We start from the raw sequence: 57,671 nt of genomic DNA on the forward strand, positions 1-57,671 counted from the left end.
AAGTACGGGCTTTTTTTTCGCATATTGCATTTGCCGGATGCGGTGCAAGCACCTTATCCGGCCTACATTTCTGCATCTCGTCGTAGGCCTGATAAGCAATGCGCCATCAGGCATGGCAGTTATTGTCGGCTGAGCAGCGTCAACACTTCATAGTGTGCAGTGTGCGGGAACATATCGAAAAGCTGAACGCGCTCAATGCGATACCCAGGCAACTCACGAATATCCTTCGCCATGGTTTGCGCATTACAGCTGGAATAAACAATAAAGCGCGGAGCCATACGAGAAAGAAAATCGCACAGCGGCTTTCCAATCCCGCGACGAGGCGGATTCACCAGCACCAGGTCCGGCACTTCCCCCTGAGCGGTAGCAAACTGAGTTGAATCCAGTGCCTGAAAATGCAGATTCTGCAACCCAAGCTCCTGTGCCGACTGTTTCGCGCAGGTAATCGCCTCTGGCGCAATTTCAATCCCCGTCAGTTTCATCTGCGGCGTGGCGCAATGCAGACCAAACCCTCCCACACCGCAAAACAGATCCCACATGTGATTAACCGGAAGCTGACGCACCCAGTCGCGGGCGGTGGCATATAAGCGTCCTGCCACGACCGGGTTAGTCTGGAAGAAGCTCTGTGGACGGATCCACAGCGGTACATCGTTAAAACGTTCGGCCAGCGCCTGCTGTTCGGTCAGGAAGATTTCTGTCTCCCCTTCCATAATGGCCATATGCACAGGCTGGATATTGACGCTAATGACTTTTAGCTGCGGTAACTGTGCCTGCAGCCACGGTAGCGCCGTACGCAGCTGTGCCAGTTTCGCGTCAGAACGTAAAACAAAACGCAGCATCATGCCACCGTCAAACTGGCTTTCCGTTAACAGCAGATATTTAAGCTCACCCCGTTTGCGTGCCACGTTGTAAGGCGTAAGCCCCGCTCGGGCAATAAACGGCTTTAGCGCGGTAAATACGGGCGCAAAAGAAGCGGGATACAGCGGACAATCGCACAAATCTTCAGGTGTACCGTCGCGATGCAGCATGCCCAGCAATGGTTTTTCCACGCTGCCGCTGACCACCATTTTGGCTTTATTTCGAAACGCGTTTTCCGCACCACCGATCGGCGCACACCATTCTCCGACCGAAAAATCGGCCAGCAGATGCTGAAGATCGGCTGTTTTTGCAGAGAGTTGTTCGGCGATGGGCTGCGTTATCCACTGACAAGAGCGGCAGCGTTCGGCGTCATAAAGTGCGCACTGCATACAAAAACCTACAAATTAACAGGGGGCGAAGATTATATACCCGTCATACTTCAAGTTACAGGTGTGTTGGCTGTGCTCACTCACCCCAGTCACTTACTTATGTAAGCTCCTGGGGATTCATTCACTTGCCGCCTTCCTGTAACTCGAATTATTTAGGGTATGCGCGTTATTGCAAACGGAAAAACCGCCTGCTAGACGCAGGAATAAACAGCAGTAGCAACACCAGCATATCCGGCAATTTTTGCATCACCAGCGTATGCAGGATTTCACGTCTGGACTCCCCTGCAATACTGAACAGTTCCGGATATCCGTAGCCCAACGAAGCCGCCCACAGATAGACGCTAGCGATAATCTGGGTCAGCAGATAGATCCAGCGCGCCCAGTTCCGTCCTTTGACCAGCGAAAATGCGCAGAAAATTTCGATAAACAGCAGCACCAGACTGCCCAGAAATACCAGCGTCAAATTCCAGGTCTGCACACTGCGATGAATAAACTCACTGGTTCCACGAAAACCAAGCGTATTAAAAATCATCAACAGATCGAGACAGCGGATCATGATGATAGCCAGCGCCGCCACCTGCACTAAAGCAGGGACGTTTAAGCGAGCATGTGATGTGGATGATTTCTTAAAAAATCCCAACGCGTCGTCTTCCATGAAAACGGCGCAACCACCACAGCTGCGCCGTATAGACAGATTGGCAGATTTTAGTTTTTTCAGCCGCGTCTTGCACGTTGGATATCGCGTATCCGTTGTTTTTCTGTTCGCGCCATCAGATACCACGCGATAAATCCGATAATTCCTACCACGCCAAGGATCAGCGTCGCCAGTGCGTTGATCTCCGGGTTAACCCCCATACGTACGCTGGAGAATACCAGCATTGGCAAGGTTGTCGCCCCAGGACCAGAGACAAAGCTGGCGATAACCAAATCATCCAGCGATAGCGTAAAGGCCAGTAACCAACCGGAAATGACCGCCGGCATAATCATCGGCAGCGTAATGACGAAAAAGACCTTCAGCGGCGTCGCGCCGAGATCCATCGCCGCTTCCTCAATGGAGTGATCCAGTTCGCGCAAACGCGAGGAAATCACCACCGCTACGTACGCCGTACAGAAGGTGACGTGCGCCAGCCAGATGGTCAACATACCGCGATCTGCCGGCCAGCCGATGGCGTGAGCCAACGCCACAAACAGCAGCAGCAGCGACAAGCCGGTAATGACATCCGGCATGACCAACGGCGCGGTGATCATAAAGGCGAAACCATTCGAACCACGAAAACGACCGAAGCGCACCATCACTACGGCAGCAATCGTACCCAGAATGGCTGCCATCGTCGCAGCACAGGCAGCAATCGTTAAACTCATGCCGACGGCACTCATCATTGCAGTATCGTGGAAAAGTTCACCGTACCAGCGTGTTGACCACCCCGCCCACACCGTCACCAGCTTGGAGCTGTTGAACGAATAGATAACTAACATCAGCATGGGGGCGTACAGGAACGTAAACCCCACGACCAGGATAAAGATCCGCCACGGCGAGCGGACGACCGGCAAGTTATTCATCCGTGTTCCCCCACGCTTTTCTGCTGATACTTATGGAACCACATGATTGGCACAATCAGTAACAGCAACATGATGATGGCAACCGCAGACGCCACCGGCCAGTCGCGGTTATTGAAAAACTCCTGCCATAGCACACGGCCGATCATAATACTGTCCGGCCCCCCAAGCAGTTCCGGAATAACAAATTCCCCTACCGCCGGGATAAACACCAGCATTGAGCCAGCGATAATCCCGCCTTTGGTCAACGGCACAATCACGCTAAAAAAGGTTTTCAACGGCCGTGCGCCCAAATCCAACGCAGCTTCCACCAGCGAATAGTCAATGCGCGTCAGTGCGGTATAAATCGGCAGCACCATAAAGGGCAAATAGGCATAAACAATACCGATATAAACCGCCAGGTTGGTATGCAGGATCGTCAATGGCTGATCGATAACGCCCAGCCACATCAGGAAGTTGTTCAGCACCCCGTTATTTTTCAGGATCCCCATCCAGGCATAGACGCGAATCAAGAATGAGGTCCAGGAAGGCAGGATCACCAGTAACAGCAAAATATTGCGTGTAGAAGGCTTACTGTGTGCCACCGCCCACGCCAGTGGGTACCCCAACAACAGACAGCAGATCGTCGAAATCCCCGCGACCTGCAAAGACTGCAGGTAAGCATCGAAATAGAGCGGGTCGTCCGTCAGTTGCAGGAAGTTACCTAAATTGAGCGTAATAGATAACTGACCATCGGCCCATGCCACAAGGTCAGTGTACGGCGGTATCGCCCGGGCCATTTCTGACAGGCTTATCTTGAAGACAATCAGAAACGGCAATAAAAACAGGAGAACCAGCCACACATACGGCAGCGCGATCACCAACTTGCGGCCATGTTTCATTTGCAACTGCGACATATACAGCGTGAAACGGCTCGCTTTTTCGGCACGTGCCGGAGGTTCAAGTGTACTCATCTTTACTCCTTAAACCGTCAACACCACACAGCTGTCCGCATCCCAACACAAACGTACCTCGTCACCCCAGGTCGGTAGCCCCTTGCGATAGCGATGTTCGTTTTGCAGCTGGGCACTCAACATCTGGCCGCTTTTTAAACGCACGTGATACACAGACAAATCACCCAGGTAGGCAATATGCACCACCTCGCCCACCGCAAAGTTATAGCCATCCGGCGGAGGGGCATCACAGAGCATGATTTTTTCCGGACGAAGCGCAACATACACCGGTACGTTATCGACGATGGAAGTATCAGCATCCACTTTTAGCGGATGCACCAGCCCCGGAGAATCAATCACCAGACCGTCCTCCTGACGCTCCTTTAGCAGCCCTTCAAAAACGTTTACCGAACCGATAAATTCAGCGCTGTAGCGGGTGGTCGGGTGCTCGTAGATCTCTTCCGGCTCGCCAATCTGCACAAATTTTCCGCGGTTCATGATGGCTATACGGCCCGCCATGGTCATGGCTTCTTCCTGGTCGTGCGTCACCATCACGCAAGTCACCCCCACACGCTCAAGAATATCAACCACTTCCAGTTGCATGCGGTCACGCAGTTTTTTATCCAGCGCGCCCATCGGTTCATCCAGTAACAACAGCTTAGGGCGTTTAGCCAGGCTCCGGGCCAGCGCCACGCGTTGACGCTGACCGCCTGAAAGCTGATGCGGCTTACGTTTGGCGAACTCCTGCATGTGCACCAGTCCGAGCATCTCATTCACCCGGCTAGCGATTTCCGCTTTCGGTAGCTTGTCCTGCTTGAGTCCAAAGGCAATATTCTGTTCCACCGTCATATGTGGAAACAGAGCGTAAGACTGAAACATCATATTAATTGGGCGCAGATAAGGTGGAACATGCGCCAGATCGACCCCGTCCAGCATGATTTGCCCGGTAGTTGGCAACTCAAACCCCGCCAGCATGCGCAACAGGGTTGATTTACCACAACCGGATGCACCAAGCAGGGCAAATATTTCGCCTTTGTAGATAGTGAGATTGACGTCATCGACGGCATGCTGACCGTCAAATGACTTCGTCAGGTTGCGAATTTCAAGCAGCGGGGTCAGCGCCTTGCGGATTTTCGCTTGTGGGCGTGGGGTTGCATCATTCACTCAAGTGCTCTCCGGCATAAAACAAAGAAACGGTGCAAATAACGCACCTTACTGGTGCGTATTGCCGGGTTTTGTGTGTTCGGGATCGCGACATCCCCGGCAGGCACAAGCACAGCCGGGTCGCGTCCCGAACATCGGGTTATTTCCCGCTTTTCACCTTCGTCCAGGCACGGGTACGTACACGATCGATCTTCGGATCCTGCACTTTCAGTGTGAACAGTTTGGCGCGCACGTCCGCTGGCGGATAGATACCTGGGTTATCACGCACTTCCGGGCTGACCAGAGCCGTCGCTTCTTTATTAGCATTGGCGTAGAACACGTGGTCGGAAATATGCGCAATCACATCAGGGCGCAGCAGGTAATTGAGGAACTGGTAGGCTTCGTCTTTGTTTTTCGCATCTGCAGGCATCGCGAACACATCAAAGAACGCCATCGCCCCCTCTTTTGGAATCGAGAAGGAGATATTGACGCCATTTTTCGCTTCTTTCGCACGGTTTGCGGCCTGCCATACATCCCCTGCCCAGCCAATCGCGACACAGGTATCACCATTTGCCAGATCGTTAATGTATTGCGAGGAGTGGAAATAACGGATATTCGGACGCAGTTTCAACAGCAAATCGGTTGCCGGCCCGGTGTAATCATCCGCTTTAGTACTGTTTGGATCTTTACCCAAATAGTTCAGCACAGTAGCAAACACTTCTTCAGGCGCATCGAGGAAAGAGACACCGCAGCTTTTGAGTTTTTCCAGATTCTCCGGTTTCAGGATCAAATCCCAGCTGTTAACCGGGGCATCCGCACCCAGCACCGCTTTAACTTTATCCACGTTGTAGCCAATACCGGTGGTTGCCCACATATACGGCATAGCAAACTTATTGTCTGGATCGTGTTTACCCACCAGTTTCAGCAGTTCAGGGTCGAGGTTTTTCCAGCCTGGCAGTTTGCTCTTATCCAGGGGCTGGAAAACGCCCGCGGTCAGTTGCCGTTCGAGGAAACTGGCTGAGGGGACAACGAGGTCAAAACCGGTGCTGCCTGCCATGAGCTTACCTTCCAGCACCTCATTGGAGTCAAATACATCATAAATGACTTTAATGCCGGTCTCTTTCTCAAAATTAGCCACCGTGTCCGGAGCAATATAGTCAGACCAGTTATAAATATGCAGTGTTTTTTGTTCAGCAGCGAGCGTGCCGGCAGAGACGGCCATCAGAGCACCTGCAACCAGGCCTGATAACCATTTTTTATTTAAGGCAGTCATAATCTCTTTCCTTCTGAAAGTCCGTTAACAAACGAACAAAAAAGTCACACTCTAATGATATGCAAGAAACGTGCATATTATTTCATGCGGCATCAATGAAAGAGAGGTCTCTCTCCCCGCCGCTATTGCTCGCTGATAACCGCTGACTCATTCAACATGCATACAGCTACAGATAGCTCATAATGGGCAAATTGAACGGTGACGTTTACAAGCCTTGCAAGAATAACTTTAGCCAGGATTCGAGGATATAGCCCAGATAAAAAAACGTCTTTTATCAATTTTTTATGCAGGTTTTGTCTATGACGTAAAGCGATAGAGACTGAATCGAAGTGAATAATTCTTTAAGAAAAGGTTAAATGCAGAATAAAAACGTGAAATACGCAACCGCTCTGGCAGCGGCTGCGCTATAGATACCCAAAATCAGGAACGATTAGTGGAGGAAATGAACCTCTGTATTGCTGTTTTGCCCGTCTTCTTCGGCATTAAACAACAACTGATGTGCCCCGGCTTCAAGGATCACCATTGAAATCTGTTCTTCGCTCTGACGCACAAAACATTCAAACTGTTCAAACGTCACACCCGGCATAACGGATAAAGACTGGCAAACCACCAGCTTTGGCAGATTATCATCCTGCATATCCAGAAAGGCTTTTACCGTCAGCGAGCTGGCATTGATAGCGGACAGATCGGCGGCCAGCGGCAGCAGTGCTGAAGGTCTGACTTCCGCCATTGCGGAAAACAGAATGACGTTATCGACCAAATCAACTTTTGCATCAAAGATGCCGTCAAAATTCTGCATGTGCGGCAAATGCAGCGCCTGACAGGTATCACATTCAAAAAAACTCACGCCCAGGTCGTCGAGCCATTGACGCAACGTATCCAGAGTGGGAACGACCAGTGATGTCATAATAATGTGCGACCTCTATTGATGAAAAAATTACCGGCACAGCTTACGCAAAAAGACCGTGTCATACCACGATCGCTATCGATATTGCGTTTAGCCGCCGATTTTAAGACAAAATTCAGGCGTAGCATGACGCTCGATCCACTGGATCATTCGCGCAGCAATATCTATCCCTGTGGTTTTCTCCACGCCTTCCAGCCCTGGAGAGGCGTTGACCTCCATAACCAGCGGTCCGCGTTCTGCACGCAGGATATCGACGCCAGCCACATCAAGCCCCATCGTGCGGGCCGCTTTAAGCGCAATGTCCCTTTCCTGCAGCGTGATATTGGCAATCGTAGCAACTCCGCCGCGATGCAAGTTAGAACGGAAATCGCCCTCTTTAGCCCGCCGCTCAATAGCCGCAACCACCTCATCGCCCACCACGAAACAGCGAATATCTCGCCCCTTCGCCTCTTCGATATATTCCTGGACCAGAATATGGGCATTCAGACCACGAAATGCATCCACTACGCTCTCTGCGGCCTGGCGCGTTTCGGCCAATACCACACCGATCCCTTGAGTCCCTTCCACCAGCTTCACCACCAGCGGCGCACCACCGACCATATCAATCATATCGCTGGTATCGTCCGGCGAGTGGGCTATTCCGGTAATCGGCAGGTCAATACCCTGTCGCGCCAGCAGTTGTAACGAGCGCAGCTTATCGCGTGCGCGGGTAATCGCTACTGACTCATTCAGCGGATAGCTACCCAGCATCTCAAACTGGCGTAATGCCGCCGTACCGTAGAAGGTAATGGCTGAGCCAATTCTTGGAATGACCGCGTCAAAATGGGGAAGCTGACGGCCTTTATAATGAATAGAAGACGCCGCCGGGCTAATGTTCATATAACAAGAAAGAGGATCGATAACTTCAACCAGGTGACCGCGTTGCATCGCCGCTTCACGCAGGCGTTTGCAAGAATAGAGCGTTCCATCCCGGGACAAAATGGCAATTTTCACCCTGCACCTCTCTAAAAGACCTGGTAAAAGCTGGCGTATCATACACTGGGTTAAACGCTTTAGCGCGTCGCCCATCCCTGTTTATGTAAATATTCCAGGATAAAGGGACGGCTTTCTTTAATGATGGTGCGGCGAATATGATCGCTCCAGGTATCGCGACGCGTGTTGCTACCACGGGTCAGATAGTACTGCGCAAGCTGTTCATCATATTGCGACAAAACATCCTGATCGAGCGGCTGGTACTGGTTTTCATGCACCACCAGTGTTGCTGGCAGCCGGGGCTTGATGTCCGGGTTATCCGCAGGCCAGCCGAGACACAGGCCAAACAGCGGCAAAACATGCTTCGGCAGCGTCAGTAATTCCGTTACCGGCTCAATATTGTTGCGCAGACCGCCAATGAACACACCGCCAAGCCCCAGCGATTCCGCCGCTGTCAGCGCATTTTGCGCCATCATCGCCGTATCAACCACGCCAAGCAACAGTTGCTCCGCCAGCCCCAGTTGCGCATCGGGGCAAATCTGCAAATGGCGATTAAAATCAGCGCAAAAAACCCAGAACTCGGCGGCCTGTGCGACGTGCTTTTGTCCGCCGGATAAGGTCACCAGGGACGCACGCAGATTTTGATCGGTAATACGAATTATCGTCGTGCACTGCAAAAAACTTGAGCTTGATGTCCCTTGAGCGGCAGCAATAATCGCCTCACGCTGTGCGTCCGAAATACGTTCATCGGTGAAATGGCGAATGGAACGGTGGCTGCGAAGTAAATCAATGGTTGGAGTCATCTTTTTTTTCTCTGGCTGAATGGGAAGAAGCGTCGGGAGCACGCGACATCAGCTGCGGTGCCAACAGCTGCGCAATGCGCAACATCAATACCACCGCCGCGGGAAGCATCAACAGCACCCCCAGAAATATCATTACCACACAGGCCAATGGCCCGTTCAGCGGTGCGGGTAAGGTGAGATAATCGTTAAGCGACAGCAGCGCCAGCGATAACAAAACCATCCCGATGATTTCCATAATCAATACGCTTTTGGGTAACACGCCCACTGTGCGCATAGGTGCCTCCCGATAAATGGCGCTTAGTGTAAAACGTTCCGACGGCCCATGTTTAACAAAAATGCGGTTTGAAAAACGAAGGCATAGACTAAGGATATCAAAGCAACAGGCTGAACCTGCTTTCCATCCGTCACAAATCGCGGCATCATAACAACATTCGCCATCCGGCCTGATAAGTTCGAGGAGATAGAGATGTTTGCCGTTATTTTTGGTCGCCCAGGGTGCCCGTATTGCGTGCGCGCAAAAGAATTAGCAGAAAAATTAAGCAATGAGCATGACGATTTTAACTTCCGCTACATTGATATCCATGCCGAAGGTATTACGAAAGCCGATCTGGAAAAAACGGTAGGTAAGCCAGTTGAGACCGTTCCGCAGATTTTCGTTGATCAACAACACATCGGCGGCTGCACGGATTTTGAAGCGTGGGCAAAAGAGAATATGAATCTGTTCGCCTGATAGCTGTTTCTACGCCCTCCGCTGGAGGGCGTCATCAGTTTTTTTTCCGCCGCTGACGCTGGTTGAATAAGCTACTGATAAATAAAAAACACAATGCCCCAAGCGCACACCAAAACACGGCACTGAACAGCCATGCCAGCTCTTGCCACAGCGAACGCGTCGGCATAAAAACGAACCGCATCAGTAACAAGCAACACGGCGCTGCCAGTATTGCACCAAGAAGGGGTTTGAGCACTTCCCGACGGTGGGAGAAAAAGCTTGCCACAGCGCCAGGCAGTATAAAAAACAACAACCCGACCTCAGGATGCCCAGCCGCTCTAAATGCGCCTTTCATATTCAGCGTCAATGAAAGACACACTACAATAAAGAGCACAAAGCAGCAGATCGCACCCGCCCAACTTTGCTTATGTTTCAATCGTTCCTCCTGACATCCTCTCTATCGAACACTCTTTTCGCCCGCAGGCGTCCAGTCAGATAAAGTTACTCGGCATTCCATGCCAAAAACACACCCACACGATTCTTATAGCCGTTGATACGTAATGAGATTAAACTAGCCGCATATATTGTCGTGCTGCATTATTTGGGGCTGTGTACGATGCTGTCGCCCCTTAATTTCTGGCAAAAACATTAGCGTAAATTGCCATTTCTTTCAATAGCTTACTAGTAAACAAGAAGTTAGCCTCCGTGAATATAAACGTCGCAGATTTGTTAAATGGGAATTACATCCTGTTATTATTTGTGGTCCTGGCTCTGGGCCTGTGTCTGGGTAAATTACGCCTGGGTTCAGTCCAACTCGGTAATTCCATTGGCGTTTTAGTGGTCTCCCTATTATTAGGTCAGCAGCACTTTAGTATTAACACTGACGCATTAAATCTTGGCTTTATGCTGTTTATTTTTTGTGTCGGGGTGGAAGCCGGTCCCAACTTTTTTTCGATTTTTTTTCGCGATGGGAAAAATTACCTGATGCTTGCACTGGTGATGGTCGGTAGCGCACTGCTGATCGCCCTGGGGCTGGGTAAGCTATTTGGCTGGGATATCGGCCTGACGGCAGGCATGTTGGCTGGTTCAATGACGTCTACGCCCGTTCTGGTCGGCGCAGGCGATACTTTGCGCCATTCAGGAATGGAAGGTACACAGCTATCCACCGCCCTTGATAACCTGAGCCTGGGTTACGCCCTCACCTATTTAATTGGGTTGGTCAGTCTGATTGTGGGTGCGCGCTATCTGCCAAAACTGCAGCATCAGGATCTGCAAACCAGCGCCCAACAAATTGCGCGTGAGCGCGGGCTGGACACTGACGCCAACCGTAAGGTTTATCTGCCGGTGATCCGCGCCTACCGTGTCGGCCCTGAGCTGGTTGCATGGGCTGATGGGAAAAATCTGCGCGAGCTGGGCATCTACCGCCAGACCGGTTGTTATATTGAACGTATCCGCCGCAACGGTATTCTGGCCAACCCGGACGGTGATGCAGTGCTGCAAATGGGCGATGAAATTGCCTTAGTGGGCTATCCGGATGCCCATGCTCGCCTCGACCCCAGCTTCCGTAACGGTAAAGAGGTGTTCGATCGCGATCTGCTCGATATGCGTATCGTCACCGAAGAGATTGTGGTGAAAAACCACAATGCAGTAGGTCGTCGTCTGGCCCAGTTGAAGCTGACTGACCATGGCTGCTTCCTGAACCGCGTGATCCGCAGCCAGATCGAGATGCCCATTGACGACAACGTCGTACTGAATAAAGGCGATGTATTACAGGTCAGTGGCGATGCGCGCCGTGTGAAAACCATTGCCGATCGTATCGGCTTTATTTCAATTCACAGCCAGGTAACCGATCTGCTGGCTTTCTGCGCGTTCTTTATTATTGGCCTGATGATCGGGATGATCACCTTCCAGTTCAGTAACTTCAGCTTCGGTATCGGCAACGCGGCCGGCTTGCTCTTCGCCGGAATTATGCTGGGCTTCCTGCGTGCTAACCATCCAACGTTTGGCTACATCCCTCAAGGTGCGCTGAACATGGTCAAAGAGTTTGGCCTGATGGTCTTTATGGCTGGTGTCGGTTTAAGCGCAGGTAGCGGCATTGGTAATGGCCTCGGCGCAGTAGGTGGTCAGATGCTGATTTCGGGTCTAATTGTCAGCCTGGTTCCAGTGATCATCTGTTTCTTGTTTGGGGCTTATGTATTGCGCATGAACCGGGCCCTGCTGTTCGGGGCGATGATGGGGGCGCGTACCTGTGCGCCAGCAATGGAAATCATCAGTGATACCGCGCGCAGCAATATTCCTGCTTTAGGCTATGCGGGCACATACGCGATTGCTAACGTTCTGTTGACGCTGGCGGGGACACTCATCGTCATCATCTGGCCTGGCATCGGTTAGAACTGTTTTTTTGCTTTTAATGAAAATTTTTTGCAGGTAAGCAGAACTTTTCTTAAAGGCGTCAGTCATAACTATTGCCACTGCTTTTCTTTGATGTCCCCAATTTGTGGAGCCCATCAACCCCGCCGTTTTGGTTCAAGGTTGATGGGTTTTTTGTTGCCTGAAATTTGCTATCACCCCCTTTCTCCCACGCAATTCCTCCCAAAATTTGCAGCACGCCGGTTATGGCGCATACTTTTTAATCGGTGCTTAAAGATGACGGGAGTTTACTATGTTGCTTGCTGGAAAGGTTGCGGTGATCTTCGGCGGCAGCGGCGCTATTGGTAGCGCGGTTGCGCAGGCCATGGCGCGCGAAGGTGCCCATGTGTACCTGGGCGCGCGCGGTCAGGAAAAGCTTGATTGGGTGGCCAGTCGCCTGCGAATGGCGGGGGGTACTGTCGATACGTTTATCACCGATGTGCTCGACGAGCACGACACCTCAACACAAGTTACCCGCCTGGTACAGCAAATCGGTGGAATTGATGTGGTGGTTAACGCGACCGGCTTTATGCATGAACAAGGCAAACGCATCGACGCATTATCCCTCTCTGAGTTTATGAGCGGTATCACCCCTTTCCTTTCGGCGCAGTTCAATATCGCAAAAGCCGTAACGCCGCACATGGGCGGCAATCGAGCGGGCGTCATTCTCACCGTTGTCGCGCCCGCGGCCCCGATGGTGATGCCTGGGCATTTGGGGCATATCGTCGGCTGTGCGGGAACAGAGGCTTTTATTAAAGCACTCGCCAGCGAACTGGGACCGGCAAATGTTCGCGTCGTCGGCGTGCGCTCGCATGCGATTGTGGACGCGGTAGCGGCCGGTTCCTATACCGGGGAGATTTTCACCGCTAAAGCGCAGTCAATGGGTTTAACTGTCGAACAATGGTTAGGCGGTGCAGCACAAAGCACCATGATCGGACGCCTGCCTACGCTTGCACAAATCGCTGAGGTTACAGCCTTTCTGGCTTCAGACCATGCCGGAGCAATGACCGCTACGGTGGTAAATATTACCGGGGGCGCAACCGTAAGCTAATTTACCCGCTCTTTCACGCCGTGCGCTGCAGCGAACCTTTTTTTGCGCTCGGGCGGGAACACAATGCTATACCGCACATAATAACCAACGCGCTGACCAGATGGTATGAATGCAGAGTGACGTGCAAAAACATCACGCTAAATAATCCGCCACTCAGTGGAATCAAGTGTGAATAGATCTCTCCGCGCGTTGCGCCAATGGCGCTAATCCCTTTGTTCCATAACAGATATGACAGCCAGGAAGGAAAGATAATAAGGTATGCCAGCCCAGTAATAACGCCTGTATTTGCATAGCTATTCCAGCCCGGCATACCATTGCGTATCAACGCCAGAGCCAGTACCGGAATAAGTACAATCGCACCTAACAGCGCGCTCACAGCGACAAAGGCGTTTCCCTTTACCTCAACCGGTTTAATGCGTAAAAAAGCGCAATAGACCGCCCAACTCAGCGCTGACCCCATCGTCCAGAAATCGCCCTGATTCAGGTGTTCAAACATCCGCGCATGCATCACATCACCCTGCGCTACCAACCAGATAACGCCAACGGTACTGAGGATCACGCCAGCAATATTACGCGCAAAGATCCGCTCTCTAAAAAAGAACTTATTGATTAACAGGACGAGAGCCGGTGTGGTGGACATATAAATCGCCGCATTGAGCGACGTTGTATATTGCAGACCGATATACAACGTTAAGGGGAAAAGAACCTGACCACAAAGCGCGAGGAACACGATAGTACCAAAGGATTTTCTCATCGCTGGCCACTGCACGGCGATCTGTCGGAAATAAAGCGCCATCAATAGCAATGCGGTAAATATCCAGCGTGCTGCTGATAAAATGATGGGATTAACGTCGGCAACCAATATATGGCCGACTACATAGTTCCCCCCCCAAAAACAGGCAGCCAGACTGAGTAAAAGATAGGGCATATATGCGCCTTATTGTCAGGTGTACGGTATGACCACAAGGCTACGGCGGTGTCAGAATGAATGCTAATATAACGTTTTCATCCATGTGCATAGATTAAAACTATGAAATTCACGCTAAGGCAACTTGAGTTTTACATCGCACTTGCAGAAACATTACAAATTTCCAAAGCTGCTGCGCGCTGCCATATTTCTCAGTCATCAATGACCATTGCCATGCGGAATCTGGAAGAAGCATTAGACGTGCAGCTATTTGTACGTTACCCCAAAGGCGTGAAGCTCACCGCCGAGGGCGAGCGCTTTCTGGCACATGCCTGCTGCATCATCAACAGCAGCCGCTCGGCTGTTGACGCCCTGCATGACCGGAGCGAAATTCTCACCGGTACAGTGCGTATAGGCATTGCCGAAACGCTCTCTGCCTATCTTATTCCGGATATACTCAACGATATTGAACGACGTTTCCCACTGCTGGAGATCGTATTTTATGAAGCTACTGCACCGGAACTGGTACAGGCACTACGGGAAAAAAAGGTCGATTTTTGCCTGCTCCTGACCTCAAATATCAGCCACGACACCGATCTGGAAATCGAAACGTTCATTCGTTCACAACGCCGCCTGTGGACGTCTGTTGGACATCCGCTCCAGAGTCAGCCCTCGATCCACCTTACTGATGTCGTAAAGCAGCCGTTTTTACTGCTGGAAACCGATAAATACCCTGACGTGATCATCGATTACTGGCAGCAGCGTGGCTATACGCCCAATATCTGTTTTCGCAGCAACTCTTTTGAGGCAATAAGAAGCCTGGTCGCTAAAGGCAGAGGAATAACCATTTTATCTGATCTGGTTTATCGCCCGTGGTCGCTGGATGGCCTGCGCGTCATGCACAGAACAATTGATGATTTTATTACCTGGATGGACGTCGGGACGGTAAAAACAGCGGCTCAACCGCTGACAACAGAGGCGATGAAAGTCATCGACTTTTTACGTCAGGCGATTTCCCGCCTCGACAAGCCATTTTAATGATTTTACTTCTGCGGCACGCCAGCAATGCGTTCCACCATCATCAGAATATCTGCTCGCGATAGCGGTTTTTTGTCCGTGACAAAATGCAGCGTCATACCTTCAAGAAACGCATCCAGCGCGCGTGCGGTTACCGGCGCGAACCACTGTTCCAGCGTCTGCTGACTGCGTAACATCCAGTTTTGCATAACCGTCTTTAACGCCGGTTTACGACTGGCAAACGCATACAGTTGGTACATGAGTTCCATATTGCCAGGCGTCGTGACCTGGGAGCTATAGATCATGTCGGTAATGGCATGGCAGGCCTGTGACGCATTTTCAACACCGGCAAAAAATGCCTGATATTGCACAGACATGGTGTCAGTAAAACGTGCGAAGGCCTCCATTAAAAGCTCATCTATTCCCGAAAAGTAATAGGTCATTGAGCCCAGCGGCACCTCGGCAATCATGGCGATTTTCCGGTGTGTAACCCCATGAATACCATGGATTACAACCGCATCCAGCGTGGCCTGAACTATTTTATCCCGTCGTTGTGGATCGTTCGCGCGTCGCACTGCATTACCTCTTCTTGCATTTATGTACAAATGTACACAACCTTGCTAATGTTGTCTTCTTCCCTCTTATCTTTGGCTCGAATTCATGACTGGCATCTCATCACGCAAAGCCCTAAGACGCCGTATGTGGGCGCTTTTCACGTTCTTCTTTTTACCAGGTTTATTAATGGCTTCCTGGGCGACGCGTACCCCTGCCATCCGAGATATCCTCTCTATTTCCACCGCCGAAATGGGCGCGGTGTTGTTTGGACTCTCAGTTGGCTCGATGAGCGGCATTCTTTGTTCGGCCTGGCTGGTGAAACGATTTGGCACACGAAACGTCATCCGCGCCACCATGTCATGCGCGGTTCTGGGCATGACAATTCTCAGCCTCGCATTATGGTTGCATTCCGCCTGGCTGTTTGCGTTTGGTCTGGGCGTGTTTGGCGCCAGTTTTGGCGCGGCTGAAGTTGCAATCAACGTCGAAGGCGCAGCGGTTGAGCGTGAAATGAACAAAACTGTGCTGCCGATGATGCATGGTTTTTACAGCCTGGGAACGCTGGCTGGCGCCGGTGTTGGCATGGTACTTACCGCCGTCAACGTCCCCGCGACCGCGCATATTCTGCTGGCGGCAATGGTGGCTGTAACCCCTATTTTTATCGCGATTAAGGCTATCCCCGACGGCACAGGTAAGAATGCGACTGACGGTTCGCACGCCGTTGAAAAAGGGTTGCCATTCTATCGCGATATCCAATTGCTGCTAATTGGCGTCGTGGTGCTGGCGATGGCGTTTGCCGAAGGTTCCGCCAACGACTGGCTGCCATTACTGATGGTTGATGGGCATGGATTTAGCCCGACATCCGGATCGCTGATTTATGCCGGCTTTACGCTCGGTATGACCGTCGGGCGCTTCACCGGTGGCTGGTTCATCGACCGCTACAGCCGTGTGGCAGTAGTCCGCGCCAGTGCACTGATGGGCGCGCTCGGTATCAGCCTGATCATTTTTGTCGACAGCTCATGGGTGGCAGGCGTCTCGGTGATCCTTTGGGGGCTGGGGGCGTCTCTCGGCTTCCCGCTGACCATTTCGGCCGCCAGCGATACCGGTCCTGATGCACCAACCCGCGTGAGCGTTGTTGCGACTACTGGCTATCTGGCATTCCTGGTCGGTCCGCCGCTGCTGGGTTATTTGGGTGAACACTATGGCCTGCGCAGCGCCATGCTGGTTGTGCTGGCGCTGGTGCTTGTTGCAGCCATCGTTGCGAAGGCTGTGGCTAAACCGGATGTCAAAAATACAACTGTGATGGAGAACGGCTAATGGGTATCAAGTTAATTGCAGTAGACATGGACGGCACGTTTTTAAGTGACCAAAAGACCTATAACCGCGAGCGGTTTATGGCGCAGTACCGTCAAATGAAAGCGCAGGGGATCCGCTTTGTGGTTGCCAGTGGCAATCAGTATTACCAGCTGATCTCTTTTTTCCCCGAACTGGCCGACGAAATCTCATTTGTGGCAGAAAACGGGGGCTGGGTGGTCAGCGAAGGGGAAGATATTTTTAACGGTGAGCTGGCAAAAGACGATTTCCAGACCATCGTGGAGCATCTGCTAACCCGCGCAGACATCGAGATTATCGCCTGCGGTAAAAACAGCGCCTACACCCTGAAGCAGTACAGCGATGAGCATAAATCCATCTCTGCCATGTATTATCACCGTCTTGAATTTGTCGATAACTTCGACAACATCAACGATGTATTCTTCAAATTTGGCCTGAATATCTCCGACGATCGCATTCCCCAGGTGCAGGCAGATCTTCATGAGTCGATTGGCGACATTATGGTACCGGTGCATACCGGCTACGGCAGTATCGATTTAATTATTCCGGGCGTTCATAAAGCCAACGGTTTACGCCTGCTGCAACAACGCTGGAATATCAGCAACGATGAGGTCGTGGTATTTGGTGATGGTGGAAATGATATTGAGATGCTACGCCAGGCCGGATTTAGCTTCGCAATGGCCAATGCTCACGAACCTGTTGTTCAGGCAGCAAAATATCGTGCGGGTTCGAATAACGAAGAAGGCGTGCTGAATGTTATAGATCGCGTACTAAAAAATGAGGCGCCCTTTACTCGTTAACGCATCAGCACAGACGGCAACAAAATGAGGGCATGATCTATTCATAATCCGCCTCAAATTAACCCGCTGGATTATTAACTCCAGTGAATATTTCAGGCGAGCGAATTATGAAGAAAAGTGTACTGATGGCAACAGTGTTGCTGGGATTTGCAGGAACAGCATTTGCACAGAATGTTACCGTTGATGTGCCAAGCGGATACAAAGTGGTGGTCGTTCCTTCTTCCGTCAACGTTCCGCAGGCGGTCAGTGTCGCTACTGCCCCGCAAACGGTTTATGTTGCTCCGGCTGCCACTCCAGCCCCTGTTTACCGCGCACATCCGTATGCGCGTCATGTTGCCAGCGTAGGTGAAGGGATGGTCATCGAGCATCAGATTGACGACCATCACTAATGATTGCAAAGCCCGGAAACCGGGCTTTAACCTTCCCGGGAATTCCCTACCCGCTTATCTTGCAGAAAGATAACCATCAGAATCAGCCACAGCACACCGCTCGCCAGATTAAACAGACTGAACAAGCCGTTTCCACCCAGCAGATAAGCATGTTTGCTCAGCTCAATACCGACGGTAAAGATCAGCATTTGCAGCATACCCATTGCTGCTGAAACGGTCCCTTTGCTCATTTCACTGGCAAACAGCGTCAGGCGCACCAACCCGGCGTTCGCCACGCCAATGCCAAACGCATAAAGACTTAAACCTGCCGTCATCCACAGATACGCATGCGAAGAAACAACCGTGGCCGCGGCAGCAATGATCAATCCCACAGAGATTGGCCAGCCCCCCATGATAATCAGCGAGCGCACCGTGCGGCGCGATGTCAGACGCGCCAGCACCAGGTTACCGGCAATCAGTGCGCCAAAAATAGGCACCTGCAGCAGGCCATATTCGTAGCTGCTGAGATGTTCGCCACTGATAATAATGATCGGGGACTGCGCAATCCACGCCAGCAATGGCAGACTGACAAAGCCCAATGCCAGTGCGCCTGCGACAAAACGCACATTCTTTAGCACCAGCTTATAATCTTTGCCCAACTCTTTGATGGAAAGCTTCTCGCCCAGACGGGTAGCCGTTTCCGGCATCGCGCGCTGCAGGCCAAAAAAGGCGATTGCCGCCAGCGCGGCAAACAGGACAAACATACCTTCCCACGGAAGGACATGTACCCATGCGGCCCCAACCAACGGCCCCAAAAGCGGCGCAATCAATGCTACGTTTGCCATTAGCGCAGTGATTTTAATGCACACCGCTTCTTCAAAGGACTCCTGAATGGCGGCGTAACCTACCGCGCCAATAAAGCACAGGCTGATCCCCTGTAAAAAACGCAGGAAAGTAAATTGCTCAATATTTTGTGCAAACAGCGTTGCGAGGCAAGTCACAATGAACCAAACCACCCCGGTTAACATCACCGGACGACGACCAACACGGTCCGACAGCGGTCCTAACAACCACTGTAAAAACATGCCGCCTGCCAGATAAGCGGTCATAGATGTTGGAACCCAATCCAGACCGGCCTGATATTGCTCCACCACCGCCAACATTCCGGGTTGGATCATATCGTTACCGATATACGTAGAGAATTCGTAAAGCACCAGACAGAGAGGGAAAAGTAATGCCTGACGCCCCAAGCGGGCGCCTGAAGATAAACGGTTCTGCATGCAATCTCTTAACCAATGAAAAAACGCGCAAAGTGTAATAAATGCGCCGTACTGGTGATAGTGAATTATGTGATTTGAAAGCAAAATGCGCACATTTTTACACTCAATTGCACGATAGCTTTTTGTTTTAAGGTTAATTTAAGTTGAGGCCGCTATCATGCTCAATAGGCCTCATTAATTGTCTTAAAAAGCGTCATTTAACAGACAAATAGGACAAGACCGCTTTTTATCGCCTGAAAGCAATTTTATGATCCCCAATATGGGCCTTTTTAACGATTACATTGAGTCTGGATGTTATGCTGGAAAATCTGAACAACTCGCTTTTTTACTTGATCAACGCCACGCCGGACTCTGCGCAATGGACGATCTCGCTCGCCATTTTTATTGCCAAAGATCTGATTAGCATCGTACCGCTACTGGCGATCGTTCTCTGGCTTTGGGGACCGCAAAACCGCGTGACCATCCAGCGCCAGTTGGTCATAAAAATGGCGATTGCGCTGGCAGTCGGTTTGACCATTTCATGGCTCATGGGGCATTTATTTCCTCACGACCGGCCATTCGTCAATCATATCGGCTACAACTTCCTGCACCATGCTGCAGATGACTCTTTCCCGAGCGACCACGGTACGGTTATCTTTACCTTCGCGTTGGCCTTCCTGTTCTGGCACCGCCTGTGGTCCGGAGCACTGTTGATGGTCGTCGCCGTGGCGATTGCCTGGTCGCGTGTTTACCTCGGCGTACACTGGCCGCTGGATATGCTGGGGGGGTTACTGGCCGGTCTGATCGGTTGCCTGAGCGCCCAGATGATCTGGCAACGATTCGGCACAACCCTGTACCACGGTTTGCAGACCTGCTATCGCACCTGCTTCGCCCTGCCTATTCGTAAAGGCTGGGTACGTGACTAACCCACGGTAAAGAGAGTAGTATTAAGCGCGAAACTGAGCACGTATTCTACTCTCCAGGGGAACTATGGAAACTCGACGCGACGAGCGTATTGGTCAATTACTGCAGGCGCTAAAACGCAGCGATAAATTACACCTTAAAGAAGCCGCGACACTGCTGGGTGTATCAGAAATGACCATTCGTCGCGATCTGAATAATAACACGGCCCCGGTTGTACTGCTTGGGGGCTATATTGTTCTGGAACCCCGTAGCGCCAGCCACTATTTAATCAGCGATCAAAAATCCCGCCTGGTTGATGAAAAACGCCGGGCAGCGCAGCAGGCAGCCAGCCTCGTCCAGGCGCATCAGACCGTTTTCTTCGACTGCGGAACAACAACGCCGTGGATCATTGAAGCGATCGATAATGAATTACCGTTCACCGCAATCTGCTATTCACTGAATACGTTTCTGGTGTTGCAGGAGAAACCACAGTGCCGCGTCATTTTATGTGGCGGCGAATTCCATGCCAGTAATGCTATTTTCAAGCCACTCGATTTCCAGGAAACCCTGAATAACGTCTGCCCGGATATCGCTTTTTATTCCGCAGCTGGCGTACATATTGATAAAGGCGCAACCTGTTTTAACCTTGAGGAATTACCGGTTAAACACTGGGCGATGTCGATGGCGCAGTATCATGTTCTGGTGGTTGATCACAGCAAGTTTGGGAAGGTGCGTCCCGCGAGGATGGGCGAATTAAAACGCTTTGATACCATCATCAGCGATAACCGCCCGGATGATGAGTTTGTCGAGTATGCCAAAGCGCAGAATATCAAATTGATGTACTAAATTTGTGCCGGATGACGGTGCTATCACCTCGTCATCCGGCATCAGCAATTAAGAGAACCAGCCACCAAACCACTGGTGGAATTTCATCATAACGAAGTCCCACATCCGGCTAAAGAATCCCCCCTCTTCCACCGCTTCCATCACCATCAACGGACGCTGTTCAATAGATTTTCCGTTCAACTGGAAGTCGATTGTCCCCACAACCTGGCCTTTCTTCAGTGGCGCAGTCAGTTGTGGCTCTGTCAGGGTAAAGCTCGCCTTCAGGTTTTTCAGCTGACCGCGCGGAATGGTCACAGACCCACCTTCCCCGGCGCCCAGATTGACTTCACTCTTATCACCAAACCAGACACGTTGGGTCACAAAGGTGGCATCCGGTTTAATCGGCGTAACGGTTTCAAAGAAGCGGAAACCCCATGTCAGCAGCTTTTCGGATTCATTAAAGCGAATGCGATCGGTTTTTGCCCCCAGCACGACGGAAATCAAACGCATATCGCCCTGTGTCGCGGATGCAACCAGGTTATAACCGGCTCCCGCCGTGGTGCCCGTTTTCATACCATCCACATTCAGGTTGGTACTCCACAGCAGGCGGTTACGGTTAGGCTGGCGGATTTTATTAAAGGTAAACTCTTTTTCTTTATGGATGGCGTACTCTTCCGGCACATCGTGGATTAACGCTTTACCCAACAATGCCATATCACGCGCGGTACTGAACTGCCCCGCGGCATCCAGACCATGTACCGTCTGGAAAGTCGTGTTCGTCAGTCCCAGTTTTTGCGCATAGCCGTTCATCAAACCGATAAACGATTCCTGGCTTCCGGCAACATAATCAGCGAGCGCGATACAGGCATCATTACCAGACTGAATGATCACGCCTTTGTTCAGATCGGACACCGCAACCTGATCGCCAGGCTTGAGGAACATCACCGAAGAGCCGCGCAGGGCCGGATTCCCGGTCGCCCAGGCATCTTTCCCGACGGTAACCATGTCATTCAGGTTAATTTTCCCGGCTTTTAGCGCCTGACCGACCACATAGCTGGTCATAATCTTGGTCAGACTGGCGGGATCCAGTTTCTCATCGGCATTACCTTCCGCCAGCACTTTGCCGCTGGCGTAATCCATTAAGATCCACGCACGTGCGTCAACGCTCGGCGGGGCCGTTGGTTGTTCCGCCGCCTGTACGGTCGGCGCAAAAAGGATTAACAGTGCTGAACCTGCAGCAAGGCTGCGTAGGGAAGAGAAGTATTGCGTCATAAATGCCACCCGAGTATCCATTCCAAAAAACCACGTCATACCACACCGTGTTTACACAAAACCGGCCAAGTTGCCTCAGCCAACCATACAGAAAAGTTCTGATGGATGACGTGTAAAATAAGTGCGGTGAGTAATAACGCACTAACGAGCTTAAAGAAACCGTAAGTTGGTAAAGTTTTTAAAGTTTATGCAATAACGCTGCGCTGCGCTGCTCTCATCACGATTTTTTTGCGCCTTGTTGCGTAAATATTAGGTTTACCCCACCATGTGAGCGAGTCAGATAGAGAATGCAGCCATAACGCTGCTCAATTAATTTGCGGGGTTACTATGATTACACTGTGGGGTCGCAATAATTCGACCAACGTAAAAAAAGTATTGTGGACACTCGAAGAACTGGAACTGCCGTACAGCCAAATTCTGGCTGGCGGACAGCATGGCGTAAATCATGACGCAGACTATCTGGCGATGAACCCTAACGGGCTGGTTCCACTGCTACGCGATGACGAAACAGACGTATTGCTGTGGGAATCCAATACCATTGTCCGCTACCTGGCGGCCCAGTACGGGCAAAAACGACTGTGGGTTGACGCCCCGGCGAAACGCGCCGAGGGCGAAAAATGGATGGACTGGGCTAACCAGACGCTGAGCCCTGCACATCGGGTTATCTTATTTGGTCTGGTCAGAACCCCTGCCGATCAACGCGATCAGGCAGCCATCGAGGCCGGTGCGAAGGTCTGCGATAACCTGTTTGCCATTCTCGACAACGCGCTGGCCGACCGGACGTGGTTCTCTGGCGCTGAATTTGGCACTGCAGACATCGCCGTCGCGCCGTTCATCTATAACCTGTTTAATGTCGGCCTGAGCTGGACGCCGCGTCCACACCTGGAACGTTGGTATCAACAGCTCACCGAGCGCCCGGCATTCCAGAAAGTCGTGATGATCCCGGTCAGCTAATCCTGTCAGGGACTCACTTTCAGCAGTTCCCCGTCGGACTCGTCGGTTAATACATACAAATAACCGTCTGGTCCGACGCGCACATCGCGGATTCGTTGCCCTCTGTCATGCAAAATACGCCCGTCTTCCGTCACTGTATTGCCTTTCACGCTTAACACAATCACCCCCTGTTCTTTCAGTGCGCCAATAAACAGCTTGTGTCGCCACTGTGGGAACGTATCGTGGTTATAAAAGGCCATCCCACTGACAGCAGGTGATTTTTCCCAGTAAAAGATAGGCTGCTCGGTGCCCGCCACAATTGAGCCTTTTGCTTCAGGGATGCTGAAACCACTGTAGTTAACGCCCCATGTCGCGATTGGCCATCCATAGTTTTTCCCTTTCTCGGGGATATTGATCTCATCTCCGCCACGCGGACCATGCTCGTTGATCCACAACGCATCGCTCCAGGGATTCATCGCCATCCCCTGCGGATTACGGATGCCATACGACCATATTTCAGCCCGCGCGCCAGTCTGGTTCGCAAACGGGTTATCCGGTGGAATTTTGCCCTCGTCTGTTAGTCGAACCACTTTGCCCTGTAATTTATCCAGCTCCTGAGCGGTTATGCGCTGGTTATTCTCGCCAAGGCCTATAAACAGATAACCTTTGCCATCAAATACCATACGCCCACCAAAATGGTTCCCGGTTGATAACTTAGGCATTTGGCGGAACACCGTCTGGAAGCCCTGCAGGTGTTTACGATCGTCACTTAACCGCCCGTAGCCTACTGCTGTTCCGGCTTTGCCTTCACTGTCAGCTTCCGCAAAGCTAAGCCACACCCGCCGGGATTGGGCAAAATCCGGCGCTAACACCACATCAAGCAAGCCGCCCTGGCCATTCGCCCAAACCTTAGGTACGCCAGTCAGTGGATCGGAAAGCCCCTTATCGGGTTGCCAGAGCCGAAGCTGCCCTCCTCTGAGCGTAATCAGCATACTGCGATTATCCGGTAAAAAGGCCAGCGACCACGGGTGGTCGAGTTTGGTTTGCAGGACCTCCACCTTGACGGCAGCGGCATAGGGGGAAAGCAACGCCAATGAGGCAACACAGAGAAAGAGTCGACGCATAGCACCTCCTTAATGGCTCTGCTTAAAGCGTAGCCAGCAAGGGGAATTATCCCGCCACTTTTACATAATCTTAACGAAAAGGGGGAGCGCCCTCCCCCTGGTTCAGATGTGTTCCAGCGTTGAATAAGCTTGCAAACTCTGGATACTCAGCGTCAGCGTTGTCAGGCAGTTTTCCAGTTTCTCTGCGTTAACGGCAATAAAGTTCGGACAATCATGATGTCCACTCATCAGACAAACAGCGGTGGCGGCTAACGCCCCTTCAGCACGACGCAGGGCATTCCACTCTTCCTGATCAAGATGCATACCGTGGAGCTGTGATTGATCGTGCAACTCGCGATTCAGTTCAAAAAAGTTATCACGCAGACGATCGCTCTCGCTGACTGACATATAGCCTTTCGCTTTTCTCAACAGCAGATAAGCGGCAAGATCGATACGGGCGTTTATCAATTTGTTGAGAAGATCGGTTCTCAGTCTGTCAACAACCATACCTTGTTCCTCCTCTTTCCAACCATGGTGCAACTTAATAGTATGGTTGTTTTTTGCACAAATTGATGCTCTATATCAATAAAGCCTAATTGATTAACATAATTTACAATGTTACAACTTTCGACCTGATGCAGGTGTTGCGCATACGCAAAACATCACGTTTCTGGCGTACCGAACATTTTTTGCTATACCTGAAGTGATTACTGCCATAGCGCTGATTATGAGGGATGTATGTCAAAAGCAAGTGATGCAGAAAAAATACGCACACTATCCAAAATCGATCTGAATTTGCTGACAATTTTCTGTTTGATCTATAGCGTGGGTAGTATTTCCAGAGTCGCTGATATGCTGAACATTTCACCTTCAGCCGTCAGCCAGTCACTACGAAAACTGCGAGAAATGATGGGAGATAATCTCTTCGTCCGTAGCGGAAATGCACTGTTACCAACTGTCTACTCCGATGAACTTTATGACAACACGATCCCGATTATCGACAAGCTATCGACGCTGATGCCGCTTTCCTCTCCGGCGGCGAAAAAAAGGCTAACGCTGTATACCGAGTCATTTATTTCCCCGATTGTTATTCCCGATGTCACAGCCAGAATAATCAATACCGATGCGGATATCAGCCTCCTGCACCTCACCGCTGATTTAAACGAGCAGAGCATTGTTGAGTTATTAAACATGCGCCAGGCCGATGTGGTGTTTTCAACATTTTCCGTTGAATCAGGAAATATCATCTGCCAGAAAATATCTGATATGCGGCTGGTCCTTGTCGCTTCGCAGAATACTGCGTTATACGGAAATGCAATTACAGAGGAGCAGTTCAGAAGTGCCAACCTGGTGGGCTACAATACCAAAAATGAAAAAATAATTTACCACCGGAGTATTGTGGATAAAAAATTCAGAACCGGTGAACGTTGTCTGCTGACCTCTTCTTTTACGGCAATACTGACTATTGTGTCCACAACCCAATGCTTAGGGGTGATCCCGGAAAAGGTATTTGAAACACATGCGCATCTGTATGGTCTTAAAAAGATAAACACACCATTTCCATTACCGCAATTTAGTGTGTTTTCTTCTTCACGCAAAGATGGTGCAGCCCATAAAATACTGTCACCCATTCTGGCTGATTTACAAACAACCTCCCGGTGATAAAATCCCGGGAGATCAAATGCCGCCATTAATAACTACACGCGGATTTTAGCGATACGCCAGATATGGTCAGCATATTCCTGTACCGTTCTGTCTGACGAGAAATACCCCATATTGGCAATATTATGCATCGTCTTTGTCGTCCACTCACGGGGATAACGATATAAATCATCTACCGAATCCTGGCAGTCCACATAGCTGCGGTAATCCGCTAATACCTGATAGTAGTCGCCAAAGTTGATTAACGAATCCAGCACATCTTTGTAGCGTCCGGGTTCTTGTGGGCTGAACACCCCCGTACCCATTTGCGTCAGTACCTGATGTAACTCCGCATCGTTTTCAAAAATACAGCGTGGGTCATAGCCATCGCGACGCAGCGCATCAACCTCACTCGCCGTATTGCCAAAAATAAAGATGTTATCTTCCCCAACGTATTCACGCATTTCTATATTCGCGCCATCCAGCGTACCGATTGTGAGCGCCCCATTCAGCCCAAACTTCATGTTGCTGGTACCGGATGCTTCCGTCCCGGCCAGAGATATTTGTTCAGAAAGATCGGCTGCCGGAATGATCATTTGCGCCAGGCTGACGCTGTAATCCGGGATAAACACCACCTTCAGCTTGCCGCCGATTTGCGGATCGTTATTCACTAATCTCGCCACATCATTAATTAGGCGAATGATCTGTTTCGCCATGTGATAGGACGACGCCGCTTTTCCCGCAAAGATATTCACACGCGGCACCCAGTTTGCATCCGGTGCCGCTTTAATGCGGTTATAGCGAGTAATGACATGGAGCACATTCAGTAACTGCCGCTTATATTCATGAATACGCTTCACCTGCACATCAAACAATGCGCCAGAATCCACTACCACCCCATACTGTGTTGCAATATGGTGCGCCAGTCGCTGCTTGTTTGCGCGTTTCGCTCGATGTACCGCCTCATTCACCGACGGATAATCAATATATTGCTTCAACTCACCCAACTGCATTAACCTGGTCCGCCAGCTATCACCGATATTCTCATCCAGCACTTTTGCAAGCGGAGGATTAGCCAGCGCCAGCCAGCGGCGAGCCGTGACGCCATTGGTCACATTGGTGAAACGCAACGGAAAGATGCGTGCAAAGTCAGCAAACAGCGATTCCGTCATCAATTTGGAATGGAGTGCCGACACGCCGTTTACCTTATGACTAACCACGACGGCCAGCCAGGCCATGCGCACCACGCGACCATGAGATTCATCAATGAGCGATACGCGTTTCAACAGCTCACTGTCATCACGATATCGCTCCTGCAACGTCTTCAGAAAGCGATCGTTAATCTCGAAAATAATCTGCAAGTGACGCGGCAAAATTCGACTCAGCATTTCGACCGGCCATGTCTCCAGCGCCTCACTCATCAGCGTGTGATTGGTGTATGAAAAAATCTGACAGGTCACATCAAACGCGTTATCCCAACTGAACTGGTGATGGTCAATCAGCAGACGCATCAGTTCCGGAATCGCCAATACCGGGTGAGTATCATTGAGGTGAATGGCAATTTTATCCGCCAGATTATCGTAAGTCCGGTGTAACTGGTAATGGCGACTCAGGATATCCTGAATCGTTGCCGAGGCCAGAAAATAAGCCTGCCGCAAGCGCAGTTCTCGTCCGGCATCGGTGGAGTCATCCGGATACAGGACCCGTGAAATCCGATCAAAGTGGTATTTATTTTCCACTTCGGTGGCAAAGTCATCATGTGGATTTAATTTCCCGGCATTGACCTCACTATTCACCTGCACATTCCACAGCCGCAGCGTATTTGTCGTGTCGGTCGCATAGCCGGGAATAATCTGGTCATGTGCGACAGCCAGAATATCCTCGGTTTCAATCCAGCGGGCTTTATTCCCCTCCAGTTGCACACGTCCGCCAAAACGCACTTTATAATGCGTATTATGACGTTTGAACTCCCATGGGTTCCCGTATTCCAGCCAGTAGTCCAGAGACTCTTTTTGAACGCCATCAATGATATTTTGTTTAAACATACCGTAATTGTAGCGAATACCGTAACCGCATCCAGGTAAGCCCAGCGTTGCCAGCGAATCAAGGAAACAGGCCGCCAGACGACCCAGCCCGCCATTTCCAAGCCCAGGGTCATTCTCTTCGTCGATCAGCTCTTCCAGATCCAGCCCCATCGCCTCCAGCGCGCTCCGGACTTCATCATATAAGCCCAAAGACAGTAGCGCATTGGAGAGCGTGCGGCCGATAAGAAACTCCATCGACAGATAATAAACCTGGCGGGCATCCTGAGAGAATTGTGCCCGATTTGAGCGGTGCCACCGCTCAACCATTCGATCGCGTACAGCATATAACGTCGCATTCAACCACTCCCGTTTCGTGGCAATCGCGGGATCTTTACCGATAGTAAATAAAAGCTTATTAGCGATATCATCTCTCAGCTTATCAACATCAGAATCCGGGGTGACCGGCAGCGGTGAAATATACATATGGGCATTACCTTTCATAATATTGTAGGATACGTAACAGACAGGTGAATTATTTAAAATCTGCTTTGCGAGCGTCAGTGTTATTTCGAATGACTTCATGACTGGCGAGAAAACTTAATTCCGACATTAATACCCGCCAACTCAGTCCCGTAGCCAGGGAGATATAATATAAACTCACTCCGTTAGCATACAGTGTTTTAGCCATTTCAAGTTTCGACTTCAAAACAATCTCTTTCAAAATAAACCTCATTAATAACGCTCGACGAGATAAAATTTACGATAATAAGTTTCTATAGCCAAGAAGTGGCACTTAAAGCCGGAATTAGACTCGCTAAACACCTTTCACTAACAGAAACACGCAATGGGTATTCTCTGCGTATTATGCCGATCAGATATAGATGTCGTGTGAAGGCATCTGTATAATCCCCCGATTACGAGCAATGTACAGTATAAGAAAATGGCAAAAATTGGTTTTATATCACTAGGTTGTCCGAAAAACCTCGTCGATTCTGAGCGCATCCTGACCGAACTTCGTACCGAAGGCTATGATGTTGTGCCAAGTTACGACGATGCGGATATGGTCATCGTTAACACCTGCGGCTTTATCGACAGCGCCGTTCAGGAGTCACTGGAAGCCATTGGCGAAGCGCTGAACGAAAACGGCAAAGTGATCGTCACTGGCTGTCTGGGCGCCAAAGTCGATCAGATCCGTGAAGTCCACCCGAAGGTGCTGGAAATTACCGGACCGCACAGCTATGAACAGGTTCTGGAGCACGTGCATCACTACGTGCCGAAGCCGAAGCACAACCCGTTCCAGAGTCTGGTTCCAGAGCAGGGTGTCAAACTGACCCCGCGCCATTATGCCTATTTGAAGATTTCTGAAGGCTGTAATCACCGCTGCACATTCTGCATTATTCCATCCATGCGTGGCGATCTGGTGAGCCGTCCGATTGGCGACGTTCTAAGCGAGGCTAAACGTCTGGTCGATGCGGGCGTGAAAGAGATTCTGGTGATCTCCCAGGATACTTCTGCTTACGGGGTGGATGTGAAGCATCGTACCGGTTTCCATAACGGCGAGCCGGTTAAAACCAGCATGGTTGACCTGTGCGAACAGTTGTCAAAACTGGGCATCTGGACCCGTCTGCACTACGTCTATCCGTATCCGCACGTCGATGATGTGATCCCGCTGATGGCGGAAGGGAAAATCCTGCCGTATCTGGATATCCCACTGCAGCACGCCAGCCCGCGTATTCTGAAACTCATGAAACGCCCTGGTTCTGTGGACCGACAGCTGGCACGGATTAAACAGTGGCGTGAGATCTGCCCTGAACTGACCCTGCGTTCAACGTTTATTGTTGGCTTCCCGGGCGAAACTGAAGAAGACTTCCAGATGCTGCTCGACTTCCTGAAAGAAGCGCGTCTGGACCGCGTCGGCTGCTTTAAATACAGCCCGGTAGAAGGTGCAGGAGCCAACGATCTGCCAGATCAAATCCCGGAAGAGGTAAAAGAAGAACGCTGGAACCGCTTTATGCAACTGCAGCAACAGATCTCTGCTGAACGTTTGCAGGAGAAAGTAGGCCGCGAGATTCTGGTCATCGTTGATGAAGTTGACGAAGAAGGCGCGATTGGTCGAAGTATGGCTGATGCCCCTGAAATCGACGGTGCGGTATATCTGAATGGCGAAACCAACGTGAAGCCTGGCGACATCCTCCGCGTGAAAGTCGAAAACGCAGATGAATACGACCTGTGGGGCACGCGCGTTTAAATAGCGTAACCCAACGTAGGCCGGATAAGGCATTTATGCCGCATCCGGCAGTGCCTGATGGCGACGCTGAAGCGTCTTATCAGGCCTACGGTTCACCCTTTAATTTTCGGATCCAGCGCGTCGCGCAACCCATCCCCCAGCAGGTTAAACGCCAGCACCGTCAGGAATATCGCCACCGCCGGGAAAATTGCCACGTGGGGCGCAATCACCATATCAGCCCGCGCTTCATTGAGCATGGCTCCCCATTCCGGCGTCGGCGGCTGTGCCCCTAAACCGAGGAAGGACAGACTTGCGGCAGAAATGATTGACGTCCCGATACGCATGGTGAAAAAAACCACGATTGAAGAGACCGTACCCGGCAAAATATGGTTAAAGATAATGGTCGCGTCGCTGGCACCAATGCTGCGTGCTGACTCAATAAATGTCTGTTGCTTAAGCACCAACGTATTGCCACGAACCAGTCGCGCAAAAGCCGGAATGGAAAACACCGCAACCGCAATGATCACATTCGCAATCCCGCTTCCCAACACCGCCACCACAGCTATTGCCAGCAAAATCCCTGGAAAGGCAAACAGTACGTCACAGATACGCATAATCAGCCGATCCCACCAGCCTTCGTAATATCCGGCCAGCAGCCCCAGCACCGTGCCAATCGCCGCACCAATAAAGACGGCAAAGACCCCGGCCGCCAGCGAAATTTGTGCACCAACCAGTACGCGGCTAAAAATATCCCTGCCTAACGAATCCACGCCAAACCAGTGCAGCATCGACGGTCCGTCATTCAGCCGGTCGTAATCGAAGTAGTTTTCAGCATCAAACGGCGTCAGCCAACGGGCAAAGATGGCCACCAGGATCAGGGCCAGCACAAATAACCCCGCGATCATCGCAACATGTTGACGACGAAAACGACGCCAGAACTCATGCCACGGCGTACGTATTTGATCTGGCTTAACGAGGGGCATCGCATTTAAAATCGCCTGTCGGCGCCAGTTAAAAAATCGCATCCTTACTTGTACCTGATAGCCGGATTAATGGCGGCATAGAGCACATCCACCACTAAGTTGATAAGAATAAATTCCAGGGAAAATAACAGCACTTCGGCCTGGATCACCGGATAGTCACGCATTTCAACTGAGTCGACCAACAAGCGCCCAAGCCCAGGCCAGTTGAAGACCTTCTCAACCACAATCGAGCCACCCAGCAAAAAGCCAAACTGCAGCCCCATCATCGTGACAACCGGGATCATCGCGTTACGCAGACCATGTTTTAGCACCACCCAGGTTTCGCTCACTCCCTTCGCCCGCGCGGTGCGCATATAGTCCTCGCTAAGCACATCGACAAACGAGGCGCGGGTAAAACGGGCGAGTACCGCCGCCACCGCCGCCCCTAGCGTGATTGAAGGGAGAATGTAGTGCAACCAGGTATCCGCGCCTACGGTTGGTAGCCAACCCAACTCAACGGAAAAGATCTGCATTAACAGCATACCAAGCGCAAAGGCCGGGAAAGAGATCCCAGTGACCGCCAGCGTCATACTCAACCTGTCAGGCCAGCGGTTGCGCCAAACAGCGGCAATGATCCCCGCCGTCATACCAAACAAAACCGCCCACGCCATGCTGGCGATCGTCAGCCACAGCGACGGCATAAAACGGCTGGCAATCTCGTCGGCAACCGGACGGCGAGAAACCATCGAGGTACCGAAATCGCCTTGTAATACGTTGGTCATGTAATGCCAGAATTGAACGTGCAGCGGCTGATCGAGGCCCAACTGCCGACGTACCAACTCAATCACCTCTGCATCGGCCTCCGGTCCGGCAATAAGCCGCGCCGGATCGCCGGGTAGCAAGTGAACAAATAAAAACACCAGCACCGCCACAATTAACAGCGTCGGAATCAACCCCAGCAGGCGCTTGAAAACATAGTTGAGCATCAGACTCCCTTCGCCGGCCCCGTCCAGGCAGGGCCGAATGAATAGCTTATTTCAAATCCGCGTCATCAAAACTAAACCCGGTGTCAGGCATGATCCAGAATCCGGTCAAATTCGTACTGTGCGCCGAGATCAGTTTTTCCACCACCAGCGGGATCCACGGCGACTCTTTCCAGATAATATCCTGCGCGTCTTTGTACAACTGCGCTTTTTGCGCCGGATCGTTGGTCTGCAATGCCGCCGTTAAATCAGTGTCCACCTGCTTGTTACTGTAGAACGCAGTATTAAACAAGGTTGGCGGCCAGTTTTGTGACGCAAACAGCGGCGACAGCGCCCAGTCCGCTTCGCCCGTAGACGCCGACCAGCCGGTGTAGAACATCCGTACCCCGCTTTCTTTCTGCGCCTTGCCCTCGACTTCTGCGGCCCGCTGCCCAGCATCCATCGCAGTGACCTGAGCCTTCACGCCCACCTGCGCCAGCTGCTGCTGAGTAAATTGCAGCACTTTCTGCGCGGTGCTGTGGTTATGGGATGACCACAGCGTGGTGGTAAAGCCGTTGGGATAACCCGCTTCTTTCAGCAATTCGCGTGCTTTTGCCGGATCGTAAGGCCACGGCGTGTAGCTTTGCGCATAGGCTATCGATGGCGGAAGAACGCCAGTTGCCGGCGTGGCATAACCCGCAAACGCCACTTTCACCAACGCCTGACGGTTGATGGCATAATTCAACGCCTCGCGCACCTTCGGATTATCGAACGGTTTTTGCGTGACGTTCATGCTGATATAACGCTGCATAATAGACGGGCTGGCGACCAGTTCCAGGTTTTTATTCTTCGCCAGTAACGCTGCCTGCTCGTACGGAATAGGGAAAGCAAACTGCGCTTCCCCGGTTTGCAGCATTGCCGCACGCGTATTGTTGTCCGTTACCGGACGCCAGGTAATCGTATCAAGCTTTGGCAACCCTTGCTGCCAGTAGCCCGCGAACTTCTTAACTTTGACAAAGTCGGTCTGATTCCAGGTTTCAAGCTGATACGGCCCCGTCCCTACCGGATGGAAGCCTATCTCTTTCCCGTATTTCTCCAGCGCGGCCGGAGATATCATCGCCGTAGCCGGATGCGCCAGAATATTGATAAAGGCAGAGAATGGCTGCTTCAGCGTAATCTTCACCGTAGCGGGATCAACCACCTCGGTTTTATCGATATTCTTATACAGGTTATAGCGTTTAAGATGATTTTCCGGATTGCTGGCGCGATCGAGGTTGGCTTTTACCGCAGCCGCATTGAAATCAGTCCCATCCTGAAACTTCACGCCCTGTCGCAGTTTAACGGTGTACGTCAGGCCATCATCAGAAACGGTATAGCTTTCCGCCAGCACATTTTTCAGCTTCATCTCTTTATCAAGGCCAAACAGTCCCTGGTAAAACGACTTGGCGACCGCCTGCGACAACGTGTCGTTGGCATCATAAGGGTCGAGCGTGGTGAAATTAGACCCTACCGCAACCACCACATCTTTGGCAGCCCAGGACGGGGATGCAGCCAGCGCTGAGGCGACCCCCAGAGCAACCAGCCATTTACGGGCAACAATTTTTGTCATGTTATTTTCCTTAAACCCTGCCTGCCTGTCATAAACGCGAAAGCGCATTTTCCGCTGACGCACGCGCAACATAATGCCCCGGTTCTACTAACTGTAGTGAAACCGGGGGGATCTCTTCACCGCGTTTGCGGATATTACTGGGGATATCATCCGACAACAGCACGCGCTGTGGCCTTTGATGCGATGGATCGGCAACCGGGACTGCCGCCATCAGTTTTCGCGTGTAGGGATGCTGTGGATTTTCAAACACCGCCCGTCGGGTGCCGATCTCAACAATCTGCCCCAGGTACATCACCGCCACGCGGTGACTAATACGCTCCACCACCGCCATATCGTGGGAAATAAACAGGTACGCAATACCCATTTCCCGCTGTAGGTCGAGCAACAGATTAATAATTTGCCCGCGAATCGAGACATCCAGTGCCGAGACGGACTCATCGGCAATGATCACTTTTGGATTGAGCGCCAACGCCCGGGCTATACAGATACGTTGCCGCTGACCGCCGGAAAATTCATGCGGATAGCGCCAGGCGTGCTCAGGCAGCAACCCGACACGCTCCAGCAACCATGCGACCCGTTTTGTCGCTGCATCACCTTGTAACAAACCGTGCACCCGCAGTGGCTCTAAGATGGAGTATCCCACCGTCTGGCGGGGGTCGAGCGACGCATAAGGGTCCTGGAAGATAAACTGGATATCCCGACGCAGCGGCTGCAACTTGCTGGCAGCCAGGGTATCAATGCGTTGTCCATTGAAGAAAATCTCCCCACGCTGGGACTCCACCAGACGCAACAATGCCCGCCCGGTCGTTGATTTACCGCAACCCGACTCGCCAACCAGTGAAAGCGTTTCACCGGGCCAGAGATCAAAACTGACGTTTTCCACCGCATGCACCTCGCGGGTCACGCGATTAAGGATGCCGCTACGCAGGGGAAAACGTGTCACCAGGTTGCGAACCCGCAGAATCGGCTCTCCCTCAACCACCGTGTCCTGCTCGGTTTGAGGTTCAACATGATGAGGATCGTGCAGAGAAATAAGCGGGAAGCGTCGCGGAAGGTCGTGCCCGCGCATCTCCCCAAGTTGCGGCACAGCCGCCAACAGCGCTTGAGTGTAAGGATGCTGCGGAGCATGAAAAATGTGCTCAACGCTGCCTGTTTCGACCGCTTCGCCCTGGTACATCACCAGCACACGGTCAGCGATATCTGCCACCACGCCCATATCGTGGGTGATAAAAATGACCCCCATCGACATCTCTTGCTGCAGCACTTTTATCAGTTGCAGGATCTGCGCCTGAATAGTGACGTCCAGCGCCGTCGTCGGCTCATCAGCAATCAACACCGCTGGTCGGCATGATAGCGCCATGGCAATCATCACTCGCTGGCGCATTCCGCCGGAAAGCTGATGTGGATAGCGCGATAAAATGGCCTTCGATTCGGGGATTCGAACCTGGTCAAGCATGCGCTTGGCTTCCACCATTGCCTCTTCGCGACTGGCTCCCTGGTGAAGGCGAATGGACTCAGCGATCTGCTCGCCGACGGTAAACACCGGGTTGAGCGACGTCATCGGCTCCTGAAAAATCATCGCGATATCCGCGCCGCGCACATGGCGCATCTGGGCTGCGCTCTGCTCGCCGAGTTCAATCACCTGCCGATTGCGCCGCCGTAGCAACATCGCATCACAGCTTACCTCGCCGCCCGCCTGTTCAATCAGACGCATCAGCGACAAGGCCGTTACCGATTTGCCGGAACCCGATTCGCCAACAATCGCCAGCGTTTCTCCACGTTTCAGGCGAAACGACAGATTTCGGACGGCGCTGATACGCTGCTGCTCTTGTTCGAAGGCGATATTCAGGTTGCTGACGGCCAGTACGTCACTGACATCAAGCTCATCACTGTGTGGCAACGCTATCTCCTTTTTCCCGATAAATACCGGTGGTTGGCGTATCGCCAGCGTATCCCCATGCGCGGTACATACCTTCGCTGTTAAACGGCAAAGCCACATTACCTTCATGATCGATAGCAATTAATCCACCGCTGCCGCCCAGCGCCGGCAACTTTTCCATCACCACGCGCTCGCACGCCTCTGACAGACTCAGGCCGCCATAATCCATCAGCGCCGCAATGTCATAGGCCGCCAGCGCACGAATGAATACTTCTCCGGTTCCCGTACATGAAACCGCAACGCTGGCATTGTTGGCATAGCAACCTGCGCCAACCAGAGGACTGTCGCCCACCCGCCCCGGTAATTTGTTGGTCATTCCACCGGTCGAGGTCGCCGCAGCCAGATTGCCGAAAACATCCAGCGCCACCGCGCCGACGGTGCCCATTTTGGTGCTCTCATCCAGCGGAGTGCCGCTATGATCAAGTACCGTTTTCCCCTCAGCACGCGCCGCCAGCAGTTGCGCATAGCGTTCAGGGGTAGAGAACACATCAGCAGAAACCCGTTCCATGCCCTGCGCAATGGCAAAATTTTCCGCCCCTTCGCCAATCATCATGACGTGAGGACTGCGTTCCATCACCAGACGCGCCGCGAGGATCGGGTTGCGCAGATGACTGACTCCGGCAACAGCACCCGCTTGCAGGGTATTACCATCCATGACGCAGGCATCCAGTTCATGGGTTTCATCACGGGTATACACAGCACCAATTCCGGCGTTAAACAGAGGGCACTCTTCCAGTAGGCGCACGGCCTCAGTGACAACATCCAGCGCGCTACGGCCCGCTTCCAGCATACGTTGACCGGTTTCAACGATTTCTGACAGCGCCTGTATGTAACGCAACTCCTGCTCCTGGCTTAGCTCTGCGCGGGTTATTGCCCCAGCGCCGCCGTGAATTGCAATGACTGCTTTGCCCATTTTTTTCATCCATTAAGGTGGCAGGTAACGGGGTTATAAATATCAGAATTTCTGTGAGTTATTGATTCGATTTTTGAATATAGAAAGATGCAGACGTCATGTAAAGGTAAAGGCCCCTTCTACAGAGCCAATCCGTTTAACCTACGGATAGCGGCAAAATAAGCGGCGGTTGTTCACGAATACGCCAGGCTTATTCCCGATGCGGTTAGATAAACTATTTCAGCAGCCCGGCAATCTGTGTTTTTGCGTACCCGACAAAACGTTCAACCGACGGCATCGATACGCCCCAATCCACGGTGGTTAACCCCAGATACTCCGCACGCGCAGCCTGCAGCGTGGCGGCATGCTCAGTGGGCAATTGCGGTATCAGCCAGGATGCGGCCGTCTCTTTAGCAACAATATTACCGGTCACGACGCTATACCAGATTCGCGCCAGAGTAAGGATGATATTGCGCTCATCCCCTTCTAAATCGGCCGGTTTCTGCCACATATCCAGGATATGTCGAAATGTTTGTACGATATCGCTAAAAGGGATGACGTTAAATAATGTCTCAGCGGGTTTACCGAACAACGGTACGCTGGCACGCCGGGCCTGGGTCAGCAGAATGGCAAGGTCAGGATCCACCTGCGCCGGTTCATACACGCCAGCGCAGATATCTTCACGCAACCATTCACCAAACTGCATTTCTCTCGCTGGTGGAAATCGCCACGGTACAATCTGCGAGAACAGTACAACGGTCACTTCCAGCGCCCGATAGCTATCGGCACTGCCCGGCGGGGCTGATATTTCCAGAAAACCCTGCATCAATTCTTTTCTTTGCTGCGTATCCAGCGGTTGCCTGATGGTAACCAGTAAATCGACGTCGCTTTGGGGTTTTAATCCCCCTTCAACTGCAGAACCATACAAATGAATGGCAACCAGATTCCCCTCGAAAATCTGGCGGATGAGCGCACTGGCGGCATCCGCCTGGCGTCGAATGGCGTCCGGAATATGATGAGTCATTTAGCCCCCAGGGAAAAAAGCAGAATCATTGAGTTTATACGGCATTTTTCCTGTAGCGCTATCCTCTGGCAGAAAACCGTTATCCGATCCGATCCTAAGCCTGAGGTGGCATACTGTCCGCGTCCATTTTCTGACATAATAACCGGATTCGATTTTGCCCCGCAGGAGTCTTCACATGGAATTTACCGCCGGACTGATGCCGCTTGAAACGGCTCTCTCTCAGATGCTTTCGCGTATTACCCCACTCACCGCCGTCGAAACGCTGCCGCTGGTTCAATGCTTTGGCCGCATTCTGGCCACCGATGTCGTCTCCCCGATTGATGTGCCGGGATTCGATAACTCGGCAATGGATGGCTATGCGGTGCGATTAGCCGATTTACAATCTGATCAGCCTCTGGCTGTGGCAGGCAAAGCTTTTGCCGGTCAGCCTTTCCATGGTGAATGGCCTGCGGGAACCTGCATTAGAATTATGACGGGCGCCCCGGTACCCGCCGGTTGTGAAGCCGTCGTCATGCAGGAGCAGACTGAACAAACTGACGACGGTATTCGTTTTACCGCCGACGTCCGCAGCGGACAAAATATTCGTCTGCGCGGTGAAGATATCGCCAACGGCGCGGTGGTATTCCCCGCCGGAACTCGTCTGACAACCGCAGAACTTCCTGTTCTGGCCTCGCTCGGTATTGCCGAAGTACCGGTCGTTCGCAAAGTCCGCGTGGCGCTGTTCTCTACAGGCGATGAGCTGCAACTGCCGGGTCAGCCGCTGGGAGACGGACAGATTTATGACACCAACCGTCTGACCGTTCACCTGATGCTGCAACAGTTGGGCTGTGAAGTGATCAACTTAGGGATTATCCGCGACGATCCTAACGCGCTACGCGCCGCATTTATCGAAGCCGACAGCCAGGCCGATGTTGTCATCAGCTCCGGCGGCGTGTCGGTGGGTGAAGCAGACTACACCAAAACCATTCTGGAAGAGCTGGGAGAAATTGCCTTCTGGAAATTGGCCATCAAACCGGGTAAACCGTTCGCTTTCGGCAAACTGAGCAACAGCTGGTTTTGCGGCCTGCCGGGAAACCCGGTCTCCGCGGCCCTCACGTTCTATCAACTGGTACAACCATTACTGGCGAAACTCAGCGGTAACACCGCCTGCGGGCTGCCGCCACGCCAGCGCGTGCGCACCGCATCACGCCTGAAGAAAACGCCTGGCCGTCTGGATTTTCAGCGCGGTGTATTGCAGCGTACCGCAGAAGGCGAACTGGAAGTCACCACTACCGGACATCAGGGGTCGCATATTTTTAGCTCCTTTAGCCTCGGCAACTGCTTTATCGTGCTGGAGCGCGATCGCGGTAACGTTGAAGCTGGCGAGTGGGTAGAAGTCGAGCCGTTTAACGCCCTGTTTGGAGGCCTGTAATGGCGGAACTCAGCGACCAGGAGATGATGCGCTATAACCGGCAAATCATTCTGCGCGGCTTCGATTTTGAAGGTCAGGAAGCGCTCAAAGAAGCACGGGTACTGGTCGTGGGTCTGGGCGGGCTCGGTTGTGCGGCCACCCAGTATCTGGCGGGCGCTGGCGTCGGGCAGTTAACCCTGCTCGACTTTGACACCGTGTCCGTCTCAAACCTGCAACGCCAGACGTTGCATAGTGACGCAACCGTTGGCCAGCCAAAAGTAGAGTCGGCACGCGACGCGCTGGCGCGGATTAATCCTTATATCGCTATTACGCCGGTGAATGCCCTTCTCGACGATACCGCAATTCATGCGCTGATCGCCGAACACGATTTGGTGCTGGACTGCACCGATAACGTCAGTATCCGCAATCAGCTGAATGCCGGCTGTTTCGCCGCAAAGATTCCGCTGGTATCCGGCGCGGCAATCCGCATGGAAGGACAAATTACGGTCTTCACATACCAGGAGGGTGAGCCCTGCTATCGCTGCCTGAGCCGCCTGTTCGGTGAAAATGCCCTGACCTGTGTAGAAGCGGGTGTAATGGCTCCTCTCATCGGTGTGATAGGTTCACTTCAGGCGATGGAAGCCATTAAGCTGCTGGCAAACTACGGTAAACCGGCATCCGGTAAAATCGTGATGTATGACGCCATGACCTGCCAGTTTCGCGAAATGAAGCTGATGCGTAATCCAGGGTGTGAGGTTTGTAGTCGGTAAAAAAGTCGGGTGGCGGCTTCGCCTTACCCGACCTACAACGGCCCGAACGCAGGCCGGGTAAGCGTTAGCGCCACCCGGCAACAGCATCAGAGAGACGTCCGCCCAAACGCGCTCTGCCAGTCGTGTTCAAACTTCGCCACAGCGGCATCAACCGCCGGGGCGCTAATCAGTTGCTGAGCGACATCCAGCGGCAGCGTAATGGCTTCGCAGCCCGCCAGCAGGCAGTCCAGCGCCTGGCGTGGGGTTTTAAAACTGGCGGCCAGTACTTTGGCGTGCGGGGCATGCATTTTCAGTAAGCGCTGCAGGGCGTTCACCGTCTGAATGCCGTCTCCCCCCTGTGCATCCACGCGATTAACATAGGGTGCAATATACTCTGCGCCAGCCAGCGCAGCTAATAGCCCCTGAGCAGCACCGTATACCGCGGTACCCAGCGTCGGGATCCCTTCTTTCTTCAGCAGCTTAATCGCCGCCAGACCTTCAGCTGTGACCGGCACTTTCACCACAATCTCAGGAATAATCGTCCGTAGCTTACGCGCATCGCTGACCATACCTTCGGCGGTGGTCGCCATTACCTGAGCAAACAGACGTCCTTGCCCTCCCATCGCTTCCTGCAATTGCGGCAGGAGCACGTCCAGCGTCTGCTTACCTGCCGCCACAATGCTCGGATTGGTTGTCACCCCCGCCAGCGGAAAAACACGCGCCAGCGCTTTTACCGCCGCAACGTCAGACGTATCTAAATAGAGTTCCATAACCTTTCCTCAACCGAATAATTAGCATGAATAAAAGGTAGCACGGCGAAACCTCACGGTTAGTTGACGCACGTCAATATAACTTTCATTCGAAAGTAATTTAATCTTTATACGAAAGAAAAGAGGCCGCTTATGATTTTTAATATTCAGCGCTATTCCACTCACGATGGCCCCGGTATTCGTACCGTGGTGTTCCTTAAAGGATGCTCACTGGGCTGCCGCTGGTGCCAGAATCCGGAAAGCCGCGCCCGCACGCAGGATCTGCTCTATGACGCGCGTTTGTGCCTCGAGGGTTGCGATCTGTGTGCGCAGGCTGCACCGGAAGTGGTTGAACGTGCGCTGAATGGCCTGCTTATTCACCGTGAAAAACTGACCGATGAGGCCATCACGGCGCTGACCCACTGCTGTCCGACGCAGGCACTGACCGTCTGCGGAGAGATAAAAAGCGTGGACGAGATCATGGCGACCGTCCTGCGTGACAAACCGTTTTACGATCGCAGCGGAGGGGGGCTCACCCTGTCCGGCGGCGAACCGTTTATGCAGCCAGAGCTGGCGGCAGCGTTGCTCAAAGCCAGCCACGATGTCGGCATTCATACGGCGGTAGAAACGTGTCTACATGTTCCGTGGAAGTATATTGAGCCGTCATTACCTGACGTTGACCTGTTCCTGGCCGATTTAAAACATGTGGCCGACGCCCCGTTTAAACAGTGGACCGATGGGCGTGCCTCTCGCGTACTGGAAAATCTAAAAAAACTGGCCGCCGCCGGTAAAAAAATGATCATCCGCGTACCGCTGATTCAGGGATTCAATGCCAACGCTGAAGATATTCAGGCCATTACCGATTTTGCTGCCGACGAACTGCACGTCGATGAGATCCATTTTTTGCCCTATCACACCCTGGGCATCAACAAATACCACTTACTCAGTCAACCCTACAACGCACCGGATAAACCGCTTGATGCGCCTGCGCTGCTCGAATTTGCCCAGCAGTACGCCAGCCTTAAAGGTTTAACCGCGACCCTACGAGGATAATCGCCATGACCACACTGAAACTGGACACCCTCAGCGACCGTATCAAAGCGCATAAAACGGCCCTGATCCACATCGTAAAGCCGCCGGTTTGTACCGAGCGCGCCCAGCACTATACCGAGATGTACCAACAGCATCTGGATAAACCCATCCCGGTTCGCCGCGCGCTGGCGCTGGCCCATCATCTGGCGGAACGTACCATCTGGATTAAGCATGACGAGCTGATCGTTGGCAACCAGGCGAGTGAAGTACGTGCTGCGCCTATCTTCCCGGAATACACCGTCTCCTGGATTGAAAAAGAGATCGACGACCTCGCCGACAGGCCGGGCGCAGGCTTTGCGGTAAGCGAAGAGAACAAACGTGTATTGCATGAGGTATGCCCATGGTGGCGTGGTCAAACCGTGCAGGATCGCTGCTACGGGATGTTTACCGACGAGCAAAAAAGTCTGCTGGAAACCGGCATTATCAAAGCCGAAGGTAACATGACCTCCGGCGACGCACACCTGGCGGTAAACTTCCCGCTGCTGCTGGAAAAAGGTCTCGACGGCCTGCGCCACAAAGTTGATGAGCGCCGTTCCCGCATCAATCTGACATGTCTGGAAGACCTCCATGGCGATCAGTTCCTGAAAGCGATAGATATCGTGCTGGAAGCCGTCAGTCTGCACATTGAGCGCTTTGCCGCGCTGGCACGTAAAATGGCGTCCACAGAAACTCGCGCCAGCCGTCGTGATGAACTGCTGACCATGGCGGAAAACTGTGATGTTATCGCCCATGAGCCGCCCAAAACCTTCTGGCAGGCGTTGCAACTGTGCTATTTCATTCAGCTGATCCTGCAAATTGAATCGAACGGTCACTCAGTATCGTTTGGCCGAATGGACCAATATCTCTATCCGTTCTACCGTCGCGACGTTGAGCTGAACCAGAGCCTCGACCGCGAGCACGCCATTGAGCTGCTGCACAGCTGCTGGTTGAAGCTGCTGGAAGTGAACAAAATCCGTTCCGGCTCCCATTCGAAAGCCTCGGCGGGCAGCCCGTTGTATCAGAACGTCACCATTGGTGGTCAGAATCTGGTCAATGGTCAGGCGGTGGATGCCGTTAATCCACTTTCCTACGCCATTCTGGAGTCCTGCGGCCGCCTGCGTTCTACGCAGCCCAATCTGAGCGTGCGTTATCACGCAGGGATGAGTAATGACTTCCTGGATGCCTGCGTGCAGGTGATCCGCTGCGGCTTTGGCATGCCAGCCTTTAACAACGATGAAATCGTTATCCCGGAATTTATCAAACTCGGCATTGAACCCGAGGACGCCTATGACTATGCGGCCATTGGGTGTATCGAAACCGCCGTTGGCGGGAAATGGGGCTACCGTTGCACCGGCATGAGCTTTATTAACTTTGCCCGCGTGATGCTGGCGGCGCTGGAAGGGGGTCGCGATGCCACCAGTGGCAAGGTGTTCCTGCCACAGGAAAAAGCGCTCTCGGCTGGTAACTTCAACAATTTCGACGAAGTGATGGAAGCATGGGATACGCAGATCCGCTACTACACGCGTAAATCCATCGAAATTGAGTATGTCGTCGACACCATGCTGGAAGAGAACGTGCATGACATTCTGTGTTCCGCACTGGTAGACGATTGTATTGAACGGGCGAAAAGCATTAAGCAAGGTGGCGCGAAGTACGACTGGGTATCCGGATTACAGGTCGGGATTGCCAACCTCGGCAACAGCCTGGCAGCAGTGAAGAAACTGGTCTTTGAACAGGGGACAATCGGTCAGCAACAGCTGGCCGCCGCACTGGCCGACGATTTTGAGGGTCTGACCCATGAGCAGTTGCGCCAGCGTTTAATCAACGGTGCGCCAAAGTACGGCAACGATGACGATAGTGTTGATACGCTACTGGCCCGCGCTTATCAGACCTATATCGATGAACTGAAACAGTATCATAATCCGCGTTACGGACGTGGCCCGGTTGGCGGCAATTACTACGCCGGGACCTCGTCTATTTCGGCAAACGTGCCGTTCGGCGCAGCAACGATGGCAACGCCGGATGGCCGTAAAGCACACACTCCGCTGGCAGAAGGCGCAAGCCCGGCTTCCGGTACGGACCATCTCGGCCCAACGGCGGTAATTGGTTCGGTGGGTAAACTGCCGACCGGTTCGATTCTCGGCGGCGTGCTGTTAAATCAGAAGCTCAATCCGGCCACGCTGGAAAATGAATCCGATAAACAAAAGCTGATGATCCTGCTGCGGACCTTCTTTGAAGAGCACAAAGGCTGGCATATTCAGTACAACATCGTGTCTCGTGAAACGTTGCTGGACGCGAAAAAACACCCGGATCAGTACCGTGACCTGGTGGTGCGTGTCGCAGGCTATTCCGCTTTCTTCACTGCGCTGTCTCCGGATGCGCAGGACGACATTATCGCCCGTACTGAACATATGCTGTAAACAATATTGTCGGCCGGATGAGAGTCCACACCGCCATCCGGCACGCTAGCCTCCCCATTGCCGGATGCGCTGACGCTTATCCGGCCTACAACGACAGCCCCCCCGTCTTTCACGCACCTGTGGCGTGAAAGACGGGGGGGGAACTTTCATTCGAAATTAAATTTGTGCTTCAGGTCACATTGTTATTAAAATATTTCTGGTCGCAGTTATGAGCCAGGAGCCAGTATGACCATCAACGTTATCGTCACTGATATGGACGGAACGTTTCTCGATGACGCCAAAAAGTACGATCGCGTACGATTTATGGCGCAGTATCAGGAACTGAAAAAACGCAACATTGAATTTGTCGTGGCCAGCGGCAACCAGTATTACCAGCTCATCTCTTTTTTCCCGGAACTCAAAGATGAGATCTCTTTTGTCGCCGAGAACGGCGCATTGGTGTTTGAGCATGGTAAACAGCTGTTTCACGGCGAACTGACGCGCCATGAATCGCAAATTGTGATTGGTGAACTGCTAAAAGATAAGCAGCTCAATTTTGTGGCTTGTGGCCTGCAAAGCGCCTACGTTAGTGAAAATGCCCCAGAGTCTTTTGTGGCGTTGATGTCAAAACACTACCATCGCCTGCAACCCGTGAAGGATTATCAGGACATCGACGATGTATTGTTCAAGTTCTCGCTGAATCTGCCCGATCAGCAAATCCCGCTGGTTATCGATCACCTGCATACTGCTCTCGACGGTATTATGAAACCCGTCACCAGCGGCTTTGGGTTTATCGATCTGATTATTCCAGGTTTACATAAAGCCAACGGTATCAGCCGCCTGCTAAAACGCTGGAACCTGTCACCACAAAACGTCGTCGCCATCGGAGATAGTGGCAACGATGCGGAAATGTTGAAAATGGCGCACTACTCTTTCGCCATGGCTAATGCAGCCGAGAACATCAAATTTATTGCCCGCTATCAGACCGACGATAATAACCATCAGGGTGCACTGAACGTGATTCAGGCCGTGCTGGATAACACTTCGCCTTTTAACGCCTGATCCTGCCAACCGGAGTACCTGCTCCGGTTCTCACCGTTTTTGCATTCCGTGCACGCCATCAAGTTTTTAAACTTGCATTAACTTATTTTTAACTTATATTGCACTTGTAAGTTAAATAAGTTTCAAATGAAAGTTATGCGAGGTGGTTATGGCTTTTACTTTTACCAGCGACACATTGCCCGCCGACCACAAAGCGGCAATCCGTCAGATGAAGCAGCAGCTGCGGGCACAGCTCGGGGACGTCCAGTTGATTTTCAATCAACTTAGTGAGGGCATTGCCAGCCGCGTGGCGGAAATCAACGCCCTCAGAGCGCAAGGTTCTGCGGTCTGGCCGGTGTTGTCTTATGCGGATATCAGAGCGGGTCGCGTGAGTGCAGCGCAGCGTGAAGAAATTAAGCGGCGCGGATGCGCGGTGATTAAAGGCCATTTCCCTCGCGAACAGGCTCTGGGTTGGGATCGGTCAATGCTGGACTATCTGGACCGCAACCATTTTGACGACGTTTACAAAGGACCCGGTGATAATTTCTTCGGTACCCTGAGCGCATCGCGTCCAGAGATCTATCCGATCTACTGGTCACAGGCGCAAATGCAGGCCCGTCAGAGTGAAGAAATGGCCACGGCACAGTCCTTTCTCAATCGCTTATGGACGTTTGAAAGTAACGGTAAGCAGTGGTTTAACCCGGATGTCAGCGTTATCTACCCTGACCGGATACGCCGTCGCCCACCGGGAACGACGTCCAAAGGGCTGGGCGCGCACACGGATTCCGGCGCGCTGGAACGCTGGCTTCTCCCGGCATATCAGCAAGTTTTTGCTCATGTTTTCAACGGTAAACCTGAAGATTACGATCCATGGCAGGCAGCGCATCGCACCGAGGTAGAAGAGTACACGGTGGATAACACCACCAAATGTTCAGTCTTCCGTACCTTCCAGGGCTGGACGGCACTGTCCGATATGCTGCCAGGTCAGGGATTGTTGCACGTGGTCCCTATTCCGGAAGCGATGGCGTATGTACTGTTGCGTCCCTTGCTGGACGATGTCCCGGAAGATGAGCTGTGCGGCGTCGCGCCCGGCAGAGTGTTGCCGGTGTCAGAGCAATGGCACCCACTACTGATGGAGGCGTTAACCAGCATTCCACAACTGGAGGCCGGAGATTCAGTGTGGTGGCATTGTGATGTGATTCACGCCGTCGCGCCGGTGGAAAATCAGCAGGGTTGGGGCAACGTAATGTACATCCCTGCCGCACCGATGTGTGAAAAGAATCTGGCCTACGCCCATAAAGTGAAGGCGGCCCTGGAAAAAGGCGCATCACCGGGTGATTTCCCGCGTGAGGATTATGAAACAAACTGGGAAGGCCGTTTTACGCTGGAGGATTTAAATATCCACGGTAAACGCGCGCTGGGGATTGTTTAATTTATAACTTACACCATTTTCCCAAAGTATTTCGCGTTACAGGAAGGCGGCCAGCCTGTTCACCCCGGTCACTTACAGAAGTCAGTGACCGGGGTGAACAGGTGCAGTCAACACACCTGTAACGCGAAGACGACGGGAAAATTATTCGACGCCTTTAGTCCGCAGATAATCTTCGTAGTTCCCGGTGAAGTCGATCACGCGTTCCGGCGTAATTTCAATCACACGGGTTGCCAGCGAACTGACGAACTCACGGTCGTGAGAAACGAAGATCAGCGTACCCTGATACATTTCCAGTGCCATGTTCAGCGATTCGATTGATTCCATATCCAGGTGGTTGGTTGGTTCATCCATAACCAGGATATTCGGTTTCTGCATCATCAGCTTACCGAACAACATGCGCCCTTTTTCACCACCGGAGAGCACCTTGGCAGGCTTCTTGATGTCATCCTGACTGAACAGCAGACGACCGAGGAAGCTGCGCACAACCTGCTCATCATCGCCTTCCTGTTTCCACTGGCTCATCCATTCGAAAACGGTCAGATCGTTTTCGAACTCGTATTCATGATCCTGCGCGTAGTAACCGACCTGGGCGTTTTCAGACCACTTAACGGTACCGTTGTCCGGCTGCAAATCGCCGACCAACGTTTTCAGCATGGTGGATTTACCCACGCCGTTGGCACCAATGATGGCAACCTTCTCTCCCACTTCCAGCAGCAGATTAAAGTTTTTAAACAGCGGGCCTTCCTCGAATCCTTTAGTCAGGGCTTCCACTTCCAGCGCGTTACGGAACAGTTTCTTATCCTGTTCGAAGCGGATGAACGGGTTCTGACGGCTGGAGGCTTTCACTTCGTCGAGCTTAATCTTATCGATCTGACGCGCACGAGAAGTCGCCTGTCGAGATTTAGATGCGTTGGCGCTAAAGCGGCTGACGAAGGATTGCAGATCGGCAATCTGTGCTTTTTTCTTGGCGTTATCAGCCAGCAGACGCTCACGAGCCTGAGTCGCCGCCGTCATGTATTCGTCGTAGTTGCCCGGATAAACGCGCAGTTCGCCGTAGTCCAGATCCGCCATGTGCGTGCAGACCATGTTCAGGAAGTGACGGTCGTGCGAAATGATGATCATGGTGCTGTCACGCTCGTTCAGCGTCTGCTCCAGCCAGCGGATGGTGTCGATATCCAGGTTGTTCGTTGGTTCGTCGAGCAGCAGAATGTCCGGGTTAGAGAACAGCGCCTGTGCCAGAAGGACACGCAGTTTCCAGCCGGGTGCGACTTCGCTCATCGGGCCGTAATGCTGTTCTACCGGAATACCGACGCCCAGCAGCAGTTCACCCGCACGCGCTTCCGCAGAGTAGCCGTCCATTTCGCCATACTGAACTTCGAGGTCAGCCACTTTATAGCCGTCTTCTTCGCTCATCTCGGCCAGGCCGTAGATACGGTCGCGTTCCTGCTTCACTTCCCACAGTTCAGCATGACCCATAATAACGGTGTCGAGAACGGTGAACTCTTCAAAGGCGAACTGATCCTGACGCAGCTTACCAATGCGTTCGTTCGGATCGAGTGAAACGTTACCCAGCGTCGGTTCGAGGTCGCCGCCGAGAATTTTCATAAAGGTGGATTTACCGCTACCGTTCGCGCCAATCAGGCCGTAACGATTGCCGCCGCCAAATTTGACGGAAATATTTTCAAACAGCGGCTTACTGCCGAACTGCATAGTGACGTTGCTGGAAACTAACACGGGCTTATCCTGAAAGAGAAAGAAATATGTGACAAACCGCTTATTATGCCATAAGTCTGCAATAAGATCGCGCCGTTCATGCTGCACAGATAAAGTGAAAGCAAAAGGAAAAAAATGTGATTTAGTACACATCCGAATTCCTTGTTGCTCAGAATGCACATATAATGCGTGCCCAACACTACATAAATCTCAACCCACTAGCCTGCTTGGCTTCAGAATCTCGCAAAAATGAATATGAAATTGACAACGCTTTTCGCGGCGGCGCTCGCGGTAGTTGGTTTTTGTAACACTGCTTCAGCCGTCACGTACCCGCTGCCTACCGATGGTAGTCGCTTAATTGGCCAAAACCAGGTTATCACCATCCCTGAAGGCAACACCCAGCCGCTGGAATACTATGCGGCAGAGTACCAGATGGGTCTGTCCAACATGCTGGAAGCTAACCCGGGCGTGGATACCTTCCTGCCGAAAGGCGGCACCGTACTGAACATTCCTCAGCAGCTGATCCTGCCGGATACCGTGCATGAAGGTATTGTGATTAACAGCGCCGAAATGCGTCTGTACTACTACCCGAAAGGTACCAACACCGTCATCGTTCTGCCGATCGGTATCGGGCAGTTAGGTAAAGACACCCCTATCAACTGGACCACCAAAGTTGAACGTAAGAAAGCGGGCCCAACCTGGACGCCAACCGCTAAAATGCATGCGGAATACCGTGCTGCGGGCGAACCGCTGCCAGCCGTTGTTCCGGCGGGTCCGGATAACCCGATGGGCCTGTACGCGCTGTATATCGGCCGTCTGTATGCTATCCACGGTACCAACGCTAACTTCGGCGTCGGCTTACGCGTCAGCCACGGCTGCGTGCGTCTGCGTAACGATGACATCAAGTTCCTGTTTGAAAACGTGCCGGTCGGTACGCGCGTCCAGTTTATCGATGAGCCAGTGAAAGCCACCACTGAACCAGACGGTAGCCGTTACATTGAGGTACATAACCCACTGTCTACCACTGAAGAGCAGTTCGAAGGTGGCGAAATCGTACCGATTACGCTGAACAAGAGCATTACCAGCATCACCGGTCAGTCTGACGTCGATCAGGCGGTCGTTGAGCAGGCGGTACAGAACCGCTCTGGTATGCCGGTTCGTCTGAACTAATCTGCTATACATGCCCGATGGCGCTACGCTTTTCGGGCCTACCAACGCAGTAGGCCGGATTAGGCGCCAGCCGCCATCCGGCACACCACATCAATTACATCAACAGCAATAAACCATACCCCACCAGCGCCGCCCATATCAGCATCGGCACCGAGTACAGATGAAAACGCCACCAAATGCGTCGGTCATTTGCCATGCGTAAAGCAATCAGATTCGCCAGCGACCCCGGCAACAGGCCAAACCCACCGATATTAACTGCCCAGGCCAACAATAGCGTCGGCGGAACATAGTTGAGCAACAAAATCGTGCTGGGAACGTTACTGATAAACTGCGACAAGCCGATTGCCGTCAACCAGAGCCCTGGTGCTGAAAGCGTGCCAATCTGACTGGTTATTCCGTGTAACGCCGGTAACTGCGTCAGCAAATGCACATCAATAAACATCGCCATAAACACCAGCAGCAACGTCCAGTCCACGCTTAAGATCACACGACGAGCCAAGATCATGAACCCTGTCGCCACAATCGCCAGGCCCCACAGCTCAAGCTTGAGCTCCAGTGCCGTCAGAAAGGCGATATACAGCGCCAGACAGCTCCACACCAGGCGCGGTTGCCAGTCAGGCGCGCGCGTACCGCTATGATAGTGTAGTGTTTTATGTGGGAAACTGAACCAGCACAGCACCAGCAACGTCAGCATCATGGCCCCCGCAAGCGGCGCCATTTGCCAGGTAAACGCAGTAAATGACAGGCCAGAGCGCCCCCACATTAAAATATTTTGCGGGTTTCCGATGGGGGTAAGCAACGAACCGGCGTTCACCGCCAGCGCCTCAAAGATAATGAGACGGTTTACCGGGATGGCGCACAGTTTTTTCAGGGTAATGGTGAGGGGAACCACAATAAATAAGGCGACATCGTTGGTCAGAAAGGTCGACAGCAGCGCCGCCGCCAGCACCATAAATATCGCCAGTTGGCGCTCCGTGTGGAAGCGGCGGGTCATCTTGCGCCCTAATACATCAAAGTAACCGCTTAGCTCCACGCCTTTGGTTAGCAGCATCAGGCCGCTCAGGGTAATAATGGTGTGCCAGTCAATGGCCCCAGGCCAGGCCCGGGGTGTAAATGGCACAAACAGGCTCAGAATAGCCCCGATGAGGATTAACAGCTGGAAAAAACGATCGCGTTGTAAGGCGCGAAGAAGAGGAAAACTCATTCAGAGCCTGTTCCTTGCTGTTGCGTAAACCGACTAAAAGCCTCCAGCGTTTCCTTACTGACATGATGCTCCATTCCCTCCGCATCGCGACGAGCAATTTCCGGGCTGATACCTAACATCAGCAGGAAATTTTCCACAATCTGATGGCGTTCCCGGCTCTCCTGCGCCAGACGCTCACCTTCAGCGGTTAAAAACACCCCACGCCAGGGGATCATTTCAATCAACCCAACGGAGGCGAGGCGCTTAAGCATTTTGGCAACCGTCGGCTGGGAAACCCCAAGACGGGCGGCCATATCCACCTGCCGCGCCTCACCCACCTCGATAATGAGATCGGAAATCAGCTCTACGTAGTCATCAATCAGTTCACGGCGATGCGCCTCGCGGACCTGACGAAATCCTTCAACGTGTTCTTCGACATTCACCAATTGCGTCACTTTTTTTGTTGTTGGCATACCTGCGCGACGACTCATTCTGCTTCCTCGTTCCTGTGACGCGTTAACAGCATCTGATTAGAGAAGGCTCATTGTAAACCAGAGTTGCGCGGGCACAAAAAATTAACGTTTTAGCAATAGCTATATAATATAGCCTGTGCTATATCTGTATATAATAAAGACATCCCTCAAGGACTGATGGGATCGTGAAGTCAGGAGGTTTATATGAATGAATTTAAGAGGTGTATACGCGTGTTTAGCCACTCTCCCTTTAAAGTACGGTTGATGCTGATCTCTATGCTGTGTGACATGATTAACGGCAAACCAGAGCAGGATAAACCCTCAGCAAAATAATGCGGCGTCGCGGTACGCCGCTTCATTTCGTTGCCGTAACCTGATTACGGTGATAGGTTTCGTCCGAATAACCCTTCTTTTTGTCTGTTTTGCAGTTGCCCTCTCAAAACAATTTCTTTGTAGTAGTTGACCTTCTCATGCACACACTCTATCTTTTCGCAGCCCTGCATATATTGCGGCTCGCGGATGCGGACCCATTCCCTCTTCTCGCTCTCTCAGGCAGGCATGACCCTTTGCGCCAGGGGTAGCACATGGCGTTTTTGCAACAGTGGCATATGAATTTAACCCTCAAAGATTCACTTATTGCTCGTAGCCGGGCTATGAGTCCGTGGACTGGCTTTTATTTTTTACAGTCTCTGCTGATCAACCTCGCGCTGGGCTACCCACTAAGCCTTCTTTATAGCGTTGCCTTTACCTGTGTATTGATGCTGTTGTGGCGTACTGCGCCGCGCGCGCAAAAAACACTGATTGGCATCTGTTCGCTGATTGCAGCGATGTATTTCCCATTCGGCCAGGCTTACGGCTCGCCAAACTTTAATACGTTGTTGGCGCTGCACTCGACCAACATGGAAGAGTCGACCGAAATCCTGACCATCTTCCCCTGGTACAATTACCTGGTTGGCGTGTTTATTTTTGCGCTCGGCGTTATCGCCGTACGGCGTAAAAAAGACGAGCAGAAACGTCGCTGGAACAAGTACGACAGCCTGTGCTTGCTGTTCAGCATCGTTGCATTCTTTGTTACTCCGGTACAAAACCTGGCATGGGGCGGCGTTTTCAAGTTAAAAGATACCGGTTACCCGGTTTTCCGCTTTGCCAAGGACGTTATCGTCAACAATAACGAAGTGCTCGACGAGCAAGAGCGCATGGCTAAGCTGTCGAGCGTAAAAGACAGCTGGACGGTAACCGCCGTGAAACCGAAATATCACACCTATGTTGTGGTCATCGGTGAAAGTGCCCGACGTGATGCGTTAGGCGCGTTTGGCGGTCACTGGGATAACACGCCGTTTTCCAGCACCGTTAATGGCTACATTTTTGCTGATTACATTGCCGCCAGCGGCTCCACGCAAAAATCGCTCGGCTTAACGCTAAACCGGGTCGTCGAGAATAAGCCTCAGTTCCAGGATAACTTTGTCACGCTGGCCAACCGCGCTGGGTTCCAGACGTGGTGGTTTTCCAATCAGGGGCAGATCGGTGAATACGATACGGCAATAGCCAGCATCGCGAAACGGGCCGACGAAGTGCACTTCCTGAAAAACGGTGACTTCGAAGCCGATAAAAACACCCGTGATGAAGCCTTGTTGAAAATGACCGCTCAGGTGCTGGCCACCGAACGCACCCAGCCGCAACTGATTGTGCTGCATTTAATGGGTTCTCACCCGCAGGCCTGCGATCGTACTCAAGGGAAATATGACACGTTCGTCCAGTCGAAAGAGACCTCCTGTTATCTGTACACCATGACGCAAACCGACGATCTACTGCGCCAGCTTTACGAGCAGTTGCGTAACAGCGGCAGTAGCTTCTCCATGGTCTATTTCTCCGATCATGGCCTCGCCTTTAAAGAGCGCGGAAAAGAGGTGCAGTACCTGGCCCATGACGACCAGTTCCAGCAGAACTTCCAGGTGCCCTTTATGGTACTGTCCAGCGATGACAAAGCGCATCGGGTGATTAAAGCCCGCCGCTCGGCGAATGATTTCCTGAGTTTTTTCTCACAGTGGACGGGGATCAGCGCAAAGGAAATTACCAACAGCTACCGCTTTATCTCTGAGAAAAAAGCCGGGCCAGTGTATATCACCAACTTTAAATTGCAGAAGGTGGACTACAACCATTTGGGCACCGATATCTTCGAGACCAAATAGTCTCCTTCCAGGCCGGATAAGGTATTTTGCCGCTATCCGGCACGTAACAATGCCTGATGCGCTGTGCTTATCAGGCCTTCAACGACACGCCTTCCTGTATTGCAGGCAAAAAAAATCCGCCCAGAAGGCGGATTTTTTATATCACCGAAGTGATTAGAAGCGGTAACCAACACCCGCGATCCAGGTACCTACGTCAACGCTACGAATACGGCTCTGCTCGTAAGAGAAGTCCAGAGCAACGTTTTCGATCGGGTTGAACTGCACACCGGCACCGTAAGAGAAACCGTAGTCGCTGGTGTCGTGTTTGTCAGCAGGCGTTGCTGCATCCTGGAATTTACCGTAGCCAACACCTACAACACCGTAGACGCTTGCCCAGTCATTCAGACGGTAAGCTGGACCTGCAGTGATGCCGTAGTATTGGGTTTTGTTGTAATCGCCAAACGAGTCGGTACGATCTTTTTCAGTGTAAGTGAAGGAACCGATCACGCCCAGCGGGCTGTTGTCCTGCTCATAACGATACTTCAGGTTGAAACCGTTCATTTTGTTCGCTGCGCCCTGAGCATCGCTCTGAGCGTAACCACCCGTAACGGTAGAAGTAGCAGCTACAGCGGTACCTGCGGAGAAAGCCAGAACAGCGGCCAGTGCTGAAAGACATGCAATTTTTTTCATAACCACCTCAAATGTGCTTCAAGTAAATCTTAAGTTTTAAATATACCAAAAACTGATGGGAAACTCTTTGCGATTCGCGATGTCTAACGGATCTTTTCATGTAACAGAACGTTTCAGAAACCCGCTATCTCTTTCAATTAACATCACTTTTCTAATGATTTATGCCATTATTGCGCGCACAACACGGCACATTCATCCAGATGATTCCTAATCGCGCAGATTATTAATCCATCGTTTTCATACCATTGTACGGATCTCAGTAATTTTTTTTTCAACGAATACTCAACCAGCCGAGCGTATTTCCATTACACTCGCTGTTTTACTTTTCTATACACAAACTCACGCGCATCGCAGTAAATCTGCGGCGTCCTGTGGGGGAAGGTGTGTAACCATCATTTGACAGGAGAAAGGATGCCGGGGTCGTCACGTAAAGCGCCAGTCTGGTTGCCTATTTTGGTTTTGCTGATAGCTATGTCCTCTATTCAAAGCGGCGCATCGCTGGCGAAATCGCTGTTCCCTCTCGTCGGTGCGCCAGGCGTTACCGCCCTGCGCCTCGCGCTGGGAACGCTCATCCTTATCGCATTCTTTAAACCCTGGCGTTTACGTTTTGCCAAAGCGCAACGTCTTCCCCTGCTGTTTTATGGTTTGTCTCTGGGTGGGATGAACTATCTCTTTTACCTGTCAATTCAGACTGTACCGCTGGGTATTGCCGTAGCGCTGGAATTTACCGGCCCGCTTGCGGTGGCGTTGTTTTCCTCCCGACGCCCGGTGGATTTTATCTGGGTTGCGCTGGCCGTGCTCGGACTGTGGTTCCTGCTGCCGTTAGGTCAGGACGTTTCTCACGTTGATTTAACCGGTGCCGCGCTGGCATTGGGGGCCGGTGCCTGCTGGGCTATCTATATTCTTACCGGGCAACGCGCAGGCGCAGAGCATGGTCCGGCAACGGTCGCCGTTGGCTCATTAATCGCCGCGCTGGTTTTCGTGCCGATTGGCGCCATTCAGGCAGGTGATGCCCTGTGGCATTGGTCGATTCTTCCATTGGGCTTAGCGGTAGCGGTCCTCTCCACTGCGCTCCCCTATTCGCTGGAAATGATCGCATTAACGCGACTGCCTACACGTACCTTTGGGACACTGATGAGTATGGAGCCTGCACTGGCGGCGGTGTCTGGGATGATTTTCCTCGGGGAAACGCTGACGTTTATCCAGACGCTGGCTCTGGGCGCGATTATTGCTGCGTCAATGGGCTCTACGCTCACCATCCGCAAAGACCCGCAAATTAAGCAAGTTGACGTGAATTAACCTGCCAATATTCTGCATGGTTTGCATAATCATGCAGAATATCTTGTTATCTATCCCCACTATTATTATCACCCTCGACCTCTGCATTGAAGCATGCTATTTATGCTGAGGCATAGCATTAACACAATAATAACAATTCGCCGCACTAAAATAACTTATCATATTGATTTATATTTGTTTTTTATATTTACATTCGCCTCACTATTAAAGTGATAGGTAACACCGGAAAAATAAAACTGAAATTAGCGCTATACTTATCCTCGTTGAAGATTTGGGACGTAAACATCAAGAGGATATGAAATTATGAGTACCGCAAAACTGGTAAAAACAAAAGCATCTGCCCTCCTTTATACCCGCAACGATGTAACAGACAGCGATAAAAAAGCGACCGTTGAACTGCTGAATCAGCAGGTGATCCAATTCATCGACCTGTCACTGATCACCAAACAGGCACACTGGAATATGCGCGGCGCAAACTTCATTGCCGTACATGAAATGCTGGATGGTTTCCGGACTGCACTGACCGATCACCTCGATACCATGGCTGAGCGTGCCGTACAGTTAGGTGGTGTGGCACTGGGGACAACGCAGGTGATTAACAGCAAAACGCCACTGAAAAGCTACCCGCTGGATATCCATAACGTACAGGACCACTTAAAAGAGCTGGCTGAACGTTATGCCGTGGTTGCTAACAGCGTACGTAAAGCGATAAGTGAAGCAAAAGATGAGGATACAGCAGATATCTTCACTGCGGCTTCCCGTGACCTCGACAAATTCTTGTGGTTTATCGAAGCGAATATCGAATAACAGACTTATAAGAAATACCTATATTACCCTCGCATTTGCGGGGGTTTTGCACTTCTATGGTGCATAACATTGATCGTTCGTCACTTCAAAGTAAATTATTTGTAATAATCACTTCACACAATCGTTAACGAAAGATTGTTTTATCAACAATTTTTACGCTAAATAGTCATACCGTTTGCACCGCGCCCGTCATGCACCAAATGAGTGCCCCAAAATGGTGCAAACAGCCCACTTTGCCCTACTTATTGTGCAACAAAATGAGACGCCCTCTTTTTAAAACAATGAGTTGCAAAATTGGCACGATTTTTTCATTAAGCCATATGTTCTCGCAGGGGATCGCCCCGTGGATATAAAAGGAAATCCTATGAAGTCTGTATTAAAAGTTTCACTGGCTGCACTTACCCTGGCTTTTGCGGTGTCCTCCCATGCCGCAGATAAGAAACTCGTTGTCGCAACTGACACCGCCTTTGTTCCCTTTGAATTCAAACAGGGCGACAAATACGTTGGTTTTGATGTGGATCTGTGGGCTGCCGTCGCCAAAGAACTAAAGCTGGATTATGAACTGAAACCTATGGATTTCAGCGGCATCATCCCGGCCCTGCAAACTAAAAACGTCGATTTGGCGCTGGCAGGTATCACCATTACCGAAGAGCGTAAAAAAGCCATCGACTTCTCTGACGGCTACTACAAAAGCGGCCTGTTAGTGATGGTCAAAGCGAACAATAACGATGTGAAAAGCGTAAAAGATCTGGACGGTAAAGTCGTCGCAGTGAAGGGCGGTACCGGCTCAGTGGATTACGCAAAAGCGAACATCAAAACCAAAGACCTGCGTCAGTTCCCGAACATTGATAACGCGTATATGGAACTGGGTACCAACCGCGCAGACGCGGTACTGCACGATACGCCAAACATTCTGTATTTCATCAAGACTGCGGGCAACGGTCAGTTCAAAGCTGTAGGTGATTCCCTGGAAGCCCAGCAGTACGGTATCGCCTTCCCGAAAGGCAGCGATGCACTGCGTGAGAAAGTGAACGGCGCGCTGAAAACGCTGAAAGAGAACGGTACTTACAACGAAATCTACAAAAAATGGTTCGGTACTGAACCTAAATAATAATCTACAGCACAGGCCCGGTAACGTGATGCTTACCGGGTCTGCGCCAGCATTTTTGAGACCTGTAGGCCGGATAAGTACATCCGGTAAAACGGGCATTTGACTCTTTTCACCACGGTAACAGGAACGACATATGCAGTTTGACTGGAGTGCCATCTGGCCCGCCATCCCGCTTTTGATAGAAGGCGCCAAAATGACTCTGTGGATTTCAATCCTCGGTCTGGCCGGCGGGCTGATTATCGGGCTTGCAGCGGGTTTTGCGCGTACCTTCGGCGGTTGGATAGCCAACCATGTAGCGCTGGTCTTTATCGAAGTCATCCGCGGTACGCCAATCGTTGTACAGGTCATGTTTATCTACTTCGCCCTGCCAATGGCGTTTAACGATTTACGTATTGACCCCTTCAGCGCCGCTGTTGTCACCATCATGATTAACTCCGGTGCCTATATCGCGGAAATCACGCGTGGCGCGGTACTCTCAATCCACAAAGGATTCAGCGAGGCTGGCCTGGCGCTTGGACTTTCTCGCACGGAGACCATCCGCCACGTTATTTTACCTCTTGCGCTGCGTCGTATGCTGCCACCACTGGGCAACCAGTGGATCATCAGCATCAAAGATACCTCGCTGTTTATCGTCATTGGCGTCGCTGAACTGACGCGCCAGGGTCAGGAAAT

General features: G+C 51.9%; 54 protein-coding genes (1 of these 54 running past the window's edge). 25 read left to right on the forward strand and 29 right to left on the reverse strand.

Annotation, left to right across the window (positions count from 1 at the left end; all coding sequences use genetic code 11):
- Positions 1-119: 119 nt before the first annotated feature.
- From rlmC to FDX19_RS21305, 10 genes are all read right to left on the reverse strand, one after another.
- Complete coding sequence (rlmC, locus tag FDX19_RS21260) at positions 120-1,247, reverse strand: 23S rRNA (uracil(747)-C(5))-methyltransferase RlmC (protein ID WP_137384279.1); 1,128 nt, start codon at positions 1,245-1,247, stop codon at positions 120-122.
- Between the two features lie 166 nt (positions 1,248-1,413).
- On the reverse strand, positions 1,414-1,902 hold the full coding sequence (locus FDX19_RS21265) for a YbjO family protein (RefSeq protein ID WP_137384280.1): 489 nt from the start codon (positions 1,900-1,902) through the stop codon (positions 1,414-1,416).
- A 59-nt stretch (positions 1,903-1,961) separates the two neighbouring features.
- On the reverse strand, positions 1,962-2,807 hold the full coding sequence (gene potI, locus FDX19_RS21270) for a putrescine ABC transporter permease PotI (RefSeq protein ID WP_048212155.1): 846 nt from the start codon (positions 2,805-2,807) through the stop codon (positions 1,962-1,964).
- Positions 2,804-3,757, reverse strand: a complete 954-nt coding sequence (gene potH, locus FDX19_RS21275; protein WP_005123598.1) for a putrescine ABC transporter permease PotH — start codon at positions 3,755-3,757, stop codon at positions 2,804-2,806. Before potH ends, potI begins: the two co-directional genes overlap by 4 nt.
- Positions 3,758-3,766: 9 nt before the next feature.
- Positions 3,767-4,900: a putrescine ABC transporter ATP-binding subunit PotG gene (gene potG / locus FDX19_RS21280; protein WP_061067606.1), complete on the reverse strand. Its 1,134-nt coding sequence runs from the start codon at positions 4,898-4,900 to the stop codon at positions 3,767-3,769.
- A gap of 139 nt (positions 4,901-5,039) precedes the next feature.
- Positions 5,040-6,152, reverse strand: coding sequence for a spermidine/putrescine ABC transporter substrate-binding protein PotF (potF, locus tag FDX19_RS21285; protein ID WP_137384281.1), 1,113 nt, complete (start codon positions 6,150-6,152; stop codon positions 5,040-5,042).
- A gap of 430 nt (positions 6,153-6,582) precedes the next feature.
- Positions 6,583-7,059 carry a YbjN domain-containing protein gene (locus FDX19_RS21290; protein WP_137384282.1) on the reverse strand — a complete coding sequence of 159 codons (477 nt, stop codon included), beginning with the start codon at positions 7,057-7,059 and terminating at the stop codon, positions 6,583-6,585.
- Positions 7,060-7,149: 90 nt separating this feature from the next.
- Positions 7,150-8,052 carry a 30S ribosomal protein S6--L-glutamate ligase gene (gene rimK / locus FDX19_RS21295; RefSeq protein ID WP_005123604.1) on the reverse strand — a complete coding sequence of 301 codons (903 nt, stop codon included), beginning with the start codon at positions 8,050-8,052 and terminating at the stop codon, positions 7,150-7,152.
- Positions 8,053-8,111: 59 nt separating this feature from the next.
- Complete coding sequence (gene nfsA / locus FDX19_RS21300) at positions 8,112-8,834, reverse strand: nitroreductase NfsA (RefSeq protein WP_137384283.1); 723 nt, start codon at positions 8,832-8,834, stop codon at positions 8,112-8,114.
- Positions 8,818-9,108: a DUF1418 family protein gene (locus FDX19_RS21305; RefSeq protein WP_137384284.1), complete on the reverse strand. Its 291-nt coding sequence runs from the start codon at positions 9,106-9,108 to the stop codon at positions 8,818-8,820. Before FDX19_RS21305 ends, nfsA begins: the two co-directional genes overlap by 17 nt.
- Positions 9,109-9,300: 192 nt before the next feature.
- Between FDX19_RS21305 and FDX19_RS21310 the strand changes: the two genes are divergently transcribed.
- Positions 9,301-9,564 (forward strand): GrxA family glutaredoxin, encoded by a 264-nt coding sequence (locus FDX19_RS21310; RefSeq protein WP_005123606.1) that lies wholly within the window; start codon positions 9,301-9,303, stop codon positions 9,562-9,564.
- Positions 9,565-9,598: 34 nt separating this feature from the next.
- Here the strand turns inward: FDX19_RS21310 and FDX19_RS21315 are convergent, their stop codons facing one another.
- The gene (locus tag FDX19_RS21315) at positions 9,599-9,979 is read right to left on the reverse strand and encodes an inner membrane protein YbjM (protein ID WP_040233923.1); all 381 of its coding nucleotides are present in this window, start codon (positions 9,977-9,979) and stop codon (positions 9,599-9,601) included.
- 269 nt (positions 9,980-10,248) lie between these two features.
- On the opposite strand from FDX19_RS21315, the gene FDX19_RS21320 reads away from it, so the two are divergent.
- Entirely contained in the window at positions 10,249-11,934 is a 1,686-nt protein-coding gene (locus tag FDX19_RS21320; RefSeq protein WP_040233921.1) for an aspartate:alanine antiporter, read from the forward strand.
- Positions 11,935-12,205: 271 nt separating this feature from the next.
- Entirely contained in the window at positions 12,206-13,003 is a 798-nt protein-coding gene (locus FDX19_RS21325; protein WP_137384285.1) for an SDR family NAD(P)-dependent oxidoreductase, read from the forward strand.
- Positions 13,004-13,016: 13 nt separating this feature from the next.
- Here the strand turns inward: FDX19_RS21325 and FDX19_RS21330 are convergent, their stop codons facing one another.
- Positions 13,017-13,931, reverse strand: a complete 915-nt coding sequence (locus tag FDX19_RS21330) for a DMT family transporter (RefSeq protein ID WP_137384286.1) — start codon at positions 13,929-13,931, stop codon at positions 13,017-13,019.
- Positions 13,932-14,033: 102 nt separating this feature from the next.
- Here FDX19_RS21330 and FDX19_RS21335 point away from each other — a divergent pair, with 102 nt between their 5' ends.
- Positions 14,034-14,948 carry a LysR family transcriptional regulator gene (locus tag FDX19_RS21335; protein WP_137384287.1) on the forward strand — a complete coding sequence of 305 codons (915 nt, stop codon included), beginning with the start codon at positions 14,034-14,036 and terminating at the stop codon, positions 14,946-14,948.
- 5 nt (positions 14,949-14,953) lie between these two features.
- Here the strand turns inward: FDX19_RS21335 and FDX19_RS21340 are convergent, their stop codons facing one another.
- On the reverse strand, positions 14,954-15,502 hold the full coding sequence (locus tag FDX19_RS21340) for a TetR/AcrR family transcriptional regulator (protein ID WP_137384288.1): 549 nt from the start codon (positions 15,500-15,502) through the stop codon (positions 14,954-14,956).
- 85 nt (positions 15,503-15,587) lie between these two features.
- On the opposite strand from FDX19_RS21340, the gene FDX19_RS21345 reads away from it, so the two are divergent.
- From FDX19_RS21345 to FDX19_RS21355, 3 genes are all read left to right on the forward strand, one after another.
- Positions 15,588-16,796: an MFS transporter gene (locus FDX19_RS21345; RefSeq protein WP_137384289.1), complete on the forward strand. Its 1,209-nt coding sequence runs from the start codon at positions 15,588-15,590 to the stop codon at positions 16,794-16,796.
- Positions 16,796-17,611: a Cof-type HAD-IIB family hydrolase gene (locus FDX19_RS21350; protein WP_137384290.1), complete on the forward strand. Its 816-nt coding sequence runs from the start codon at positions 16,796-16,798 to the stop codon at positions 17,609-17,611. The genes FDX19_RS21345 and FDX19_RS21350 overlap by 1 nt, the downstream gene beginning before the upstream one ends.
- Before the next feature lie 107 nt (positions 17,612-17,718).
- The gene (locus tag FDX19_RS21355) at positions 17,719-18,000 is read left to right on the forward strand and encodes a hypothetical protein (protein ID WP_048212166.1); all 282 of its coding nucleotides are present in this window, start codon (positions 17,719-17,721) and stop codon (positions 17,998-18,000) included.
- 26 nt (positions 18,001-18,026) lie between these two features.
- On the opposite strand, the gene FDX19_RS21360 is transcribed toward FDX19_RS21355, so the two are convergent.
- Positions 18,027-19,259, reverse strand: coding sequence for an MFS transporter (locus FDX19_RS21360; RefSeq protein ID WP_137384291.1), 1,233 nt, complete (start codon positions 19,257-19,259; stop codon positions 18,027-18,029).
- 296 nt (positions 19,260-19,555) lie between these two features.
- On the opposite strand from FDX19_RS21360, the gene ybjG reads away from it, so the two are divergent.
- Together ybjG and deoR are read left to right on the forward strand one after the other, a co-directional pair.
- The gene (ybjG, locus tag FDX19_RS21365) at positions 19,556-20,164 is read left to right on the forward strand and encodes an undecaprenyl-diphosphate phosphatase (RefSeq protein WP_137384292.1); all 609 of its coding nucleotides are present in this window, start codon (positions 19,556-19,558) and stop codon (positions 20,162-20,164) included.
- Positions 20,165-20,228: 64 nt separating this feature from the next.
- On the forward strand, positions 20,229-20,987 hold the full coding sequence (gene deoR / locus FDX19_RS21370) for a DNA-binding transcriptional repressor DeoR (protein ID WP_137384293.1): 759 nt from the start codon (positions 20,229-20,231) through the stop codon (positions 20,985-20,987).
- Between the two features lie 48 nt (positions 20,988-21,035).
- On the opposite strand, the gene dacC is transcribed toward deoR, so the two are convergent.
- Positions 21,036-22,238: a serine-type D-Ala-D-Ala carboxypeptidase gene (gene dacC, locus FDX19_RS21375; protein WP_137384369.1), complete on the reverse strand. Its 1,203-nt coding sequence runs from the start codon at positions 22,236-22,238 to the stop codon at positions 21,036-21,038.
- 327 nt (positions 22,239-22,565) lie between these two features.
- Here dacC and FDX19_RS21380 point away from each other — a divergent pair, with 327 nt between their 5' ends.
- Positions 22,566-23,192 carry a glutathione S-transferase family protein gene (locus FDX19_RS21380; RefSeq protein ID WP_137384294.1) on the forward strand — a complete coding sequence of 209 codons (627 nt, stop codon included), beginning with the start codon at positions 22,566-22,568 and terminating at the stop codon, positions 23,190-23,192.
- Positions 23,193-23,197: 5 nt separating this feature from the next.
- On the opposite strand, the gene FDX19_RS21385 is transcribed toward FDX19_RS21380, so the two are convergent.
- Together FDX19_RS21385 and bssR are read right to left on the reverse strand one after the other, a co-directional pair.
- Positions 23,198-24,295: a PQQ-dependent sugar dehydrogenase gene (locus FDX19_RS21385; RefSeq protein WP_137384295.1), complete on the reverse strand. Its 1,098-nt coding sequence runs from the start codon at positions 24,293-24,295 to the stop codon at positions 23,198-23,200.
- A gap of 102 nt (positions 24,296-24,397) precedes the next feature.
- Positions 24,398-24,781 carry a biofilm formation regulator BssR gene (gene bssR / locus FDX19_RS21390; protein WP_137384296.1) on the reverse strand — a complete coding sequence of 128 codons (384 nt, stop codon included), beginning with the start codon at positions 24,779-24,781 and terminating at the stop codon, positions 24,398-24,400.
- 231 nt (positions 24,782-25,012) lie between these two features.
- On the opposite strand from bssR, the gene FDX19_RS21395 reads away from it, so the two are divergent.
- Positions 25,013-25,936, forward strand: coding sequence for a LysR family transcriptional regulator (locus FDX19_RS21395; protein WP_137384297.1), 924 nt, complete (start codon positions 25,013-25,015; stop codon positions 25,934-25,936).
- A gap of 35 nt (positions 25,937-25,971) precedes the next feature.
- On the opposite strand, the gene glgP is transcribed toward FDX19_RS21395, so the two are convergent.
- Positions 25,972-28,422, reverse strand: coding sequence for a glycogen phosphorylase (gene glgP / locus FDX19_RS21400; RefSeq protein WP_137384298.1), 2,451 nt, complete (start codon positions 28,420-28,422; stop codon positions 25,972-25,974).
- Between the two features lie 457 nt (positions 28,423-28,879).
- On the opposite strand from glgP, the gene rimO reads away from it, so the two are divergent.
- On the forward strand, positions 28,880-30,187 hold the full coding sequence (rimO, locus tag FDX19_RS21410) for a 30S ribosomal protein S12 methylthiotransferase RimO (RefSeq protein ID WP_137384300.1): 1,308 nt from the start codon (positions 28,880-28,882) through the stop codon (positions 30,185-30,187).
- Positions 30,188-30,279: 92 nt separating this feature from the next.
- Here rimO and gsiD read toward each other — a convergent pair whose 3' ends face one another.
- The 6 genes from gsiD to FDX19_RS21440 form a co-directional block, all read right to left on the reverse strand.
- Positions 30,280-31,191 (reverse strand): glutathione ABC transporter permease GsiD, encoded by a 912-nt coding sequence (gsiD, locus tag FDX19_RS21415; protein WP_137384301.1) that lies wholly within the window; start codon positions 31,189-31,191, stop codon positions 30,280-30,282.
- Between the two features lie 2 nt (positions 31,192-31,193).
- Positions 31,194-32,114: a glutathione ABC transporter permease GsiC gene (gsiC, locus tag FDX19_RS21420; protein WP_137384302.1), complete on the reverse strand. Its 921-nt coding sequence runs from the start codon at positions 32,112-32,114 to the stop codon at positions 31,194-31,196.
- Positions 32,115-32,160: 46 nt separating this feature from the next.
- Positions 32,161-33,699, reverse strand: a complete 1,539-nt coding sequence (gsiB, locus tag FDX19_RS21425; RefSeq protein ID WP_137384303.1) for a glutathione ABC transporter substrate-binding protein GsiB — start codon at positions 33,697-33,699, stop codon at positions 32,161-32,163.
- Positions 33,700-33,727: 28 nt separating this feature from the next.
- Complete coding sequence (gene gsiA, locus FDX19_RS21430) at positions 33,728-35,599, reverse strand: glutathione ABC transporter ATP-binding protein GsiA (RefSeq protein WP_137384304.1); 1,872 nt, start codon at positions 35,597-35,599, stop codon at positions 33,728-33,730.
- Positions 35,586-36,551, reverse strand: coding sequence for a beta-aspartyl-peptidase (gene iaaA, locus FDX19_RS21435; RefSeq protein ID WP_137384305.1), 966 nt, complete (start codon positions 36,549-36,551; stop codon positions 35,586-35,588). Before iaaA ends, gsiA begins: the two co-directional genes overlap by 14 nt.
- A gap of 214 nt (positions 36,552-36,765) precedes the next feature.
- Positions 36,766-37,554, reverse strand: coding sequence for an aminoglycoside adenylyltransferase family protein (locus FDX19_RS21440; RefSeq protein WP_137384306.1), 789 nt, complete (start codon positions 37,552-37,554; stop codon positions 36,766-36,768).
- Between the two features lie 175 nt (positions 37,555-37,729).
- Here FDX19_RS21440 and moeA point away from each other — a divergent pair, with 175 nt between their 5' ends.
- Both moeA and moeB read left to right on the forward strand, forming a co-directional pair.
- Positions 37,730-38,965: a molybdopterin molybdotransferase MoeA gene (gene moeA / locus FDX19_RS21445; protein ID WP_137384307.1), complete on the forward strand. Its 1,236-nt coding sequence runs from the start codon at positions 37,730-37,732 to the stop codon at positions 38,963-38,965.
- On the forward strand, positions 38,965-39,714 hold the full coding sequence (gene moeB, locus FDX19_RS21450) for a molybdopterin-synthase adenylyltransferase MoeB (RefSeq protein ID WP_137384308.1): 750 nt from the start codon (positions 38,965-38,967) through the stop codon (positions 39,712-39,714). The genes moeA and moeB overlap by 1 nt, the downstream gene beginning before the upstream one ends.
- Before the next feature lie 86 nt (positions 39,715-39,800).
- Here moeB and fsa read toward each other — a convergent pair whose 3' ends face one another.
- Positions 39,801-40,463 (reverse strand): fructose-6-phosphate aldolase, encoded by a 663-nt coding sequence (gene fsa / locus FDX19_RS21455; protein WP_137384309.1) that lies wholly within the window; start codon positions 40,461-40,463, stop codon positions 39,801-39,803.
- A 132-nt stretch (positions 40,464-40,595) separates the two neighbouring features.
- Between fsa and FDX19_RS21460 the strand changes: the two genes are divergently transcribed.
- The 4 genes from FDX19_RS21460 (at position 40,596) to FDX19_RS21475 (ending at position 46,385) form a co-directional block, all read left to right on the forward strand.
- The gene (locus FDX19_RS21460) at positions 40,596-41,495 is read left to right on the forward strand and encodes a glycyl-radical enzyme activating protein (RefSeq protein WP_137384310.1); all 900 of its coding nucleotides are present in this window, start codon (positions 40,596-40,598) and stop codon (positions 41,493-41,495) included.
- Positions 41,496-41,500: 5 nt separating this feature from the next.
- A complete protein-coding gene (locus FDX19_RS21465) occupies positions 41,501-43,933 on the forward strand; it encodes a glycyl radical protein (protein WP_137384311.1) in 2,433 nt (810 codons plus the stop codon).
- A 225-nt stretch (positions 43,934-44,158) separates the two neighbouring features.
- Positions 44,159-44,974: a Cof-type HAD-IIB family hydrolase gene (locus FDX19_RS21470; protein ID WP_137384312.1), complete on the forward strand. Its 816-nt coding sequence runs from the start codon at positions 44,159-44,161 to the stop codon at positions 44,972-44,974.
- A 148-nt stretch (positions 44,975-45,122) separates the two neighbouring features.
- The gene (locus FDX19_RS21475) at positions 45,123-46,385 is read left to right on the forward strand and encodes a DUF1479 domain-containing protein (RefSeq protein ID WP_137384313.1); all 1,263 of its coding nucleotides are present in this window, start codon (positions 45,123-45,125) and stop codon (positions 46,383-46,385) included.
- A gap of 141 nt (positions 46,386-46,526) precedes the next feature.
- Here FDX19_RS21475 and FDX19_RS21480 read toward each other — a convergent pair whose 3' ends face one another.
- Positions 46,527-48,119 carry an ABC-F family ATPase gene (locus FDX19_RS21480; protein WP_137384314.1) on the reverse strand — a complete coding sequence of 531 codons (1,593 nt, stop codon included), beginning with the start codon at positions 48,117-48,119 and terminating at the stop codon, positions 46,527-46,529.
- A gap of 228 nt (positions 48,120-48,347) precedes the next feature.
- Between FDX19_RS21480 and ldtB the strand changes: the two genes are divergently transcribed.
- Positions 48,348-49,268 carry a L,D-transpeptidase gene (gene ldtB, locus FDX19_RS21485; RefSeq protein WP_137384315.1) on the forward strand — a complete coding sequence of 307 codons (921 nt, stop codon included), beginning with the start codon at positions 48,348-48,350 and terminating at the stop codon, positions 49,266-49,268.
- A 94-nt stretch (positions 49,269-49,362) separates the two neighbouring features.
- On the opposite strand, the gene FDX19_RS21490 is transcribed toward ldtB, so the two are convergent.
- Both FDX19_RS21490 and mntR read right to left on the reverse strand, forming a co-directional pair.
- Positions 49,363-50,472: an anion transporter gene (locus FDX19_RS21490; protein WP_137384316.1), complete on the reverse strand. Its 1,110-nt coding sequence runs from the start codon at positions 50,470-50,472 to the stop codon at positions 49,363-49,365.
- The gene (gene mntR / locus FDX19_RS21495) at positions 50,469-50,942 is read right to left on the reverse strand and encodes a manganese-binding transcriptional regulator MntR (protein WP_003831586.1); all 474 of its coding nucleotides are present in this window, start codon (positions 50,940-50,942) and stop codon (positions 50,469-50,471) included. Before mntR ends, FDX19_RS21490 begins: the two co-directional genes overlap by 4 nt.
- Before the next feature lie 186 nt (positions 50,943-51,128).
- Between mntR and mntS the strand changes: the two genes are divergently transcribed.
- Positions 51,129-51,257 (forward strand): manganase accumulation protein MntS, encoded by a 129-nt coding sequence (mntS, locus tag FDX19_RS21500; protein WP_137384317.1) that lies wholly within the window; start codon positions 51,129-51,131, stop codon positions 51,255-51,257.
- Positions 51,258-51,532: 275 nt separating this feature from the next.
- Positions 51,533-53,113 (forward strand): phosphoethanolamine transferase, encoded by a 1,581-nt coding sequence (locus FDX19_RS21505; protein WP_137384370.1) that lies wholly within the window; start codon positions 51,533-51,535, stop codon positions 53,111-53,113.
- A gap of 153 nt (positions 53,114-53,266) precedes the next feature.
- Here FDX19_RS21505 and ompX read toward each other — a convergent pair whose 3' ends face one another.
- Positions 53,267-53,782 (reverse strand): outer membrane protein OmpX, encoded by a 516-nt coding sequence (gene ompX, locus FDX19_RS21510; RefSeq protein ID WP_048212190.1) that lies wholly within the window; start codon positions 53,780-53,782, stop codon positions 53,267-53,269.
- Between the two features lie 411 nt (positions 53,783-54,193).
- On the opposite strand from ompX, the gene rhtA reads away from it, so the two are divergent.
- The 4 genes from rhtA to glnP form a co-directional block, all read left to right on the forward strand.
- A complete protein-coding gene (gene rhtA / locus FDX19_RS21515; RefSeq protein WP_137384318.1) occupies positions 54,194-55,081 on the forward strand; it encodes a threonine/homoserine exporter RhtA in 888 nt (295 codons plus the stop codon).
- Between the two features lie 303 nt (positions 55,082-55,384).
- On the forward strand, positions 55,385-55,888 hold the full coding sequence (gene dps, locus FDX19_RS21520; RefSeq protein WP_005123679.1) for a DNA starvation/stationary phase protection protein Dps: 504 nt from the start codon (positions 55,385-55,387) through the stop codon (positions 55,886-55,888).
- 364 nt (positions 55,889-56,252) lie between these two features.
- Positions 56,253-56,999, forward strand: a complete 747-nt coding sequence (gene glnH / locus FDX19_RS21525) for a glutamine ABC transporter substrate-binding protein GlnH (protein WP_005123681.1) — start codon at positions 56,253-56,255, stop codon at positions 56,997-56,999.
- 133 nt (positions 57,000-57,132) lie between these two features.
- Positions 57,133-57,671 carry the 5' portion of a glutamine ABC transporter permease GlnP gene (gene glnP, locus FDX19_RS21530; RefSeq protein ID WP_005123684.1) on the forward strand. Its footprint extends 121 nt past the window's final position, so 539 of the gene's 660 nt are visible here — the first part of the coding sequence; its start codon is at positions 57,133-57,135; its stop codon lies off the right edge, out of view.

It is taken from the genome of Citrobacter sp. wls619 (genome assembly GCF_005281345.1).
Lineage (GTDB): Bacteria > Pseudomonadota > Gammaproteobacteria > Enterobacterales > Enterobacteriaceae > Citrobacter.

Excerpts from the sequence above, each read along its gene's own strand:
- potH (WP_005123598.1), bottom strand. The coding sequence starts at position 3,757 with ATGAGTACACTTGAACCTCCGGCACGTGCCGAAAAAGCGAGCCGTTTC.
- FDX19_RS21265 (WP_137384280.1), bottom strand. The coding sequence starts at position 1,902 with ATGGAAGACGACGCGTTGGGATTTTTTAAGAAATCATCCACATCACAT.
- FDX19_RS21360 (WP_137384291.1), bottom strand. The coding sequence starts at position 19,259 with ATGCAGAACCGTTTATCTTCAGGCGCCCGCTTGGGGCGTCAGGCATTA.
- moeB (WP_137384308.1), top strand. The coding sequence starts at position 38,965 with ATGGCGGAACTCAGCGACCAGGAGATGATGCGCTATAACCGGCAAATC.
- moeA (WP_137384307.1), top strand. The coding sequence starts at position 37,730 with ATGGAATTTACCGCCGGACTGATGCCGCTTGAAACGGCTCTCTCTCAG.
- bssR (WP_137384296.1), bottom strand. The coding sequence starts at position 24,781 with ATGGTTGTTGACAGACTGAGAACCGATCTTCTCAACAAATTGATAAAC.
- rlmC (WP_137384279.1), bottom strand. The coding sequence starts at position 1,247 with ATGCAGTGCGCACTTTATGACGCCGAACGCTGCCGCTCTTGTCAGTGG.
- mntR (WP_003831586.1), bottom strand. The coding sequence starts at position 50,942 with ATGAGTCGTCGCGCAGGTATGCCAACAACAAAAAAAGTGACGCAATTG.
- FDX19_RS21330 (WP_137384286.1), bottom strand. The coding sequence starts at position 13,931 with ATGCCCTATCTTTTACTCAGTCTGGCTGCCTGTTTTTGGGGGGGGAAC.
- FDX19_RS21460 (WP_137384310.1), top strand. The coding sequence starts at position 40,596 with ATGATTTTTAATATTCAGCGCTATTCCACTCACGATGGCCCCGGTATT.
- FDX19_RS21350 (WP_137384290.1), top strand. The coding sequence starts at position 16,796 with ATGGGTATCAAGTTAATTGCAGTAGACATGGACGGCACGTTTTTAAGT.
- gsiB (WP_137384303.1), bottom strand. The coding sequence starts at position 33,699 with ATGACAAAAATTGTTGCCCGTAAATGGCTGGTTGCTCTGGGGGTCGCC.
- FDX19_RS21395 (WP_137384297.1), top strand. The coding sequence starts at position 25,013 with ATGTCAAAAGCAAGTGATGCAGAAAAAATACGCACACTATCCAAAATC.
- nfsA (WP_137384283.1), bottom strand. The coding sequence starts at position 8,834 with ATGACTCCAACCATTGATTTACTTCGCAGCCACCGTTCCATTCGCCAT.
- FDX19_RS21345 (WP_137384289.1), top strand. The coding sequence starts at position 15,588 with ATGACTGGCATCTCATCACGCAAAGCCCTAAGACGCCGTATGTGGGCG.
- FDX19_RS21305 (WP_137384284.1), bottom strand. The coding sequence starts at position 9,108 with ATGCGCACAGTGGGCGTGTTACCCAAAAGCGTATTGATTATGGAAATC.
- fsa (WP_137384309.1), bottom strand. The coding sequence starts at position 40,463 with ATGGAACTCTATTTAGATACGTCTGACGTTGCGGCGGTAAAAGCGCTG.
- dps (WP_005123679.1), top strand. The coding sequence starts at position 55,385 with ATGAGTACCGCAAAACTGGTAAAAACAAAAGCATCTGCCCTCCTTTAT.
- FDX19_RS21325 (WP_137384285.1), top strand. The coding sequence starts at position 12,206 with ATGTTGCTTGCTGGAAAGGTTGCGGTGATCTTCGGCGGCAGCGGCGCT.
- deoR (WP_137384293.1), top strand. The coding sequence starts at position 20,229 with ATGGAAACTCGACGCGACGAGCGTATTGGTCAATTACTGCAGGCGCTA.
- FDX19_RS21505 (WP_137384370.1), top strand. The coding sequence starts at position 51,533 with ATGAATTTAACCCTCAAAGATTCACTTATTGCTCGTAGCCGGGCTATG.
- FDX19_RS21310 (WP_005123606.1), top strand. The coding sequence starts at position 9,301 with ATGTTTGCCGTTATTTTTGGTCGCCCAGGGTGCCCGTATTGCGTGCGC.
- potI (WP_048212155.1), bottom strand. The coding sequence starts at position 2,807 with ATGAATAACTTGCCGGTCGTCCGCTCGCCGTGGCGGATCTTTATCCTG.
- potF (WP_137384281.1), bottom strand. The coding sequence starts at position 6,152 with ATGACTGCCTTAAATAAAAAATGGTTATCAGGCCTGGTTGCAGGTGCT.
- gsiD (WP_137384301.1), bottom strand. The coding sequence starts at position 31,191 with ATGCGATTTTTTAACTGGCGCCGACAGGCGATTTTAAATGCGATGCCC.
- rhtA (WP_137384318.1), top strand. The coding sequence starts at position 54,194 with ATGCCGGGGTCGTCACGTAAAGCGCCAGTCTGGTTGCCTATTTTGGTT.
- FDX19_RS21490 (WP_137384316.1), bottom strand. The coding sequence starts at position 50,472 with ATGAGTTTTCCTCTTCTTCGCGCCTTACAACGCGATCGTTTTTTCCAG.
- rimO (WP_137384300.1), top strand. The coding sequence starts at position 28,880 with ATGGCAAAAATTGGTTTTATATCACTAGGTTGTCCGAAAAACCTCGTC.
- FDX19_RS21290 (WP_137384282.1), bottom strand. The coding sequence starts at position 7,059 with ATGACATCACTGGTCGTTCCCACTCTGGATACGTTGCGTCAATGGCTC.
- FDX19_RS21440 (WP_137384306.1), bottom strand. The coding sequence starts at position 37,554 with ATGACTCATCATATTCCGGACGCCATTCGACGCCAGGCGGATGCCGCC.
- iaaA (WP_137384305.1), bottom strand. The coding sequence starts at position 36,551 with ATGGGCAAAGCAGTCATTGCAATTCACGGCGGCGCTGGGGCAATAACC.
- FDX19_RS21385 (WP_137384295.1), bottom strand. The coding sequence starts at position 24,295 with ATGCGTCGACTCTTTCTCTGTGTTGCCTCATTGGCGTTGCTTTCCCCC.
- glgP (WP_137384298.1), bottom strand. The coding sequence starts at position 28,422 with ATGTATATTTCACCGCTGCCGGTCACCCCGGATTCTGATGTTGATAAG.
- dacC (WP_137384369.1), bottom strand. The coding sequence starts at position 22,238 with ATGACGCAATACTTCTCTTCCCTACGCAGCCTTGCTGCAGGTTCAGCA.
- ybjG (WP_137384292.1), top strand. The coding sequence starts at position 19,556 with ATGCTGGAAAATCTGAACAACTCGCTTTTTTACTTGATCAACGCCACG.
- FDX19_RS21465 (WP_137384311.1), top strand. The coding sequence starts at position 41,501 with ATGACCACACTGAAACTGGACACCCTCAGCGACCGTATCAAAGCGCAT.
- FDX19_RS21335 (WP_137384287.1), top strand. The coding sequence starts at position 14,034 with ATGAAATTCACGCTAAGGCAACTTGAGTTTTACATCGCACTTGCAGAA.
- FDX19_RS21355 (WP_048212166.1), top strand. The coding sequence starts at position 17,719 with ATGAAGAAAAGTGTACTGATGGCAACAGTGTTGCTGGGATTTGCAGGA.
- ldtB (WP_137384315.1), top strand. The coding sequence starts at position 48,348 with ATGAATATGAAATTGACAACGCTTTTCGCGGCGGCGCTCGCGGTAGTT.
- FDX19_RS21470 (WP_137384312.1), top strand. The coding sequence starts at position 44,159 with ATGACCATCAACGTTATCGTCACTGATATGGACGGAACGTTTCTCGAT.
- FDX19_RS21475 (WP_137384313.1), top strand. The coding sequence starts at position 45,123 with ATGGCTTTTACTTTTACCAGCGACACATTGCCCGCCGACCACAAAGCG.
- glnH (WP_005123681.1), top strand. The coding sequence starts at position 56,253 with ATGAAGTCTGTATTAAAAGTTTCACTGGCTGCACTTACCCTGGCTTTT.
- ompX (WP_048212190.1), bottom strand. The coding sequence starts at position 53,782 with ATGAAAAAAATTGCATGTCTTTCAGCACTGGCCGCTGTTCTGGCTTTC.
- mntS (WP_137384317.1), top strand. The coding sequence starts at position 51,129 with ATGAATGAATTTAAGAGGTGTATACGCGTGTTTAGCCACTCTCCCTTT.
- gsiC (WP_137384302.1), bottom strand. The coding sequence starts at position 32,114 with ATGCTCAACTATGTTTTCAAGCGCCTGCTGGGGTTGATTCCGACGCTG.
- FDX19_RS21380 (WP_137384294.1), top strand. The coding sequence starts at position 22,566 with ATGATTACACTGTGGGGTCGCAATAATTCGACCAACGTAAAAAAAGTA.